The following is a 43,625-nucleotide window of genomic DNA, read 5'->3' as shown; positions in this document are numbered from 1 at the left end:
GACAGGCTATGTCAGCGAGTATGCGCCTGAACTTCTCCAAGGCGTACCAAGAAGCCTAAATCGTGATGCCCTAGCCCTCGATGAAAAGACCACTTTTGATGGTGCAGATCTGTGGACCTGTTTTGAAATTTCCTGGTTAAACCCCAAGGGTAAGCCCCATGTTGCCATTGCCAACGTTGAAGTACCTGCGGCCAGCCCTAATTTAATCGAATCAAAATCCTTTAAATTGTATCTAAACAGTTTTAATCAAACCAAAATTGCATCCATCGATGAATTGCAACAGACCATTGCCAAAGATCTGTCCTGTTGTGCGGGTGCTGAAGTCAAAGTTGAGCTGATCCCTGCAAACCAATTTCACCTTCTAAAGCAAAGCCAATTTACTGGGACCAATATTGATGATCTTGATATTTCTATGGATGATTATCATTTTAACCCGGACTATTTGGTCGATGCGGCAGATCAAAATCAAATCGTTACCGAAGCGCTTACTTCAGATTTATTAAAGTCTAACTGCCTCATTACTTCGCAGCCGGACTGGGGCAGTGTTTATATCCATTACCACGGCCCTAAAATCAACCAAGAGGCGCTGCTAAAGTACTTAATTTCATTTAGGGATCATAACGAGTTTCACGAACAATGTGTCGAGCGTATTTTTACCGATTTAATCCGCTACTGCCACTGCCAGAAACTGACCGTCTATGCACGTTACACCCGCCGCGGTGGCTTAGACATTAACCCTTATCGTTCAAATTTTGAAGCCACACCTAAGCATAATGACCGCCAAGCCCGTCAATAGCGCTAAACAATCGCTAACAAAAGCTATCTAGTGGATGCGTTCACAGGCCCATTTAGCTGGGGTCGTCTCATTTTTCCTAGCATAACTACGGTTAAAATCGAGCATCTGGCTAAGTTATCCTTTAAAACGTTGATAAAGTGAACATCAAAGGGCAATAGACCCTAGAAAAAACCTGTTTAATATTGTTACAATCTGACTAATTGTAAAAAGTAAAGAGTAATTGTTCCCATGGGAAGAAGTTTCGAAGTTCGTAAATTATCTATGGCCAAAACGGCCGGCGCTAAAACCAAGCTTTACTCAAAGTACGGTAAAGAGATCTACGTAATCGCTAAAAACGGTGGTACTGATCCTGATTCAAACCTAAGCCTACGTCGCTTAATAGAAAAGGCGAAAAAAGATCAGGTACCTTCACATGTAATTGAAAAAGCCATCGATAAAGCAAGCGGTGCCGGTGGTGAAGATTATGTACCAGCACGCTATGAGGGTTTTGGCCCTGGTGGCTGCATGGTAATTGTTGACTGTCTAACCGACAACAACAGCCGTACTTACATGACCGTTCGTCAAGCATTCGTGAAAACCGACTCTAAAATTGGTAGCCCAGGTACGGTAGCGCACATGTTTGAGCACCAAGCTATTTTCCGCTTTGACGGTGATGATGAAGATGCTGTACTAGAAATCCTAATGGAAGCAGACGTTGACGTGAGCGATGTTGAAGTAGAAGACGGTAAAGTAACCGTATTCGCGCCACATACCGAATTCTTCAATGTTAAAACGGCACTTTCTGAAGCAATCAGCGACATTAAATTCGACCTAGAAGAAATCTCGTTCGTACCTCAGTCAGAAGCAGAGCTAACTTCAGATGACATGCCAGCATTCCAAAAATTCATGGATATGCTCGATGACAACGACGACGTACAAAACGTGTATCACAACGCGGTATTACCAGAATAAAATTCTGTTACAAATAAGTTTGTTAAATTAAGGGCGGTATTTACCGCCCTTTTTATTTCCCTCTATTTAAGTCTTCAAAAATCCTTTAGTATTAGCAAGCTAGTAAAAAAATAAGACTCAGAAGGGAAGCCAATGGAGCTCAAACAAGCCTTAGGTGTGTTAAGTATCACCTGTTGTCTTGCGCCAAATCTTTACGCAGGACAAACTCAATTTCCACAGGCACCGCAAAGTTTTGATAATTCAGTCATCACTTTCGAAGGTGCAACCATCCACTTTGCTAATGGCCAAACCATTAACAATGGCAAAATGGCCATTCAGAGCGGTAAAATTCTGGCCATTGGCGATGATCTGGATTCGATAAAAGGCAGTACTGTCATTAACCTCAAAGGGATGCATGTCTATCCCGGTTTCATTGACCCTCTGACCAGTTATGGACTCAATTTTAAATATGATTTTAAAAAATCAGAGCAACCTGTTTATCAAATTGACCGCCAAGGGGGCATTGCTTCTAATCAGGCGATTCATGCCGAGCAAGCATGGGTTGAGCATTTTAATGCGGATCCTAAAGCTGCCAAAACCTTTATCAATAATGGCTTTACCAGTGTGGCAACGGTTGTTAATGATGGTATTTTCCAAGGCCAAGCAGCGGTCGTTTCATTAGCCGATCGGGCAACCCCTGACGTCATTTACAAAGCCACTGCCAACCACTATTTATCATTTGATAAAGGCGCCTCAACCATGGAATACCCCACCTCAACAATGGGTGCCATGGCTTTGATCCGACAGACTTTTAGTGATGCTGATTGGTACCAACAAAATGCCAATAAACAAGGGGCGAATTACTCTCAAGGTAAGGTTGAATTTAATGCCGCATTAGCCGCCTTAGCCAATAATGAACAAGCGATTATTTTTAGTACTCATACCCCTAACGATTTATTACGTGCAAGCCTACTGGTCAATCAAGCCAAACGTTCAGGTATTTATGTCGCGAGTGGTCGAGAGTATCAAAAAATTGACCAAATAAAAGATCAGATTGAAGGTTTGATCTTGCCACTAACCTTGCCAAACGCTCCCAAAATAAGCTCGATTACTGAGGCTTATGATGTGTCGCTATCAGCCCTAAGACATTGGGAACGTGCACCAACAAATGCGGCCACACTCGAGTCTGCTAAAGTGCCGTTTTCATTTACCAACAAAGGCATCAAGCCTGAAAAGTTTCTTCCAAGGGTACGTGAATTTGTCAATGCTGGTCTAAGTCAACAACAGGCCCTGAAAGCATTGACTCAAATCCCTGCCAAACAGCTAGGAATTGATAACATCAGTGGTGATTTGAAACCAGGATACTATGCCGATTTCATTATTGCTGATGGCAATCTATTTGAAGAAGGCGAAATTATTTCGGTATACACCCAAGGCCAAGCGAACCCTGTTAAGGACAACCACTTCAGTAAATATTTAGGTCAATACCAGCTTACCGTTGAAAATGTTGAACTATTGCTAGAACTCGCTGAACAAAAAGGTAAGTTGCAGGTTCAACTGCAACTCGGTGAGCAACAACTTGACGTCTCGCAAGCCAATATGACACTGAGTAATTTAGATTTAGTTGCTAATTTGGCCCCTGCTGGTTTCAACCAAGGCAAACTTGTCTCATTAAATTTCGCCAATGATACTATTTCTGGTCAATTACATTTAGCGGCGGGTAATTACCAACCTATTTCGGGCATTAAACTCGAACCGCAGTCATCCCCACAGGATAAAAAAACCACATCCAAGCCAGCAGCAATGGTAAGTAAGCTGACCTCGCCTTTCTCCAGTTTTGGTCTGCAACAACAACCCAAGCAACAAAATATCCACATCAAAAATGTCACTGTGTGGACATCAGCAAAAGCCGGCAAGCTAAACAATTATGATGTGATTATTGAAGACGGAGAGATCATTGAGATAGGTAAAAACCTCGATACTCCAAGTGACTTCACGGTTATCGATGGCAGTAATAAGCACTTAACTGCAGGCATCATCGATGAGCACAGCCATATTGCCATTAATGGTGGTGTCAACGAAGCGTCAGATGCGATCACTGCGGAAGTGACTATTGAAGATGTGGTCAATCCAGACGACATTCATATTTACCGCTCATTAGCTGGCGGGGTGACTACGGCGCAGCTATTACATGGCAGTGCCAATCCAATTGGAGGTCGCTCAGCCCTTATACAGTTAAAATGGGGACAAAGCGCTCAAGATATGCTGCTGACTCAAGCCCCAGCCATTAAATTTGCCCTTGGTGAAAACGTCAAGCAGTCCAACTGGGGAGATAAATACCGTTCCCGCTTCCCGCAAACTCGAATGGGTGTGACCGCCATGTTCGACTATGCCTTTAGCTCAGCCAAGGATTACCAACAGCGCCTTGCTGATTATGAAGATCTCAGTCGTTCTGAAAAACGCATGTTCGCTGCTCCTCGTCCCGATCATCGCTTAGATAATATGGTGCAAGTTCTGCAGAATAAACGCGATATTCATATTCACTCTTATGTGCAATCTGAAATTCTGGCATTTATCGATATTGCAGAAAAATATGACATCAAAATTGGCACTTTCACTCACATTCTAGAGGGCTACAAAGCGGCGCCTGAAATTGCCGCCCACGGTGCTGGAGCATCGACCTTCTCTGATTGGTGGGCCTATAAATATGAAGTGATTGATGCGGTTCCTCATAATGCCTGTTTAATGCATGAACAAGGCGTTCTAACTTCTATCAACTCAGACGACAATGAGATGCAACGTCGCCTCAACCAAGAAGCGGCCAAATCAATTATGTATTGTGGTATGTCTGAGATTGATGCCCTCAACATGATCACTATCAATCCTGCCAAGCAGCTGAAAATTGACGGCTTTACCGGTTCCATTGAAGTTGGTAAGCAAGCCGATATTGTACTGTGGGATACTCACCCATTGTCGGTTTATGCCCAGGTTGAATCCACTTGGATTGATGGCCGTAAATACTATGATAGGCAGCAAAATAGCCAGCAACAAATTCAAGATAACATGGAAAAACAAGCGTTACTGGAAAAGCTATTAAGCAGTGACTTTACCCAAAATGATGGTGAATTAACCCCTGAACCTGAGCCTGCCGAAACTTGGCACTGTGACACCGTAACTGCACATCATCATGGAGAGCACTAAAATGAAGCACACACTAAGTAAGATCCTTTTTACTGCCATCATTGCGAGCAGTGCCCATGCCCATGATTTTGTGCCAGGGCCTAAGCAAGCACAGCCGTTACTTTTTACTAATGGCATTTTCCATGCCGCCGCCGGTGAACAAAGCGGCGATATGCTGGTAGTCGACGGTAAAATTGCTGCTCTTGGCAGTGATATCTCAACGACTACGGATGCCAAAATCATCGACCTAAAAGGCAAGCATGTCTACCCAACTTTTATCGCCCTTGATACCACTTTAGGGCTTGAAGAAGTGGAAGCCGTGCGCGCCACTGTTGACAGTTATGAGGTTGGCTTTGCCAATCCGCAGCTGCAAGCCATCAATGCCGTGAATTTTGATTCTGAACTTATTCCTAGTATCCGTAGTAACGGCTTGGGTTATGCATTATCGGTTCCTAGAGGACAAGGCTTAGCGGGTCAATCACAGCTTATTAACCTTGATAGTTGGGGACCAGAGGATGGCCTAGTGGCTTCAGCACAACGCTTCCATTTGTATTGGCCAAGACCTCCTCGCCAAACCCAAGATAAAGAGAAACAAGCTCAATTGGAGCAGCGTTATCAAGACAATATTGATAAGGTTTTTGAAAGCTTTGATAGCGCCAAGCGCTATGCCAATGCTGTGATCAATAACGCTCAGATCAATTATGATGGCCGCTGGCATTCAATGTTACCGCTGTTTAAAGGTGAGGCAAAATTGTTTGTACATGCCAATAAATTGGAGCCAATAAAACACGCCCTAGGATTACAACAAAAGTATGGTTTTGGGATGGTTATTGTTGGTGGCTATGATAGCTGGAAAGTCGCCCAAGATTTGGTCGAAGCTGACATTGCTGTGATTTACAACAAAGTGTTGGCTTTGCCAATGCGAGTGGATGAACCGATTGATCTCCCCTTTAAGATCCCTTCGTTACTCCACCAAAATGGCGTTAAATTTGCCCTTGGCTTTGATTCTGCTTGGAACAGCCGCAACCTGGCATACAGTGCAGGACAAGCCATCAATTATGGTTTACCCAAAGAAGAAGGCCTTAAAGCAATCACCAGTCACGCTGCAGCCATCTTAGGCGCAGATACGATTGGTTCTCTCGCCAAAGGTTATGCCGCAAGTTTTATTATTAGTAAGGGAGATCCACTTGACCCATTAACCGCTAATATTGAAAGCATGTATATTGATGGCAGAAAAGTGAACCTCAACAACCGCCATACCCAGATGGTTGAAAAATATCGTCAACGTTAATTTATTAGGGCCAGCGAGCGATGCTAGCTATGTTGGAGTTTATTGGAGTAAATAAAACTAACCGCCAATAAACTCCTGCAGAAATATTGGCTAGGCCCTAGCTCAGCGCAAATTCAACACTATAATTGAATTTGCGCCTATCAACTGGAATGACAATGAAAAAAATCTCATTAAGCCTCTCATTACTGGTATTAACCGCCTGCAGCAGCGGCTCTTATCCTCTAAAAAGTAACCTAGACAGTGACAAAATTAATCAATTTATAAAAATTGGTAATGTTAAACTCTACTCAGAGCAACAATTAAGCCAATTACGCTATAAACAAATCGGCCTAGTGGAAGGCGAAAGCTGTCAAGCCAACCCGGATTTACCCCCAGCGGATGAAGCCACCGCACGTAACCTTGCCAGAGAAAAAGTCGCAGCCAAAGGCGGTAATGGCTTTGTGCCATTAAACTGTGTCAGCACCGAGTTTCCAGGCTGTTTTAGCCACATCACCTGCTTTGGTAAAGCCATTAACGTAATTAAAGATGACCAATAACCACGCCATTGAAGCGGTCGCGATTTGCCGCTCTCCATACAAACAAAAATTTGCTATTCCCCGTCAACCTGGACTCGCAGATGTGACCATGACAATAGAGCTGCAGCCTCCTTTTGACGATCCCACTACCCTAATGGGTCTGGAACAATATTCTCATGTTTGGCTGTTGTTTTTATTTCACCAAAACCTTGATGGCGGTTGGCAGCCCAGTGTACGGCCCCCAAGGCTTGGCGGCAATAAACGTATGGGAGTATTTGCAACTCGGGCGACATTTAGGCCCAATGGCATTGGTCAGTCCGCGGTGAAATTAGTGAGTGTTAACACCGACAGCAAACCTTTCTCGATAACGGTTGCCGGCGCTGACTTGCTTGATGGTACTCCAATTATCGACATTAAGCCCTACATACCCTATTCTGATGCCATTGTTGATGCTGATGGTGGTATGGCTCAGCAAGCGCCAGAATTAAAGCCAGTAAAGTTTACTCCGCAGGCCCTTTTACAACTTAGTGATGCCAACTTAGCACTTGCCAAAGATGCCAAAAAAGTCATTACCGAAGTGTTAGCCCAAGACCCTAGACCAGCCTATAAACGTGCAAAAACCGACGAAAAGCGTTATCAAGTGCTACTTTATAATATAGATATCCGCTGGTATGTGGATGATAATACTATAATTGTTGAAGATATTGAGAAAGTTGGGGACTGAATCCTAGATTGTCGCTTCCCGCTTGTTGAGCTCGATTGTGTCACCTCTAGGTAAAGGATCTATGAAGCTAAAAATCATCGCCCTATCATTGGGCCTAGTCAGTCAGCAAAGCCTCGCCAAAAGCTCAATTATTACTAACTATTCCGATAAGGTCTCTGAAGTTGGCGACTGGGTACAGATCATTGTACCGGCTAGTGGTTTTTTTAGCGCCCTTGCCATTGAGGATTATGATGGCGCATGGCAAGTCACTAAAGGCGTCGCAGCCACCTCGGCAATCACCCATACCCTCAAATTTGGTTTTGGGCGCTTCAGACCCGATGCCAGTTCGCCAAATTCATTTCCTTCGGGCCATACCTCTGCCGCCTTTTCCGGCGCCGCATTTATTGACCATAGATACCATAATTATTGGGCCATTCCAGCGTATGGTGCAGCGGCATTTGTTGGCTTTTCTCGGGTTCATGCCAACAAGCACTTTATGGATGATGTGCTTGCTGGTGCCAGCATAGCCACGTTAACCAGTCTGTATTTTACCGAGCCACATCAAGGTAAGTGGCAGGCCACTCCAGCTCAGGTTGGCGACAATCCAGGAGTCAATTTCAGTTATCATCCTGACGCTAACAGCAATCACATCACCAAAACCGATTTTAAATACAGTTATCAATTGAATATCGGCGCAGCCAATAACACCCAAAATATCAATGGCATCAGTAATTCGATCGATTTGAGTCACTTCAATGGTAATGAAAATCCCCATACCTTTGCTGCTGCAATATTGAATGTCCAAACCACTAAAGCACAGCAGTTACAGCTTGAGTTTGTTCCCTTTGAAGGACGAACCTACAGCCGACTCAGCCATGCTAACCACTTTCTGGGCAAAGAATTTCAAGGGGGTGAGACGCTTGTTTCCGCCTATCGTTTATGGTCATTACACTCGGATTACCAATTCACCCTAGCACGCACCATAGACTGGCAATTACATGGGGGGATTGGCCTTAGCAGCCAATTTGTGCAAATTGAGCTGGATAACGAGCCTGGCACTAAATACCAAAACCAAAGCGTCAGCCATTTTATGCCCAATATCAACGCGACCAGTAGGTATCAGTTCAGTGAACGTTGGAGTATTGACGCCAATACCCGCTTTAGCCAAATCGACTGCAATAAACTGTTTGAAATAAACGGCCAGGTAAATTATCAGTTATCAAATCAATGGCAAACGGGGCTATTTTTCGGTCGTTATCAACACACTATTGACAGAAAGACCTTTTTCAATAAAGTGGCCTACAACTATGGCGGCCTCAAAATGAAATATCAGTTTTAATGCAAGCAACGACTCCAGATTATCAAACCCAACATAAGCAAAGGCTCAATTTTATGCCTTGGCTGTATTACAAGCTTAAACCCAAGCACCTGGTTTGGGCGCAGCCTTGGCAGGCGCAGCTACAAGCCAGCTTCAGTGCCCTTGAAACGGTCCGTTTTGGCGATAATTGCTTTATCAGCGAGCAATGTAATTTATTTGCTGAACCAGGGCGCGATATCATTTTTGGCGATCAATGCGCCATCGCCAGTGACTGTTTTTTACATGGCCCTATCGAATGTGGCGATGAAGTCAGCATTAATCATGGTTGCTCATTTGATGGCGGTCGCGCCGGCATCAAAATTGGCAACCAAGCCCGTATTGCCAACAATGTCACCATCTACGCTTTCAACCATGGCATGAGTATGGACGCGCCCATCTATCAACAAGCGGTGACTTCTAAAGGGGTGGTGATTGGCGAGGATGTCTGGGTTGGTGCCAAGGTCTGTATTGTAGATGGCGTGACCATTGGCAATCATGCCATTGTAGGTATGGGGGCGGTAGTCACTAAAGATGTGCCCGAATATGCCATTGTTGCTGGTAATCCTGCCAAAGTCATAGGGGATCGCCGCCATAAATGATAAAAACTGCATACTTCAGTGCAGTTTTATTGATGCCTAGCTTAAGATCTCTTGCTACAATAACCGCCAAATCATAAATTAAGTCATTATTTTGGAAGTCTAATGCGCACTAGCCAATATTTACTCGGAACCAAAAAAGAAACCCCAGCTGATGCAGAGATCATCAGTCATCAGTTAATGCTTCGTGCCGGTATGATCCGTAAGCTGGCCGCAGGCCTATACACTTGGATGCCAAGTGGTTTACGCGTACTGCGTAAAGTAGAAGCCATCGTTAAAGATGAAATGGAAAAAGCAGGCGCTATTGAAGTGCTAATGCCTGTGGTTCAACCGGGTGACTTATGGCGTGAAACCGGCCGTTGGGATCAGTTTGGTCCAGAACTGCTGCGTATTAACGACCGTCATCAGCGCGAATTCGTATTAGGGCCAACCCACGAAGAAGTGATCACTGAACTTGTTCGTAAAGAAGTGACTTCTTACAAGCAATTACCACTTAATCTGTACCAAGTACAAACGAAATTCCGTGACGAAGTTCGTCCACGCTTTGGTGTGATGCGTACCCGTGAATTCACCATGAAAGATGCCTACTCTTTCCACGCCTCTGAAGAGTGTTTAAACGACACCTACCAAAAAATGTTCACCGCGTACTCAAACATCCTTGAGCGCATTGGCCTAGAGTTCCGTCCAGTATTAGCCGACACCGGCTCTATTGGTGGTAGCGTATCTCACGAATTCCACGTACTCGCCCAAAGCGGTGAAGACTTAATTGCTTACGCCGAAGGTGGTCAATACGCCGCTAACATCGAGCGTGCCGATTGCCCAGCCCCAACTGCCGAGCGTGCCGCCCCAGGCCAAGAGATGACTCAAGTTGCTACCCCTAACGCTAAGACTATCGAAGAGTTAGTTGAGCAATTCGAGCTAAACATCGAACAAACCGTGAAAACCTTATTCGTTAAAGCGGCAGAAGATGCGGACGCTGACATTGTGGCACTATTGGTTCGTGGCGATCACGAGCTAAACGAGTGTAAAGCTGAAAAACACCCACTAGTCGCTAGCCCACTAGAGTTTGCCGATGAAGCGCAAATTAAAGCCATTGTTGGTGCTGCACCAGGTTCGTTAGGCCCAGTAAACCTAAGCACGCCTGTGGTTGCCGATCACAGCGTACTAGTAATGAGCGACTTTGCTGCAGGTGCTAACATTGATGGTCAGCACTACTTCGGCATCAACTGGGAGCGCGATGTTGCTGCCCCTGAAGGTTTCGATTTACGTAACATTACCGCTGGTGAGCAAAGCCCAGAAAATGATGGTCCAATTGCTTTTGCCCGTGGTATTGAAGTAGGTCATATCTTCCAGCTAGGTACTAAGTACTCAGAAGCCATGAAAGCCAACATTCTCGACCAACAAGGTAAGTCTAAGCCACTTATCATGGGTTGTTACGGTGTCGGTGTAAGTCGTATTGTGGCCGCTGCGATTGAGCAAAACCACGACGAAAATGGCATTGTATGGCCAGATTCAATTGCACCGTTCAAGGTAGGTATCGTACCAATGAACATGCACAAATCACACCGCGTACAAGACACCGCTAGCGAAGTCTATCAGGCGCTAACCAAAGCCGGTGTTGATGTACTGTTTGATGATCGTAAAGAACGCCCTGGTGTGATGTTTAACGACATGGAGCTATTAGGTGTTCCTTATACGGTTGTTATCGGTGATCGCAGCCTTGATAACGGTGTTATCGAGCTTCGTAACCGTCGCACTGGGGAGAAATCAGAACTGCCAGTCGCTGACGTCATCGCGGCGTTAAGCCACTAAGCCCTAGCATTTAATCAAGCCAGCGAATAAGCTGGCTTTTTTTATATCTTATTCACCATAGTTTGACATTAACACTTGCACTTCTGTCCTTGATCGCCAAAACTAAATAGACTGATATAGAGGGCAAGCAGTTGATTAGTAAGTTAAAAAACAAGTTCACCAGTGAGTCAACTCACGATAAAAATAAAATTGCCTTAATGCTTGGCGGCGGCGGTGCTAGAGCGGCTTATCAAGTAGGCGTCTTAAAAGCGATAGCTGAACTTTACCCCAGAAATCATGGCCTACCCTTTAAGATTATCTGTGGCTCATCCGCTGGCGCCATCAATTCTTGCGCACTCGGCTGCTACGCATCGAGCTTTCACTTAGGGGTTAGAAAGCTTGAATGGGTTTGGCACAATATGAGCAGCAAAAACATATTTAAAAGCAGCACCAAAGGGGTGCTGGCTCACTTGTTGGCAATGATGGTGCGAAAATTTACTTGGAGCACTTCTGCATCTCCCGCGGTGAGCGTGTTTAATACCAAACCTCTGGCTAAACTGCTTGAACAAGTGATTGACTTTAAGATGCTCGATAAAAATATTGCAGATGATTATCTGCATGCCATCAGTGTCGATGCCTCAAGCTACAACCAAAACTCTTCGATTAGTTTCTATCAAGGTAATGTTGAACCTTGGCAGCGAGATGGGCGTGAGGGGATCAAAGAACAATTAACTGTGGATCACCTGATGGCCAGTGCCGGCATTCCAATATTATTCCCAAGTATCAAAATTAAAAATCGTTACTACGGTGACGGTGCTATCTGCCAATTTTCACCATTGAGTACCCCAATTCATCTTGGGGCGGACAAAATCTTGGTGATCAACCTAGAAAGTCACATTGAAAAACAAACGAAAACGTTAATCAAACATCCTTCGATGGCACAAATTTTTGGCCAAATCATGGAAATCGTATTCGCTGACACGTTAAACGCCGATATTGAACGTGTCGAAAGGATAAACAAAACCGTCGCCCACCTCAATGCGTCCACCCGCCAGAAATTAGGATTAAAACCAATTGAGATGCTGCTGTTTAAGCCCTCCCTTAATCTCTCAGAGCTGGCGCTAAAACATTATTACTCACTGCCATGGGCGGTGCGTTGGTTACTGAAAATGATTGGCGGCGGTAACGGTAAAGATCCGGGTATCATTTCCTATATGCTATTCGAAAACAGTTTCAGCCGCGAACTTATCAAACTGGGCGAACAAGACGCTCTCGCTCGCGCCGATGAAATTAAAGATTTTTTCGAATTGCAATAATGCCCTGCCCCTCAGCCATTGTGAATATAGGCTTCAGCCCGTTCAATATGACGGGCTTTACCAGCCAATAACACAATATCATGTTCTTGCAGCTCAAAGCTGGCATCTAATGGCAGCGAGTGACCATCTCGTTTAATGCTATCTAACTGAATGTTAAATTGATTAAAATCTAATTGGTTAATGGGTCTGCCCACTAAATAAGAATCCGCTAGCACATGCACACCATGCAAAAAGTCCTTGGTGATATCGGATTTATCACCAGAATAAAAGTTATGTAAATTCTGATAATGATCCCGACGTTCTTGCTCGAGCCTTTTTAAAATTTTGCCAATGGGCACACCCAGTTGATGCAAGACTTGCGACACCATCATTAAAGAACCTTCAAGGTATTCAGGCACAACCAAATCCACCCCGGCTTGCTGGATTTGTTTCAACTGTTGATCATCGGTGGTCCTTACCAGCACTTTTAAATCCGGATTTTGTGCCTTAACCATTTGCACTAAAGCCAACGCACCTTTTTTATCTTTAAAACAAACCACCAGCATATTGGCTCGCTTAATGCCCGCCATTCGTAATAAGGCTCGATTAGTCGGATCTCCGAATAATACGGGTTCGCCAGCCATTAACGCTTCTTTGGCACGGACGGGATCTGAGTCAATGGCCACAAACTCTATGCCCTCGGCATGTAAAAAACGCCCTATCGACTGCCCTACTCGCCCAAAACCACATAACACAACATGGTTTTTAATGTCTTCATTAGGTTGGTATTGTTGCTGCTTAATTTTACGACTAGAAAATTTTTGACCTAACTTGGGAGCCGCTTTCACCATCCATGGGGTCATGGCCATCGACAACACCCCAACCATGACCAAAATATTACTCCATTGGCCCGACAGTAAATTCACATCTGCAGCTAAAGCCAATAATACAAAACTGAATTCACCAATTTGCGCCAAAGACACCCCGGTCGTCACCGCAACGCCCAACTCTTTGTCATAACTGTAAACTAACCCCGAAAGCACAATGGCTTTGACCAAAGTAAAGACCAGTAACAAGCTTAAGATCACACCATAATGGGCAATCACTACCTCAAAATTCAATAACATGCCGATGCTAATGAAAAAGACCCCCATCAACAGATCTCGAAAAGGTCTGATATCGGCTTCTAGCTGACTTTTATACTGGCTTTCCCCCAGTAATAAGCCCGCCACAAACGCCCCAAGCGCCATCGACAGGCCAATAGAATGAGTGATAGCACCGGTTATTAAAGCAACGGCTAATGTGGCCAGTACAAATAATTCATTGGTTTTAGCTCGGGCAACTTCATCAAAGAATTTCGGCAGCAACCAACGCCCGACCGTCACCAATAGCACAATGGCAAACACCCCAGAGAATACTTGCAAAGCAATTTCAGTCAGGCTGAGACTCGGCCCCTGGCCTCCGACTAACGGTAACAAGATAAGCAACGGCACCACTGCCACATCTTGAAACAACAGCACACTTACTCCACGTTCGCCATGGGGCTGGTTAATACTGCCTAGCTCATTAAACAGTTTCAAAACGATAGCGGTTGACGACAATGCCAAGATCAACCCAATCATCAGGGCGGGTAAGCCTTCAAAACCGAAGTTTAGTAGCACCGCGGCGATAACAATTGAGGTTAATAGCATTTGACCAAAACCCAATCCAAATACCATCTTACGCATCGCCCACAGCCGAGGTATAGAAAACTCTAACCCCAAACTGAACATCAACAGCGCAATGCCGAGTTCGCCCATTAAGTGGATATCATCATTAGAAAACCAGTTAATGCCATTAGGACCCGCGATGATCCCTGTCATCAGATAAGCCAGCACCACTGGCAAACCGACCCGTCTAAACAGGGCAATAAATATAATTGCCGCAACCAGCATTGCTAATATTTGACTGATGATCCCTTGTTCCATTAAAAAACTCTGGCGAATTAATTTATCGCTATTTAATCATAAAGACTAAGTTTAGCTGATTGAATTTTTTGCATCCGAATCCAGGCAAAATAAAAAAGGGCTTGTAAAAACAAGCCCTTAATTATTTCAATCGACAATTGTAATTTATCCGTTGGTTAGAACGGAATATCGTCATCCCAAGCTGAATTATCGCTCGAGAAAGTTTGCCCCATAGGCGCTTGGTTGGCCGTTTGCATGCCCGCGTGCTGAGGCTGGGCTGCAACAGGTTGTGGTTGCGCAGGTGCCGCCTGTTGTGGGCGCTGATCAAATTGCGCCTGAGGCGGCGCTTGATTGAAGTGCTCATCAAAACCTTGATTTGCTTGAGCCGCTTGTGCTGGTGCAACCCGCCATGCTTGCAAAGAAGTAAAACAACGTTCGCCTTGGCCATTACCAGCCCATAGACGACCATTAATATTGAATTGGATTTGAACTTCTTGGCCAACCTGGTATTGGTCTAACAGTGCGCACTTATCCTTTACTAATTCAAAAGCGGCGTAGTTTGGCCAGCTTGGGTTCTCATCTGGGCCTGTTACTTTAATAACAAACTCGCGCTTGGTAAATCCATTATTACCATAGGCAGTGGTTGCACCCATAGAATGGATAACACCCTGCATTTCATAACTCTTAGACATGATATTTCTCTAACTTCTTTTATCCCTTTAAGTATAACCAAGGCACAGGCAACAAGGCCAGAGTTTAACGCTTAATTTAATTCTGAAAGCGGTAACCAATGAACATTTACGCCAGCTTGGTCAAACATGACTTGGCTGAGTTGAATTTTCTCACCCCAGCGAGATAAAAAGTCTGCAGATTGTTCTGGGCAATGAACCGCTTTAATCCCGGTTTGAATAATTTTGGCAGCACAATTAGGACATGGAAAATGGGTCACCCAAATTTCACAACCGGTCAGATCTCGCCTGGCAAAAAGTAACGCATTTTCTTCGGCGTGCAGGGTTTTTAAATACTTTAAATCCCGAGTATCAATTTCGGCATCATCCGCTATGCCATGGGGGTATCCATTAAACCCCAAAGAAACAATGCGATTTTTTTCGGTGATCACTGCACCTACTTGAGTAGAAGGATCTTTTGACCAAGATGCCACCAAAGATGCCATCTGATAAAAACGTTTTGACCACTTAGATAACATGTTAAACCTTTATAATTATTCTTTGCAACTGACTTCAATTTCAGCATGCTCTAAATCATCCAGAATTAGATAGCCTAGGTTTTCCGCCTCTAGCAGTTTATCTTTAAAAATTTCAAAAGCATAGATTTCATTTGTAGTTATCCCACATACACTGGCTTGAGGCAAGCCAGTGTGGCCCATCCCCTGGCACAAAACAGCAATTCCAGCATCATCTAAAGATTGCCTGACTTGTTGCTGTGTTAAGCCAGAGTCTAATTGGCAAGTCTGGCTTTGTTGGTACTGATAGACCCATATTGTCGAGTTGCTTGTCTCATCATTAACACAGCCAAGCAAAAACAAAAAAATTGCCACTATCCATATTATTTTTAGATACATAATTACTCCCTTGGTGAGAAAAACTACCTATCTCAAATCAGCATGGTCACAAAACCACCATAGTCAATTTTTTGACTCTATGCAATAATCTTCTATCAATTTGATTTGATTATGAAACTTTATACATTCCAGCCAGAGAACTCACCCCTAAGCCTGCACTTTTGTGGACCTCAATTTTGGTGGGAATACGCTCTTTTAACGCCTCAACATGAGAGATAATGCCGATGGTTTTCCCTTGTGCTTGGATGGCATCCAACGCCGCTAGAGCGGTATCTAATGTTTGTTGGTCTAAGGTGCCAAAGCCCTCATCCAAGAATATAGAATCGATAGAGGTTTTCTGGGAAACTAAATCTGACAACCCCAATGCTAACGCCAATGACACCAAAAAGCGCTCACCACCAGATAAGGTATTGAGTAGACGCTTTTGATCACCTTGCCAAGTATCGATAATTTCTAACTCCAATGACTGTTCATCGCTGCGCTGCAATTGATAGCGGCCATCAAGACGCTGCAACTGACCATTGGCAAGCTGAACCAGTTGCCCTAAGGTTAACCCTTGAGCAAATCTTCTGAATTTAGCGCCATCTGCCGAACCAATCATGTCATTGAGTTTGGCCAAGATATCAAGCTGCTGATTTTGCTGTTCCATTTGCTGTAACAAGGCGGCCTGTTTTTGTCCTTGAGCTAAATGTTGCTTTAATTTCAGATCAAGCTCACCTAAACCTTGGTGGTACTGCTGCAACTGGGCTGTGAACTGTGCCTGTTGCTGTTCGAGTTCCTCTAAAGAGTAGCCACCCTCATCCTGTTCAACCTTGGACGCCGCTATCTGCTCAGACAGCTGTTCTAATTTGGCTTGGGTATTGTGTAACTGCTGTTGCAATTGTTGCTGTTGCAACTGCAAAGACTCAACCTGTTCAGGGGGTAAGTTAGCTGCGATAAATGCCTGCTGATCATTAAAGGTACTTGCATTTAATGTACTATGCCATTGCTGCTGATAGCGCTCTATTTGCTCAGACAACTGTGCCAACGATTGAGTTAATTGGTTGAACTGCCCCACAACCGAATTACACTCAATTAAGTTTTGCTTAGTTTGCGCTTGAGCTTGTTGCAGTAATGCCTGCTCGGCTTGCAATTGATCTTGTCCACGTTGCAAAAACTCTTGGATACTCAACCCTTGTAGCTGCTGTTGCAATTGCTGACATTGTAACTGGTGCTGTTGCTGCGTTTGCTGTAATTGCTCGCTAATATGCTGCTGTTCTTGCTCAACTAAAGCTAACGCCTGTTGTTGCATATTAATTTCAGCATTAACTTGCTCAATGGCGCTATTGGTGTCATTAAGTCGTTGCTGGTACTGCTTATGCTGTTGCCACTGCACAGCGGTTTGTTCAATAAAGGCCATGATGTCAGAAGGATCATCCGAATCAAAACCAAGCTTTTGTAGTTGCCCTAGCAACTGGCTGACTAACTGCTGTAATTGCAGCTGTACTTTATCGATTTGTAGTTGCAACTGTTCAACTTGAGCGCCAAGTTGCTGCTGTTGTTGCGTGGTCAACTTAATCCCATATTCGAGTTGCTGCTCCGTTTGCTGCAGTTGCACTCGCTGTTGCTGGTACTGGCCGTTTTGTTGCTCTAACTGCTGCCATTGTTGAAACAATGCTTGTAATTGTTGCTCATGCTGGAGAAGGTTAATCACCTGTTCGACGGTTAAACGGTGCTCATAGCCCAGCTCGCTTGAGATCTCCTGAAGCTGTAAACCATTGTGCTGTAACTGCTGCTGCAAGCGTTCAATATTCAACTGCAATTGTTGCGTTTGTGCTTCCACCTGCCCGTGCTGAGCAAACAGTTGTTTATTTAACAGTTGCAGCTGCTCTAATTGCTGCTGATTATCGCCAACGCGCTGCTCAAGTAACTGATATTCGTGCTCAGAATGAGGTTCAACCCCTGGATGTTCAGTGGCACCACATAAAGGACAGGGATCCCCTTGCTGTAATTGCGCCTGGTAGTGAGCCAAAGACGCTATCTTCTGTTGCAACTTAAGCAGCTGCTGTAAATCCTGACGTTGCTGCACCAGCATGTCATATTTGGGCTCAAGCTGTTGTTGTTCGGCATCAAGCTGTGACAACTGAGCGAGGGCTTGGTGATGGGCCTCATGATACTGCTGCAACTGCATTTGCAGTTGCTCATTATGATTATGTAGGTGTTGAGCCTTTACTAACAAAGGAGTTTGTTCCCTAAAACTGAGCAACTGCTGTTGTAATTGCTCAATATTGAGATCACCCAATAAGTGTTGCTGCTGTAATAATAGCTGTTGTAACTGCTGGCCTAACCGTTGTTGATGCTGTTGCACTTGCTGAGCTTCAGCCCCATAGCGTTGCTGTTGGCTATTGAGCTCTCGCTCTTGCTGCTGCCGTTGCGTTAACTCCTGAGTAAAGTGCAACAGTTGTTGCTCTAACTCCCCGAGTAATTGGTAATTCTGCTGCCAAAGGGGAAGTTGCTGGGCCACGTCTTCGTTGACTACACTCTGCTGTAACCATTGGCTTAGCTGCTGATGCTGCTGCTCAGATTGCTGTAAATAACGTTTACGTTGATTTATCTCAGCGTTTAGCTGTTGCTGCTGGGTCGTTTGCTGCCGTTGCTTGGCAGTTAATTGTTGGATCTGTTTGGCATTGCTATTGGCTTGCTGTTCAAGGGGGATCAATTGCTGCTGCGCTAACTGTTGATCTTGTTCACTCTGGGCTTGTGTTCGTTTTAACGCCTCTACCAAAGACTGCTCTTGTTGTTCCAAGCTGGTTTGCTGCTGTTCAAGCAGTGCTTTTTGCTGTTGATACTGTTCAAGTTGTATCAATAAACTTTGCTGCTGCTGTTGAGCTTGCTGTAATTGCTGATATTGGCCCTGATATTTTTGTGCTTCTAAAGCCTTAACCAAAACCTGTTGCTGCGGTGCAAACTCATCAGCTTGTTGCTGCAGATGTTGTAATTGCAGCTGTAATCCCTGCTGCTGCTGCGTAAGCTGTGAAAATTGTTGCTGGCGTTGGTGCTGTTGATTGCACGCGCTTAACTGAGCTTTAGTCTGTTTTTCTAAAGCGAGTAACTCTTGCTTATGTTGCTCAATTTCAGCTAACTCAGGGGCTGACAACATCTGCAACTGCTCAAGCTTAAACTTTAATTGCTGCACTTGCTGAGCATGCTGCTTATGATTGTCATAGGCTTGTTTGGACAATAAACCGTAAATTTCAGTGCCCGTGAGCTCTTCGAGTAACTCTGCCCGGTCATTGGCCGCCGCCGCTAAAAAAGCATCAAAGCCACCTTGGGCTAACATCATAGATTTGGTAAAGCGGCCAAAATCCAATCCAGTGAGTTCACTGACTGCTTTAATTTTTTCAGAAAGTTTCGAGGTAATAATTTTGCCATCAGCCTCTGCCAATTCCACCTCAGGTTTTTGCAGCTTGCCATCGGCCTTACCCCTTGAACGCCGTTGCGCCCAAAATGCACGATATTGCTTACCTTTGACTTCAAACTCAACTTCCGCACAGCAATAACTGGTATCACGAGTCATCACTCCATTATTATTCTGGCTTAATACCTGTCTTGGGGTTTGATGGTATAACGCAATACAAATGGCATCTAAAATACTGGTCTTACCCGCGCCCGTCGGGCCAACAATGGCAAACAACCCTGAACGCTGAAATTCAGGATCGCGAAAATCGATATACCAAGCGCCTTTTAAAGAATTAATGTTTTCTAAACGGATAGATAAAATTCTCATTATTGTTGTTCTGCCAATTGTAGTTGTAATGCTTTAAAGGCTTGTTTAAGTGATTGCTGCTGCTCATCAGACAACGCTTCTAACTGCAACCTAGCCTCAAAAATTTGCGCTTCACTGAGCTCATCTAAACTTAACTGCTTGGTGTTGAGTACTTGCTTATTGACTTGTTGGATGCGCTTTACTCGCAATAACTTAAAGTAATGGTCATCAAGATGACTGTTAATGCGTTCAACCAGATCCGATAAGTATTGCTGCTGGGTAATATTCACCTCTAACCAGGTGGGTCGCTCGGGAGTGGGCTCTGCTTGTAACTGCACTATCTGGGCAATAATTTGCTCTAATGATCCGGTAAGGCTCAATAAAGGTTGACTGATAGGAACCTGCAATTGCTTGTGGGCAGTCATTTGCTTACCTGAAAATTCAACCATAGTGACACTTTTAGGTTTATCGGCTTCACTGAAGCTTAACGGTAATGGTGCGCCCGAATACCTTAAGTGTGGTTTCCCATCAATTTGTTGCGCCTTGTGCAGATGCCCCATAGCCAAATAATCAAAATCCGGTAACAAGCTGGCATGTAAGGCATCTAAAGTGCCTATGTATAATTCCCTGACCGATTCTGACACTTGGCCACCCACTAAGGTAAAATGCCCGCAACCAATAATGGCAGCTTGACTGTCTTGGGCAAGTGTCTGCGCATGCTGATAACAGCTTTTATAATACTGACTAATTTGCTCTGCTAATTGTTGCTGTTTTTGCTCAATCGATTGCCCAGCTTCAGAACGCACTAAATCCCTCGGCCTTAAATAAGGGACAGCACAGACCACCGCGAGCAATTGCTCATCATTGTAAATTGGTCTGACGGGTAATTCATCGGCTTCGATGCCCCCCACCACATAAGCGTTAAAAGCGGTCAGCAGACTCTTTGACTCATGCAACATAGCAACAGAGTCATGATTACCGCCGGTAACGATAACTTGGCAGCTGCCTAAAGCCGCTACCTTCACTAAAAAATCATGATACATGGTTCGTGCATAACTGGCAGGAGTGCCAGTATCAAAAACATCACCAGCAATAATGAGCAACTGAATTTGGTGCTGTTTAATTTGTTGCAACAACCAATTTAAAAAGTGTTGATGCTCAAACTGACGCGATTGACCAAGTAATTGATGGCCCAGATGCCAATCTGATGTGTGAATGATTCTCATTTAGTTACCTTGATGGTTAATTGGCATGGAAAAATAAGTGCCCTTGTAGACAAGATGTTAATTTAAGCATTAAAAATGACCGTTTTAGGTGAATTTGATGGCTCAAGTAGCATTATTCGAAATAAAAAAAATTAAATATTTTTAAAAGGTTGCATATTGCCTAATTGGGCAATACTATACACCTGCGCTTTAAATTTTGCTCTACTATGCTCTAGTGTTTCGAGATACACGTTTGTAAATCTACCTATATGCTTGCCAGAAAACATAAATTTATAGCGAATTAATCTAAAAATTCGATTTCTAGATTAGGTTAATCAAACTATATCATTAAGGATATTAATTATGTCTACAACTGGCATCGTAAAATGGTTTAACGCTGACAAAGGTTACGGCTTCATTCAACAAGAAAATGGCCCTGACGTTTTTGTTCACTTCCGTAGCATCGTAGGTGATGGTTACAAATCACTACAAGAAGGTCAAGCAGTGACTTTCGAAATCGGCCAAGGTCAAAAAGGCCTACAAGCTGAGAACGTAAAAGTAGGCTAATCGCCTCTTACGTTAAAAAAAAGCGCCTTAAGGCGCTTTTTTTGTCACTATCACACTGAAAGTTTAATGGTGATGATGGTCATCATCTTCATCGTGCTCATGCTCAGGTTGCATCACGCCCCAACCATCCGATGAGCCGTGATAATCGCTAACAAAGGCATTAAGTGCTTCTTCGGTGGCAACAATGGCATCATACTCAGGCACCAAAACTTTCGTTAGGATAAGCTCAAATTGATTATTCGCTTCATCTAACTGAATTTCTAACGCCCCACCTTGAGCCAACTCTTGCTTCGCTAATTCTTCCATAGCGACTTCAGCATCTTGCTCATCGGCAAATACCGCATAAAAGTCAATTTCACATTCTTGAGTTAAGTTGATACCCGACTCGGCCATCATTTGTAACATTTTACCGTTATCATCATCGGGAAAGTTCATCATTGGTCTCCTTTGGCAACAATCGTAATTGTCACCTGATTAAATTCTATGGTGTCACCCACCACAATTTTATTACGCTTGCGTGTTTCAATGTTACCGTTCACTAACACCAGACCTTCACTAATGTAGGTTTTGGCATCGGCACCACTGGCAGCTAACCCCTCGGCTTTTAATACTTTATAGAGCTCGATGTAAGGGTCGGCTAATTCGAAATTACTCATAAATAACTCTTTTGATGCAAAATTGGCGCAAACATATCACAGCCTTACCATCAAAGATAGCGTGCCTTTAAGTGTTGTTCAAAGTGCTTAGGGTTTAAAGCTTCACCTGTGGCTTGGATAACTAATTCTGAAGTGGTTAACAGGCTGCCTTTGGACCATATATTTTGCTTTAACCAATTAAATATCGGCCCCAACTCTGCAGCTTTGATAAGTTCAGTCACCTCTAATTGCTGCGCCATGGCGGCCTTAAATTGAGCCGCATACATCGCCCCTAATGTATAAGAGGGAAAATAGCCAAAACTGCCATCTGTCCAATGAATGTCCTGCATGACCCCAAGCTTATGATTACCATTAATATCGATGCCTAATAATTGCTGGGCCAATTGTTGCCATAAATCCGGTAAGTCATCCACCTCTACGTCGCCCGCAATAATGGCTTTTTCTATTTGATAACGCAGAATGATATGGGCTGGATACGTCACTTCATCGGCTTCAATACGAATATAACTCGGGCTGACCTTATGCAAATGTTGAGTGAGTTGCTGCAAGCTCAGTTGTTTATTTAAGGTTTGATTCAGTTCTGGCAACAACGTCTCTAAAAACAAAGGATCACGCCCTAGTTGCATTTCATAAAACAAACTCATGCCTTCATGAATGGCCATCGAACGCGCCAAGCCTGCTGGTAAACCTGCCACTGCTGCTGGTAAGTACTGCTCATAACAGGCATGTCCTGTTTCATGGATGGTACTAAACAGTGCACTGCTAAAGTCACTCTGGTGATAATGGGTGGTGATCCTTAAATCCGTTGGAACCCCACCACTAAATGGATGGGCACTCACATCGAGTCTGCCTAAGTTAAACTCAAACCCTAATTTAGACATCACCTTCAAACTTAATTGATGCTGTAAATCAATATCGGCCCGCAAATCAATATCATTATGCCAATTGGCTTGCTTGTGTTGTACTTGAGTAATAAGCTCTGGCAGCCAAGTTTGCAGCTCTGCAAAGAGCTTATCTAACTCAGCTGTTGTCATCCCCGGCTCATACAAATCCAACATGGCATCGTATGGACTTAAGCCTTGCTGCTGCGCTCTTATTTGCGCTTCCTCACGGCTGAGCTTAACCACTTCTTTTAGGTTTTTCTTGAATCCTTGCCAGTCATTATTGGCTCTTTGGCTGCGCCACTGATGCTCACACTGGCTGCCCGCTAAGCGTTTAGCCTTAACCAGCGATTCAGGTAAAGCACTCTCAATCGCGATTTGACGTTTCATTTCCCTAAGGGAAGAGGCTTGCAGCTCGGTTAAAGGCTCACTTTCAGCAGCCGCTAGCCATTGTTTGATCTCGGCTTTATTACTCGCTTTGTGGATCACTAAATCCAGTTCCGCCATGGCCTTAGAACGCTGCTCGGCAGAACCGCTCGGCATCATGGTTTCCCCATCCCAAGCGCAAATAGATTGTAAATGTTGTAAGTGGGAAATATGCTCAAAATGATTCACTAACTGTTGATAACTGCTCATAGTATTTGTCTTATTCAAACCATCGCCTTAAAATCATGGGTAATCTTACTCTACAACATTAACTTTTGCTGTGAATAAAAATTTAATCACTAATTTGATTGCCGCTGCGCTGGTCGTGGCAGGCTATTTGAGTCAACAAAATACCCTTTTTAGTATTGGTTTATTTGCCCTTTCAGGGGCGATTACCAATTCTCTGGCTATCCATATGCTGTTTGAAAAGGTGCCTGGACTTTACGGCTCTGGCGTCATTGCTAATCGCTTTGAAGCTTTCAAAGCGGCCATTGCCAGCATGATGATGAATCAGTTTTTCACCCCTGAAAACATTAATAAAGTGATGGGAGAGCAAAGCCACCAGCTTGATCTTGAACCTATCATTCAAGACTTAGATTTATCGATTGCTTTTCGTGCGCTCGTGCGCACCGTGGAAGAATCGTCCTTTGGTTCGATGCTGGCGATGTTTGGCGGTACGGAAGCGTTAGCACCTATGCAACAGCCATTCGAAAACAAAATGAAAGCATCAATCATCCAAATAACCCAAGGGGAAGAATTCCATCAAAAACTTGCCGATTCATTATCCGGTGGTGATAACTCAGCGCTACTTAACAAAATTGAATCGATCATTAATGCCCGTCTTGATGAATTAACCCCGCAACTAGTGAAAGAGATTGTGCAAGATATGATCCGCCAACACCTTGGCTGGCTTGTGGTTTGGGGAGGCGTTTTCGGTGGCTTAATTGGTTTTTTAGCCACCCTAGTTTAACTTTTCTGGTCATACAAAAAGAGCGCCATTGGGCGCTCTTGCTGTGTTAAAGCGGCCTCTTAATTGGCTGCCATTACCTTTGCCAATCGCGCAACCGCCACATCAAGTTGCTCGGCATCTAAAGCGGTAAAGTTTAAGCGAATAGCCTGATAATCAGCTTCTCGAGTGCTAGGCCAAAACTCAGTTCCTGGCACTACCGCGACATTTTCAACTAATGCTTTGGCAGCAATATCACGAGCATTATGACGCTTTAATTCTAGCCATAAGAACATCCCACCCTCAGGTACTTCAAAGTCAACAAACTCACTAAGATGAGCATTAACAGCAGCCACCAGAGCATCACGGCGCGACTGGTAATGCTTGGTTAACGCTTGCAGGTGGTCATCAAAATCAGGGTGACTGACCACATCTAACAGCATTTGCTGCATCGGTAAGGCCGAATGTAAATCGGAGGCTTGTTTAACCTTAGCAATCGGTTTAAGCAACTCAGCACGCGCACTGACATAGCCGACACGCATACTCGGGGTCGCGATTTTAGAAAACGAACCTAAAAAGAAACTGTCCGCTTGCAACTGCTGCATAAAAGACGACACGGTCGGTAAAGTTTGTCCTTCAAAGCGTAATTCACGATAGGGGGCATCTTCAACAAAAGCCACATCATATTGGGCTAATAACTCTGCCACTTGTTGGCGCTTAATGGCCGACCAAGTGCGACAAGAAGGATTTTGAAAATCCGGCACGGCATAAAATAACTTGACCTTGTGAGCCTTTAATTGACGTTCAAGGTCGGCAATATTAGGGCCATCATTTTCACTGAGTACCGCAACGGTTTCCACTTCAGCTAGATCAAAAATTTGCAAAGCACCCAAATAGCTTGGCGCCTCTACCAGCACTTTATCCTGTGGGTTTAAATACGCTCTCGCAAGCAAATCCAAGGCTTGCTGGGAACCGGTAGTTAATAACACATCAAGATCCCCTTGGGGCTGCTTAGCTAAGATCCACTCTCGCAAAGCGGGCAAGCCTTCAGTCGGGCCATATTGATAAATGCCAGGGTTATTAACTAAGTTTTGACTGGCGTTCGCTAATAGTTCAAACGGAAAGCGACTGGCATCGGGTAATCCACCTGCCAGTGATAGCATGCCAGGTTGGGAAATGGCTTTAAGAATATTTCTGATATAAGACTCTTGAGTATTTTCTACCCTTCTAGACTTTTCAATCATTAACTACTTTCCTGTAAATGAAGATTGCTCATAGGTTACAAAGCTTTGAGCGAAAACGCACTGAAATATTTAGCGAAAATCTAAGATCTTAATTATTTTTACTCAAGTAACGCCCTAGAGGAATATTTTTGAACAAAAAACACTACATCAAAATGGCAATATAAGTCTGTAAAATGATGACATTAACCAAATCAATAAAGAACGCCCCAACAATTGGCACCACCATAAACGCCTGAGGTGAAGGGCCATTTCTGGTCACCAATGCGCCCATATTCATTACTGCCGTTGGCGTTGCTCCCATACCAAAACCACAATGACCACCCGCCATCACCGCCGCATCATAATTTGAGCCCATCAAGCGGAAAGTAACAAAATAGGCAAATAACGCCAGAATAACGGTCTGTACTAATAAAATCGCTAGCATCGGTAAGGCCAAATCAAAGATTTCCCATAACCTTAAACTCATCAATGCCATTGCTAGAAACAGAGATAATGAAACGGTACCCAAGACATCGACACATTCATTGTTCACTTTGTAACCGCGGGTTAACTCAGTGATATTGGTGATCACTACCCCCAAAAATAGTGCATAAACAAACTCAGGCATCTCTAAGGCCGTCAACTCATAGGATTCGACTAAGTGGCCAATGGCTTTAGCACCCGCGACACATATTAACAACACAAAAAGCGTTTCCAATATGCTTTTTGCCGTCACTCTATCTTCTTCTAAAGAATCGTAAGTGACAAGATCTGGGTGATCGATGTGGTGGTTACCGTGGATGCCATATTTAGAAACCAAACCATGTTTATCAATTAATCTTTGCGCCACTGGGCCACCGATGATCCCCCCCATGATTAACCCAAATGTGGCCGCTGCCATTGCTAACTCAATGGTTTGAATGCCGTAATCTTCTTTAAAGGTTGCCGCCCAAGCGGCCCCGGTACCATGCCCTCCAGAGAGGGTGATTGAACCACCAATCAAACCAAAGTAAGGCTCCTGACCCATCAACTCTGCCATGGAAACCCCAACAAAATTTTGCACCACAATATACAGTGAAACGATGCCTAAGAAGATGAAGACTTTCGAGCCCCCCTTAAGCAATAATTTATAACTTGCCGCCAACCCCACGGTTGAGAAAAACATCAACATTAAGGTGTCTTTCATTGGCAAAGAAAAGCAAATCTCAACTTGCTGGAAGTGAGTGAAAGTAATGATAGCGGCAACCACTAAGCCGCCAATGATTGGCTCTGGGATATTATATTTTTTGAAAACTCTTACATTTCTATTTATCCAGTGACCAATGAACAATACTAAAATGGCAATCAGTAATGATTCAATAGTGCCAATCTGGATTGCTTGTTCACACTGTTTCATAGCAAAGGCTGCCCGTATTTTTTAATTATTAATCACTTAAGCCTAGACGATTTATAAGAAAAATAAGCTCAGAGACTAAAAAAATTCCACTTTATGGATGATCCTGCACAGGCTAAGATGGGCTTATCTGTCGTAAACAACTTTAAAATCATTTATGTCTAACACATCAGGGTCGACCAGCAAGTGGCTAGTGAACTTTATTAAGCCGTACAAAACCCAAGCCACCTGGGCAGTCATTTTTTTATTTATTGCGTCACTGGCCTGGCTCAGCTTGGGACAAATCATAAAACTGGTCATCGATGCTGATAAAAGCAGCTCGAGCGAATTACTGCAACTGGTGGCAATCATGGCGGTCATTATCATGTTCAGCTCAATAGCCACCTATGGTCGCTTTTATTTGATGAGCTTGCTGGGGGAGAAAATCAGCAATGACATTCGCTATAATGTGTTTGCCAGTTTAATTAACCTAGATCAACGCTTCTTTAAAACCGAAAGAACCGGCGAAGTCATCTCCCGTTTTACGGCGGACATTACCCTCGTTCAAAATGTGGTCAGCTCAAGTTTTTCGATGACTCTGCGCTCAGGGGTAACCCTAATAGGCGGGCTGCTATTGATGGCAATCAGCAGCATTAAAATGACCCTGATCATTATTGCTGCTATCCCACTGGTGTTTTTACCAATCTTAATATTGGGGCGAAAAGTAAGGGCTAAATCCTCTCATAACCAAGATAAAGTGGCCGATATGGGAGCCTTTATTGATGAGTCTTTGCATGAAATCAAAACCGTGCAGGCCTATAATCATCAAAGCGCCAGCTTGAATTACTTCAGCCAGTGCTTGAATCAAATTTTGCGTTCGGCCAAATCAAGGATCGCCATAAGGGCACTGCTGATTGCAGTGGTTATGTTTATTTCCAGTATGTGCTTATTGGGACTGGTGGTGATTGGCTTAACCGATGTCGCCAGCGGTAAACTTAGCCCCGGCGAATTAACCGCTTTCTTGTTTTACGCCTTAATGGTTGCCGGCGCCAGTGCCACCATTAGTGAGGTCGCTTCCGAAGTACAAAAAGCCCTTGGCGCCAGTGATCGCTTAAGACACCTTGCCAGTCAAACCTCATCATTAACGCAAAGCGCCAACCCTGCCCCCTTAAATAGCGTGCAGCAGATCCAATTTACTGATGTGAACTTTAGCTTTGATGGCAATGTTGCCGCGTTAAAAGGGATCAATCTCACCATCGAGCAAGGCCAGCGAATTGCCATCGTTGGCCCCAGTGGCGCAGGAAAAAGCACCTTAATTAATTTACTGCAGCGGTTTTATGACGCCACATCAGGGCAAATTTTATTTGATGGTAAAGCCATTTGCAGCTATCGCCTAGAAGACATCAGAAAACAGTTTGCGGTGGTGTCTCAAGACAGTGTGATCTTCGCCATGTCAGTCATTGATAATGTTCGCTTTGCTCGCCCTGATGCAACCGAAGCAGAAGTCATCCTAGCCTGTAAGCAGGCCTATTGTGACGAATTTATCGAACAACTGGCGGAGGGTTATCATAGCCAACTTGGGGAACGCGGCGTCAATCTCTCAGGGGGACAGAAGCAACGATTAGCCATTGCTCGTGCTTTGCTCAGTCAAAGACCGATATTGTTATTCGATGAAGCCACCAGCGCTTTAGATGGCGTCAGTGAAAAAGCCATCCAAACAACTTTAGCAAGCTTACTAAAAACCACCACCAGCATTACCATCGCCCATCGCCTGAGCACGGTTATCGAAGCGGATATCATCTTGGTCATGGATCAAGGAGCCATCATTGATTGTGGTAGCCACACTCAATTATTAGAAAAATCGAAACTTTACCAAAAATTAGCGGCCAGTCAGTTATTGCAGTAGCGGATAAGCCCAATTCGTCAAATAACCGTTTGTTATAATATCATTCTAAATTTATACAAAGCATATTTCTCATTTCCCACTCCCTTGGGCTAGCTTTTAAACAGGCCAACAACAACGGAGAGTCTCATGGAACAGTATGATGAAGTGCTTAAACATCTTATGGAAAGTGATGGCATGACCCAACAAGGGGCGGAAGAATTTATTGCGTTGTGGTTACCAGATTTAATTCCTCCTACAAAATAACGACTAGCAGCAATGCGCGGCTTTGAACGATAGGGCCCAAGCCCAGCAATGCTGTTGCCCACAGCAGCCCTTTGCCAATTAAACAACCATCAAAAAATAAAGGCCCCAATTAGGAGCCTTATAGGGTATTAAGCTGATTGCCTTAGCCGATACAATTGTTGACGACTTCAAGCAAGTTGCTGCCATGGCCAGAAATTAATGCCGCGGCTTGCTGCAGTTTATCTTCATCGCTGGTCACTAAATAACGCTGGCCCACTTCTGCACTGATGGCCGCCTGCATATCTGAAATACTGTCACCAATCATGATCGAATTGGCCATATCAATTTTAAGGTGGCGCTGGGCAGAAAGCAGCATTCCAGGTTTTGGTTTGCGACATTCGCAATCTTGCTGGTAGTCACCTAGGGCTTGTTGTGGATGGTGGGGACAATAATAAATGCCATCAAATTCGACGCCTTTATCGACAAAGTTCCAGTCCATCCACTCTGTCAGCGTATGAAAGTCATCTTCCGAATAATAACCACGGCCAATGCCTGACTGATTAGTCACTAACACTAATAGATAGCCCATTTGTTTGAGCTTTAAACAGGCCTCGAACACCCCATCAATAAAGTCGAAGTCATCTTGCTTGCCAACATAACCATGATCGACATTAATCACACCATCACGGTCGAGAAATACGGCTTTTTTCATTTTAAAGGGCTCCTGTAAATTCGAGACATATTATGATTACTTCCCAATCAGACCTCAAGTTTTGTCTGTCACCTCAGAGGGGTTAAAGGGGCATTTCATCCGTGTTATCGACAAAACGGCTTACCCGCGCTGCGCTGGTAAGCCGTCAAAACAGGCAGCTGCGCTTATTAAAGCGTAAAATGATAGGCCTTATCACCAATGTTAATTTGATACTTATTGTGCTCCCCAGCTTGGTTTAGGGTCGCCGCAATGGCTGGTTTTTCACCAGAGAAAGGGGCAATGACCGTTAACCAGGCTAATTCTGTCTCGGTCTTTTGCTGAACAATCTGCCATGCCGGTCTTGGCTGCTTTTTAGTTTGCTGATAGGAAATATAGCCCTCAGCTTGCTGTAATTGCGGGTTCTCTGCCTGCAGCGCAAAGGTTTGCACGGTCACATTGGTGCCATCGGCAAACTCGGTGGTTACCGCAAGTGCGGGTTTATCGATTGCTACCGCAGAGGGAACCAATTGAAAATTGAGTTGCACTTGCCCTTGGGCAGTGCCTATTGCCTGATCATAAATCACCACATATTGATCATCTAACAAAGTCATTGAACGACGATGGGTTAACTGCGGATAACTTTGATTTTCCACCACCACAGACAAACCATAGTCTGCCACTACTGACTTGATATGGCTGGGCTTGCGGGCAGCATTTTCGCCATTTAGGGTTAAGGTTTGATGGGAACTGGTTTTTCTAAACCATTCCCTTTGCTTGATCATCTGGGGATCTTTGCTGCCATAGATAAATGACCCAGAATCATTCATAAACTCGCGGCCAAGGGCCCGCAAAGTAAAAGTCATGTTATCTGGTTGATCATGCCACCAACCTTCACCTGCACCGTTTTTTAGCACCACCACAGTATCATCGTTATCAAAGCCCTGTCGCAGGGCATAAAACCCACTTTCTGGATAACTGAATAATTTTTGGGCAGGTGGCCGCCCCTGTTTGCCTTTACTGGCATAAAAGGCAAAAGCGGGCTCTTCAGGAAATAACTGAGCAGCCTTGGCAAAGGTTCTTCGATAATAGCCTGCTTGTTTCCAACCATCTCCAAACTGAGGGTAGGAAAGATCGGGCATGACCATGGCTAACGGATACTGATACATTTTCTTCAAGTGACTCAGGTAGTCTTTAGGTAATGCCTGTTGATAGCCTAATTTTGTTACCAGTTCTAAAAACTGAGTGTAAAGTCTCAAATACATGGTGTGATAGCTAAAGACCAACTCCTTATTCATGCCATCGCTATAACTTTCAGAGAACATCATTTCAGGTATTCGTGTTATGCCGTCTTGGCGCCATTGTGCAGCGTGCTTAAATTCATCAAACAGCGCCCCAACCTGAAAAACTTCCATCAATTCCCCCACCAGGTGATTGCCCCTTTTGGCATAAACTGACCGAACATGTTCGCTTTGGTGATGGATGCTCTCTAGCAGTTCGACCAACAGAGTTTCATTAAATTCAGGCCACTTAAGCAAAGGTCCAATCCCTAAGGTAATGCCTTGTAAACGATAATAGGTTTCCATTCCTCGACGGACCCGTTTTGGTGCATTATTGGCGATTGGCAGGTTAGCCGCTTTATAGGAAAGGATCTGATAAGCCCATTCAAAGGCGTAATCTTCATTGGCGGTGGATTTAAATAACTTTGCTAAAGGCTTTAGCGCAAACTGACGATTGTATTGGTAGCCCCACTCTAAAGCAGTAATTTCTTTCCCTTGAAAAAAACCTGGCCCGTGCCAGTCAATTTCAATGCCTCTAAAAGTGGTCGGGTAGCTTTTCTTATTACCTAACAGGTAATGGCTCAGAGCATCATCGGCGATGTTACGGTCAAATGCAGAGATCCTATCATCAAGCTGGGTGACAAATTGCTTATCTTGATAATGCCTAAGTAATGCGGTTAAGGCGGCTTGGAAGTTTTCAGCATCGACCAAGGCTTTTACCCCATGCAAGCGAGGCTGAGTTAAATCTATTTTGCTCAAAATTGCTTGGGCTCTTTCGCTAGAAACTGGCTGTTTAAGCACTTGCAACACATAATCTTTTGCAAATGCCTTACTCGGCGCAAGCGCCTGTTGTTTTGAAAGAGGATTTTGTAATTGCTCTAGCGCCTTAACGGGCAGACTCACTGCCACCGCTAAAAATGCAAAGTAAAGCCAGTTTGTTAACATGCCAACGTCCCTACTAATGAATAAAAAAGTTAACTTTTCAATTTATAACAATAAAGTAAAGGCAATTATGGTTATTAGTTCACATGCAAACATCTTCGCACTACAATAGAAGCAACTTAATATATTTCCTCACCGCAACGGTGGGTTATGCAATGGAGTGCTGTATGTCTAGCGTAAACTTTCATAGCAATAACGGCTTAGAGTTTTTAGCCATCAACAATGAATATTGTGAAGCTGAAATCTATCTTCATGGTGCCCATGTCACTAAATATGCCCCCAAAGGACACGATAACCTGCTATGGATGTCGCCATCGGCACAGTTTCAATCGGATAAGGCCATTCGTGGTGGGATCCCAATCTGTTGGCCATGGTTTGGGCCCGCTGCTGAACCAAGCTTGCCGCAACACGGTTTTGCACGCACCAATAGTTGGACCATAAAAGCCATTGAAGAGTCCGCTCAAGCGGTGGTGGTCAAACTATTTTTAGATGAGTCGATTGTTCAAGCCAACCATTGGCCAACGGGTCACAAGGTGGAATTACACTTTAGTTTTGGTAAGCAATTAAAGGTGGAGATCATCAACTTTAACGACAGCCAACAAACGATCGAAATCAGCCAAGCACTGCACACTTACTTTGATATTGAAGATATTAGCCAAACCCACATTGAAGGTTTAGCCAACACGTCTTATGTAGAATTCGCCCAAGAACATACCCAAGCCACTAGGTTAATGACCATCGATCAAGAGGTAGATAGGGTCTATTACCCAAGCTTACAAAGCCAAATCATAAACAGCCCTAAAGCGAAATTAAAAATGACCCGTTACCAATCAAACAGTTGTGTACTGTGGAACCCTTGGGCTGAGAAAGCCAAGGCCATGGCTGACTTTGATGATTTAGGTTATTTACAAATGCTGTGCCTAGAATCAGGTAACATTGGCAAAGACGCCATTAGCTTAGCGCCAGGCCAAAGCCACCAACATGGCTTCAGCCTCGAAGTAATCTAAAGCCTAAGGCACCGACACGCCCGTAGAGGCTTCCAGCAAGTAATACCATTGGCGTTTAGTCAATGGGATTTCTGCAGCGCCTAAGGCCTCATCTACTCGTTCAATTTTACCGGTTCCTAATACCGGTAAAATCGCCTGAGGCAAGGCGTAAATCCACGCTAAAGCGATTTGCGGGACTGTCGCGTCATGGGCTTTTGCCACCGCCATTAATGCCTGTGCTAAACGGGCATTGGCATTAAATAACCGCCCCCCTGCAAAAGGTGACCAAGCCATGGTCACCATATCATTTTGATAATGCACTAATTCACGATTCAATACCGATTTTGGCTCGACCACTGACAGTTCAATTTGGTTGGTTTGCAAAGGAATGTGCTTCTTAAGCTCGGCCACATCGACAGGATCAAAGTTAGACACCCCAAAGGTTTTTACTTTACCCTGCTGTTGAAGACTCAGCATCGCCTCGGCGATTTCATCGTGCTGCATCAAATAGTCTGGGCGATGCACCAATAATAAATCTAAATGATCACTATTAAGGCTGGTAAGTGAGCGCTCTACTTGGGAAATGATATAAGCTTTAGAGTTGTCATAGGCCGCCGCTTGGGTAAACAACTGCTCAGAACTTGGCAAGGTCACCCCACATTTTGACACTAATACCATTTGCTCTCGCAATGAGGGGGCTTGTTTAAGCATGGTTCCAAACTGGGCTTCGGCCTGACCTGCACCATAGATATCAGCATGATCCATCACCGTGATCCCGCGTGCTAACAGGGCTTCAGTGTAGCTTTGTAATTGCTTGGTTGACATGTGCCAATCACAAAGTCGCCAAAATCCTGCGGCAACTTTGCCAGATAGTATATTTTTCATTATGCTTATCATTAGCTTATTAAAGATATGTGCAGAATAACAAGAACACCGATTTAATCAAAACGTTTGTTAAGGAAGGTCAATTTGTTAGCCACTGAGCCCCCCCCAGCGCCGCTTCATAAAGCACAGAACTATTATGAAATGGATGTCAGTCACAGCCATTTAGAGCTGACACTAAAAGCCATGCACGCCCATGACAAATACGCCATGCTGGACCTTTATCACACCCTTTCTGAACGCACTCTGTATATGCGATTTTTTCAAGTGATCGCCGAGCCCAGCATTGATGAGTTACATGAATTTACTGACATTGATTATCAAAAAACCTTCGCGATTTCTGTGTTTCATGGGGCTTCAAACCAGTTGGTCGCCGCCGGCAGGTTAGTCAAGCTAGGGGACACCAGTGACACCGCTGAACTGTCGTGTATTGTGTCTGATGACTTCCAAAAACAAGGGATTGGGGCAGTCTTAGTAAAACATTTACTGTTAATGGGCAAGCAAGTCGGCATCAAAACGGTGGTCGCCATGATCCAAGGAACCAACCGTGCCATGGTCAAGTTACTTAAACGCAGTGGTTACCCATGCCAAATTGAATTTTCAGGGGGAGAGTTCGAAGTCGTGGTTAATCTTGATAACGAGTTTACCAGCGAAAATTAAGCAGCGCAGCCCGTTGCCGAGCCGCGCTTGTATTTATTAATGCTTTTGCGCTTTAGCCGCTACGGCATCAATGACGCTTGTGACTAAAGCAGAAGCACCGCCGGCAAATTTCTTGGCCAAATTTTGTTTAAGCTTGTATTCAACTTTGTACACTTGACCATTTTGCGCCAACTCAAACAACACATCATCACTGGTTTTGATGGCATCAATTAAGCCCAATTCTATGGCTTGTTGGCCGTACCAATGTTCACCTGTGGCCACTTTTTCGATATCAAGTGCTGGTCGGTATTTACCCACATATTCTTTAAATAACACATGGGTTTCTTCAAGTTCTTGCTGGAACTTTTCACGGCCTTCATCGGTGTTCTCACCAAACACGGTCAACGTGCGCTTAAAATCACCGGCGGTATGTTGTTCATAATCAATATCGTGCTTTTTCAATAATCGATTAAAGTTCGGTAGCTGGGCTACCACGCCGATAGAGCCAATAATGGCAAAAGGCGCACTGTAAATTTTATCCGCCACACAAGCCATCATATAGCCGCCACTGGCTGCCACTTTATCAACACAAACCGTCAGTGTTAAGCCTGCTTGCTTAATACGGTCAAGCTGACTGGCTGCCAACCCATAACCGTGGACCATGCCACCGCCGCTTTCAATGCTCACCAACACTTCATCGCCGGCTTCGGCAATCGCCAACACCGCGGTCACTTCACGACGTAACGACTCCACTTCTTTAGCATCAATACTGCCCTTAAACTTAAGGTAAAAGGTTTTGGCAAGCGCCTCTTGGTCTTGATCTTTTTCTTGTTTTTCAGACTTTTTTTGCTGTTTTTTAAGCTGTTTTAACTGCTTCTTATCTAATAGCTGTTCTTTTAAACTGTCAACTAAGCTCTTAAAGTTATCGCTAATATCGGTCAGGATTAACTCACCTTTTTCAGACTTAGGTTTATGGCTAATCGCCACCATAGCGGTTAACACCAAAATAACAGCAACCACTAAAGTTACGGCTTTGGCTAAAAACAAGCCATATTCAAATAAAAATTCCAAGTGATCCTCCACCCTCAAAAAAACAAATAGTAACTGATAAACCGCAAATAAAAAAGCTGGCCTAAGCCAGCTTTTGGTTCAAATTAAATCAGCGTTACTCTGCGCCAGCAACCACTTGCGTGACTTCCACTGGCAACACCGTACCTTGGCTTGCCGCAAAAGTGATCACTTGGTTTTGCATTTCTAAAAACGCAATGGTCGATAAGGCAGGATCAGACACCCCATCAACGGGGTTAGGATCAAGCAATGAACTGTGGTGACCTTTGCTAAAGCGCACCACCCCAGAAGCGGGCGTTGCCATCTTAGTTTCAGTAATGCTCTCTAGGCCCATGGCCGCAATTAACGCTTCAGTACCCGCGGTCGGCGAGAAAGAAACCGTATTAGGCAATACTTGGTCTGGCAAGTTAGCGTTCCCATCACCGACAATTTCAATCATGTGTACTGGATTACCGGTTTGCGCCAATAATTGACCGGCAGCAAGGGGATCCGAGCTATCAACGATGGTTTGACCGGCAAAAGCAAAGGCCGAAAGCACATCAGGTAAGGCTGCTTGTGCTTGTTCAACAATAGCCATATAGCCATCAGAACCGACCTCATAGTTTTCAGTATTTAAATCACTGACCACTGAAGCTAGTACCGCTTCTTGCACCGTCGGGGCAAACGTCGGCGACTCAAGTAACATGCTGATACTGCCAGCTGTTGGCGCCACCAAAGACGATGCCGTTAATTTATACGGATTATCCATAACCGCACCAGTAGCAGGGTCAACTAAACCAGAAGAAGCATAAGCCGATACTCCAGTACCCACCATTGCCCCTAATGATAAGCCAACTAAGCTGACATTATTGGCATCAAAGGTTGGTGACATCATCGCCATCGCCTGACCTTGAGAAAGTACCGAAATACCCAACCTTAAGGCAAGGTGATCCAAAATCGACTGACGGGCATTGCCCCTAACCGTTAAGAAGCTTTCAAGGTTCATAAATACGGTTGCTGAGGCATTGTCATGCTTGCCGTCACCCGCCAAAGATTCAGACGCGGACAGATCAAACACACCATCACCATCAAAATCAATGGCACGGTCACCATGCAGCGGCATATCGATTGAAACCGTGGCGATACCCGCAGCACTGTAGCTTGGGGCAATCGCTAGCGTCATTTCTTTAAAGCCCGCTAAACCATGCAAGCTCATGGCCACTGGCCAACCTGTTGCCGGCTTAACCACATCCGTATCAATCACACCCATTTGCTTAAGCGCTGCCATTTTGGCTTCGTTCGGCAGGGTGATAAATACTGGGATTTGGTTATGCGGATGCTTAACCAATGGGATGGGATTATAACGAGTCAAGTGGCGAGCACTGTCGAGTGGCGCTTGAATAGGGTTCCCTGCCCCATCAACACCGACAGTGATTGAAAAGTTTTTACCCGCAATTAAGGCTGGGTTTTGCAGTGCGGCTAAACCATCCACCCCCTGGGCTTCGGCTTGAGCTAAAAACTCTGGCGTGGGTAATACACCAGCAAGTACCGCACCGAGAACACTGATTGGACTATCACCGGCTGCTTTCCAACTTGAATGCACAGCTGGGCAACCTTCTACCAAAGCACAGTTCTCCAGAGTAGGTAAATCCAACAAGTAAGGGGCGCTCAGCATGCTGACATACACATCAGTGGCATCAGCCAGATAATACAGCTTATCTTCAACAGGGTTGCCAGACAGACTCATGCCAGCAGCCATCGCTGCGGTGACTTGAATTGACATCCCAGGCGCCACTTCCATCATATAAGGTTGTGGTGGCGCAAGTGCCACATCAAACGCCCCGGCTTCAGGGTTTAGTGTATCCGCCGCCATCAATAACTTAGTCGTTTCCATCACATTATGGGTCGACTGAGTGGTAAAAATGGCTGAGTAGATAATACCTTGAGCATCAACACCATGGGCCGCAGCCACGCCTTTTTCATAACTATTGACCAATGCTTGCAGCATGATTTGTTCTGGCAACGCGAGGGGCTGAGTGTCAATATCTAACTTAAGGCTGGTATAAGTTGCTGAAGGGGCAATCGACTGACCGCTACTGTCTTTTAAGGCATCGGTGATGACCACCACATAAGACGTCGCCGCTTTATAGGCTTTCAGGGGTAAAATTGCAAAACTATCCGTACCGGTAGCCTGGGCGACAAAATCAACCCCAAAGGTTAATTCATCACCTATCTTACACGCCGAAACACTGGCCGCTTCGGTACATTCTGGATCGCTCGACAATGGCCCACCCACAGCGGCTTCAAACACCCGCACTGCGGCTGGCGTTACCGAATTAGGGTCTAAACTCATCACATTGCCATCGGCATCTTTGGCAAGATCTAAATCAATCACCATTGGCTGCGTCGTTGACCAACCATCTAGGGCACCAATTGCGGTTTGAGGATCTTTGTAATCTGGGCGCCAAGTGAGTGGACTTTGCCCCTCGGGCAATGTTTCACCAGGCATTTGTAATGTGCCGTCAGTGGTTCCACTAAACAGCAAATCATTTGGGACCGCTAATAAAGCGTTTGCTGGATCAAATACGATTTTAGAAGTCGGGATTAAAACCTGGCCTTCATCCTTGGCAACTTGGCGTAACTCTTCGATACTCTCTTCAGAGCAAGCAGTTAACCCTAAGGCTGAGGTCAAAGCGATACCAATCATCAATTTTTTCATCGGTTCACCTAAATTTCCTATAGTTATTTTTGTCTTCCTCAGCAGAATTAGTCACAATAGGCACCTGACGGTCTGTTGACCTTTAATGTTTAGTTTATGTGCAATTTATAAGCAGAAAAAGCGCGAGCCACTCAAATTTCACCGGAGTTAACCTAGGTAAAATAACAGTAGCGCCGCGAGCTTGCTTTTAAAGCGCATCCTAAGGACAGCGTTTGTTAATCATGGCAAACCAAATGGTGTGCAACAACCACCCATGACTTGCTGCCGCTTACCCTGTTAACGAAGAGTAAGAAATAACAAACTGCTGCATAACTAAACCGCTAAAGCTCAACAGATCCTAAATACCAAAGTGGCCAAACCACTCTGCATTAACAAGAAGTTAACTTAATTTTTTAGAGATATCTACAAATTTAACTGGTTTTTATGGGATTTACACTTCCGAACCGTTATAACTTCAATAGCGACAAATGCTTAGGAGCATAAAATGACACAGGCAATCGCAAACGCCTATCAAGCTGCAACTGATGCCTTAGCAGGCAAAGTTATCCTAATTACTGGTGCTGGCGACGGCATTGGCAAAAGTTTAGCTCTAGCAAGTGCCAAAGCTGGTGCCCAAGTAATTCTTCTGGGTAAAACCACCAAAAAGCTTGAAGCCGTTTATGACCAAATTATGGCGAATGGCTCACCAGAGCCAGCCATTGTGCCCATGGATCTTAATGGTGCCACCGAAGAGCACTACCAAGGCTTAAGCGAAACCATTGAAGCCCAATACGGTAAACTGGATGCCGTGGTCAACAATGCGGGTCGACTTGGGGTATTAGGGCCATTTGCGCACACAGAAAAGAAAAGTTTTGATGAAGTCATGAAAGTGCATGTCAGCGCACCTTTGTTTTTAACAAAAGCATTACTGCCAGTGCTGCAAAAAGCAGACAATGCCTCGGTGATCTTTACCTCAAGCGGTGTGGGTAAAAAAGGCCGTGCCTTCTGGGGCCCTTATGCGATTGCCAAATTCGCCACCGAAGGCATGATGCAAACCATCGCCGATGAATTCGAAGGCAGCAGCATTCGCGTCAACGCCATCAACCCTGGCGCCACCAAAACGCGTATGCGTGCCCAAGCTTTCCCTGCCGAAGACACCAGCCTACTGAAAACCGCTGATGAAGTTCTGGCACCTTATTTATACTTATTAAGTGATGACTCAATTGGTTGCAACGGTAAATCAATTGATGCCCAACCTAAATAAGCACTCCTAAGCGTAATTAAGCACTAAGGCGCCGAACTTAGTGCTTAATTTTTTTTAATTTGCTACGCATAGCCGTCGCAACTAAGCTATGCTTTATTGTAAATTATTACTTGAAATTTAATGGCTTAATCTAAAAACATTAAACCGAATCACACGGCAGCTGTAACGCCCTTTTTCATTGGAAGAATCTATGCGCTTCAGTGTTCTAACCCTCGCAATTATCAGCAGTTTATCCCCGCAAGCGGTGGCTAACCCCAGCATCAAGCAAAGCTTTTCTCAAACTGGATTTAGCGGCAATTTACGCACTCCGAACGCCCATACCATCAACTATGGTGATATTAATTTTGCCATTAACTTTGAAAACAATGTCGATCATCAAGTCGGTTATGGTCGTGGCGCGCATAATAGCTTATTACTTGGGGTTGGCTTGTTGCCGGGGGTCGAGTTGCTTGCCCAAAACACCTTCAAACGATTTAATGGTGTTGGGACATATCATAGTGGCGCCGGCAGTGACTTAAGTTTTTCATTAAAACTCAGCAGCGTTGGCTGGTTTCCAGAGTCCCCTTGGCAAGTGGCCATCGGTCAGCAAGATTTTGGCGGTATTGCCAATCACCACGACAACACCTATGGTGTTGTCAGCTATGACTGGCAGGCCCTAAGGCTTAGCGCAGGTTACGGTCGCCAAAGTTCTTTTGACACGGTCGACCATGCCGGAGGCAATAACCAAATGGGCCCAGATTACCTTAACGGTGCCTTTGGCGGGGTGGAATGGCAGGCGTACGAGTGGTTAAACCTAAAGTCCGACTATGATGGCACCGGCTTTAATGCCGGACTCGTGCTAAGTGCACCAGCACAATGGCTGCCTAAGGGCTGGAATAGCCAGTTTATCCTGCAGGGTTATTCCAACTCAAACACCTTTAATCGTGACAATGCCTGGGTGGGGCTGCAGTTTGGTTTGCCACTAGGGGGCAGTAATGAATTGCCATTAACCACTCGCAAGCAGTACCCCAGCACCACCGTAAAACCACCCAGCCGCAACCAACAACTGGTGCAAACTAAAGACTACAGCCCAGCACCGAATGCAAACCAACCCCTGCCAACCCAAGTGGCGATCGTCAAAGATAAAGCAGCAGTAGCACCCACCACCTTGCAACAGCAACAACAGCAGATCGTCGCCGCGTTAGTCGAGCATGGCTTTGAAAATATTAAAATCAATCACAATAGTGAACGTTTAGAGCTCGCCTATGAAAACTTTATTTACTTGCATAATGAATTAGATGGCTTGCAACAGGTACTAAAAATAGTCAACAAGTATTACCACGGGGCTTACGACATTTATATGCTGAATAACCAAATACCGGTATTACTGGTAAGGGAGCAAATCAGCCACAATAATAGCCAAGCCCCCATAGCTACCCAATACATTAGCTATGACGTCAGCCACTACTATGATCAGGTGGCTTGGGGCGATGATTTTGAAAACTCAGGCACCTTTGTCCCCCGAGTCAACTTTTCCCCTGGCTTAATTACCTCGTTGGGCACCGAGTGGGGGGTATTTGATTATTCATTGTCTTTGCAAACGGCAATGAGCATTGATTTATGGAAAGGGGGCACGGTCGATGTCAGGCATAATTTACCCGTTGCCCAATCCGATGATGTCGGCCCTTTCCCATGGTACCCAGTCCCTGAACAAAAAAACCGCGTCAATCGCATCTTACTGCACCAGGCATGGGCACTGCCACAAAACATCTTCACCCAATTTAGTGGCGGCTTAGTGTACGGTGATTTTGTTGGCGTGTTTAACGAAACCCGCTGGCAGTCACCCCAAGGTCACCATAAATTCAGCTTTAGAGGTGGCCAGTTCCGCCACCAAGATACCGACTTCAAAGCCGAGCCTAAGTTATTTTATTACCGCTATTATCGACCAGAATTTGACTGGGCATTAGAACTTCACAGCGGTGAATATTGGTATGGCGATCGGGGTTACGGAGCTAAATCGATTCATTGGTTTGGCGATGTGGCAACCACCATTGAATACCATAAAACCGAAGACGCCAGCTATGCCGGCATGTATTTCTCATTTCCTATTAGCTTTGGCAAGAGTATGACCGCTAAACGGGGCTACCAAATTACTGGGGTGGATGAATGGCGCCATGGCTATTACACAGATATTAGCTCCCAAGGCAATTGGTTAGCACCGACTGCCAAAGCGGAGCCCTGGTTGCAACATAGCTTAACCAAGCGCTATTTTAACCGAGATCGAATGTCCGCAGCGTATATTGAAGCCCATTTAGACAGGCTTAATGATGACTAACGGCAGCAACCACCATATCGACCAGTAACGGCCACAGTTAGGGGAGTAAACTATTGGTTAATCCCCTAACTGCAATGGCTACTAATGCATTGGCAGTGTCTACTTTCCCATTTGTGAGTAACGGTTACTCGCGGCCTAATTTTTATCGTGAATAACAACGAATACAGCCGCGCCTGTTTGCCATAAAACAAACAAACCGACGACAGACACATCTGCAGTCGGCTATATTTGTCCAATATTAATGCTCGCGAACAATTACCCCCCCATGACTAAGCCAGTGGCTAACCTAAAGTTAAGGTCAGGCAATCCGCACCCTAGCAATTAATTGGTTGTTGCTGCTTGGGCAGGTAACACCCCCATGGCAACCAGCTCATCTTGAGTAAAGATTTCTCCTTTAAAACTGTACATCAGCGGGGCATTGCTGGCTGTGCCACTAGGCGCGGTCAGCTGCATAGGTTGATTAAACCTATCTAACCTCGTTTTTGGTTGGCCAGCTTGCCTTGGCGACTGTACGGCCTCGGCAGTGTTTTTTGCCACCACTGGGGGAGATTGCTCAGTAATTAACGGCGCGTTATTCACCTCAACATCGTTGTTGCTTACCATTGCTGCAATAGGCGGCGTAGCCGCTGGGGCGGCCATAATGGTGGCTGCTGGCTGGTCTATTTGTGCTTGGTTGAAATGCCCTAAGGCAAACACAATTCCACTTCCTAGAGCTAAACCTAAAATCAATTGTCCGTATTTCATTTGAGTTCCTTGTTCGTTGTCGTTCAGATTAAGCAACCGCTCAAAAACAATTTGAGCGGTTGCGCCCCTTATGGGTTGGCTTTGAACACCACATTATCGATTTGATAAACCGCACCATCTCCGCTGCCCCAATTCGGGAACACCAACACGAGATTAATCGCATCAAGTTGCAGCCCTTGTTCAGCAAGGCTGGATAAATCAAACGTGAACGTTTGCCACTGTGCACTCGGCTCTAAGCCTTCATTGCTAGCAGATAAAGGTAATTCAGCAAAGATTTCCTGTGTTGTTTCCACTTTTAATAAAAATTGACTATTTTGATCAAAGGGCTCAGCAATCACACGCAAATCAAACTGCAACACACCACTGCTTAATTCAGATAAATTTACCGCAGAATCCGCATAAAATCCTGAAACAGTCGGGTTAGCGTTTAACTCAAACTGGGCCACATTACCATGTTCATCGCCACTGTCGACAATATTGATTACTGCGCCACCACAGCAGTCCCACAACATAAAGTTTTGATCTTCTGCTTCATCAAATAACACCAGCTCACCAGTAACAGGCGCGAGCCATTGATTAGGATCAAACGGGAAGGCATCGTCGCTGTTATCGACGCCATCGTTGTCATGGTCTAAGTCGCTATCATCACTGATACCATCGCCGTCCCAATCAATGTCAAACGCTTGGTAGTAATTCACCCGCGCAGGAATGCTCATATAATATGGGCGCTGTTGTGGGGTTAATTGCCAATCCCAATCACTCGGTTGTAACTCCCACTCCAACACATACACTCTGTCACCCACCACTTGTAATGGCTGCCAGTAACGCTTGCGCCAAGCAATGCAAGAGTAGTCGCCATTGATGTCGGTCATGCTGGCATCGCAGTCTGAGTAGCTGATATTGTTGTAGCTGTCATAGTTGGCAACCAATTCGACCACACCATCAACTTGGTCTAGGTTCCAAACATCCCAGCCGCTTTGCCAGCCCGCTGGACCATAGGCATCAAAGTT

34 protein-coding genes and 1 pseudogene are annotated in these 43,625 nt (G+C 44.8%); 17 read left to right on the top strand and 18 right to left on the bottom strand.

The window, feature by feature from the left end:
• The 10 genes from queF to GFB48_RS15860 all read left to right on the top strand — a co-directional run.
• Positions 1 to 796: NADPH-dependent 7-cyano-7-deazaguanine reductase QueF (queF, locus tag GFB48_RS15905; protein WP_163938060.1), on the top strand; the 796-nt coding region annotated here is incomplete at its 5' end.
• Positions 797 to 1,024: 228 nt separating this feature from the next.
• Positions 1,025 to 1,747, top strand: a complete 723-nt coding sequence (locus GFB48_RS15900; RefSeq protein WP_163938058.1) for a YebC/PmpR family DNA-binding transcriptional regulator — start codon at positions 1,025 to 1,027, stop codon at positions 1,745 to 1,747.
• A gap of 132 nt (positions 1,748 to 1,879) precedes the next feature.
• Positions 1,880 to 4,927, top strand: a complete 3,048-nt coding sequence (locus GFB48_RS15895) for an amidohydrolase family protein (protein WP_163938056.1) — start codon at positions 1,880 to 1,882, stop codon at positions 4,925 to 4,927.
• Position 4,928: 1 nt separating this feature from the next.
• Entirely contained in the window at positions 4,929 to 6,197 is a 1,269-nt protein-coding gene (locus GFB48_RS15890; protein ID WP_163938053.1) for an amidohydrolase family protein, read from the top strand.
• A 155-nt stretch (positions 6,198 to 6,352) separates the two neighbouring features.
• Positions 6,353 to 6,733 (top strand): Rcs stress response system protein RcsF, encoded by a 381-nt coding sequence (gene rcsF / locus GFB48_RS15885; RefSeq protein WP_163938050.1) that lies wholly within the window; start codon positions 6,353 to 6,355, stop codon positions 6,731 to 6,733.
• A complete protein-coding gene (tsaA, locus tag GFB48_RS15880) occupies positions 6,723 to 7,436 on the top strand; it encodes a tRNA (N6-threonylcarbamoyladenosine(37)-N6)-methyltransferase TrmO (RefSeq protein WP_163938048.1) in 714 nt (237 codons plus the stop codon). Before rcsF ends, tsaA begins: the two co-directional genes overlap by 11 nt.
• Positions 7,437 to 7,497: 61 nt before the next feature.
• Positions 7,498 to 8,754, top strand: a complete 1,257-nt coding sequence (locus GFB48_RS15875; RefSeq protein ID WP_163938045.1) for a phosphatase PAP2 family protein — start codon at positions 7,498 to 7,500, stop codon at positions 8,752 to 8,754.
• Positions 8,754 to 9,371, top strand: coding sequence for a DapH/DapD/GlmU-related protein (locus tag GFB48_RS15870; protein ID WP_163938042.1), 618 nt, complete (start codon positions 8,754 to 8,756; stop codon positions 9,369 to 9,371). The genes GFB48_RS15875 and GFB48_RS15870 overlap by 1 nt, the downstream gene beginning before the upstream one ends.
• 102 nt (positions 9,372 to 9,473) lie before the next feature.
• Positions 9,474 to 11,180: a proline--tRNA ligase gene (locus tag GFB48_RS15865; RefSeq protein WP_163938040.1), complete on the top strand. Its 1,707-nt coding sequence runs from the start codon at positions 9,474 to 9,476 to the stop codon at positions 11,178 to 11,180.
• Between the two features lie 131 nt (positions 11,181 to 11,311).
• Positions 11,312 to 12,475: a patatin-like phospholipase family protein gene (locus tag GFB48_RS15860; RefSeq protein ID WP_368669084.1), complete on the top strand. Its 1,164-nt coding sequence runs from the start codon at positions 11,312 to 11,314 to the stop codon at positions 12,473 to 12,475.
• A gap of 11 nt (positions 12,476 to 12,486) precedes the next feature.
• Here GFB48_RS15860 and GFB48_RS15855 read toward each other — a convergent pair whose 3' ends face one another.
• From GFB48_RS15855 to GFB48_RS15830, 6 genes are all read right to left on the bottom strand, one after another.
• A complete protein-coding gene (locus GFB48_RS15855) occupies positions 12,487 to 14,421 on the bottom strand; it encodes a monovalent cation:proton antiporter family protein (protein ID WP_163938038.1) in 1,935 nt (644 codons plus the stop codon).
• 155 nt (positions 14,422 to 14,576) lie between these two features.
• On the bottom strand, positions 14,577 to 15,092 hold the full coding sequence (locus tag GFB48_RS15850; protein ID WP_163938035.1) for a DUF3127 domain-containing protein: 516 nt from the start codon (positions 15,090 to 15,092) through the stop codon (positions 14,577 to 14,579).
• A 71-nt stretch (positions 15,093 to 15,163) separates the two neighbouring features.
• On the bottom strand, positions 15,164 to 15,607 hold the full coding sequence (locus GFB48_RS15845; RefSeq protein WP_163938031.1) for a dCMP deaminase family protein: 444 nt from the start codon (positions 15,605 to 15,607) through the stop codon (positions 15,164 to 15,166).
• Positions 15,608 to 15,622: 15 nt separating this feature from the next.
• The gene (locus GFB48_RS15840; RefSeq protein ID WP_163938028.1) at positions 15,623 to 15,982 is read right to left on the bottom strand and encodes a hypothetical protein; all 360 of its coding nucleotides are present in this window, start codon (positions 15,980 to 15,982) and stop codon (positions 15,623 to 15,625) included.
• Between the two features lie 109 nt (positions 15,983 to 16,091).
• On the bottom strand, positions 16,092 to 19,748 hold the full coding sequence (locus GFB48_RS15835) for an AAA family ATPase (protein ID WP_163938025.1): 3,657 nt from the start codon (positions 19,746 to 19,748) through the stop codon (positions 16,092 to 16,094).
• Positions 19,748 to 20,953, bottom strand: a complete 1,206-nt coding sequence (locus GFB48_RS15830; protein WP_163938023.1) for an exonuclease SbcCD subunit D C-terminal domain-containing protein — start codon at positions 20,951 to 20,953, stop codon at positions 19,748 to 19,750. Before GFB48_RS15830 ends, GFB48_RS15835 begins: the two co-directional genes overlap by 1 nt.
• Positions 20,954 to 21,292: 339 nt before the next feature.
• On the opposite strand from GFB48_RS15830, the gene GFB48_RS15825 reads away from it, so the two are divergent.
• Entirely contained in the window at positions 21,293 to 21,499 is a 207-nt protein-coding gene (locus GFB48_RS15825) for a cold-shock protein (protein ID WP_305848754.1), read from the top strand.
• 63 nt (positions 21,500 to 21,562) lie between these two features.
• Here GFB48_RS15825 and GFB48_RS15820 read toward each other — a convergent pair whose 3' ends face one another.
• The 3 genes from GFB48_RS15820 to GFB48_RS15810 are packed head-to-tail and all read right to left on the bottom strand — an operon-like array spanning position 21,563 to position 23,690.
• Positions 21,563 to 21,934 carry a ribonuclease E inhibitor RraB gene (locus GFB48_RS15820; protein WP_163938064.1) on the bottom strand — a complete coding sequence of 124 codons (372 nt, stop codon included), beginning with the start codon at positions 21,932 to 21,934 and terminating at the stop codon, positions 21,563 to 21,565.
• Complete coding sequence (locus tag GFB48_RS15815) at positions 21,934 to 22,155, bottom strand: RNA-binding S4 domain-containing protein (RefSeq protein ID WP_163938017.1); 222 nt, start codon at positions 22,153 to 22,155, stop codon at positions 21,934 to 21,936. Before GFB48_RS15815 ends, GFB48_RS15820 begins: the two co-directional genes overlap by 1 nt.
• Positions 22,156 to 22,205: 50 nt before the next feature.
• Positions 22,206 to 23,690 carry a carboxypeptidase M32 gene (locus GFB48_RS15810; protein ID WP_368669083.1) on the bottom strand — a complete coding sequence of 495 codons (1,485 nt, stop codon included), beginning with the start codon at positions 23,688 to 23,690 and terminating at the stop codon, positions 22,206 to 22,208.
• A gap of 52 nt (positions 23,691 to 23,742) precedes the next feature.
• On the opposite strand from GFB48_RS15810, the gene GFB48_RS15805 reads away from it, so the two are divergent.
• The gene (locus GFB48_RS15805) at positions 23,743 to 24,432 is read left to right on the top strand and encodes a DUF445 domain-containing protein (protein WP_163938014.1); all 690 of its coding nucleotides are present in this window, start codon (positions 23,743 to 23,745) and stop codon (positions 24,430 to 24,432) included.
• 59 nt (positions 24,433 to 24,491) lie between these two features.
• On the opposite strand, the gene GFB48_RS15800 is transcribed toward GFB48_RS15805, so the two are convergent.
• Together GFB48_RS15800 and gltS are read right to left on the bottom strand one after the other, a co-directional pair.
• Positions 24,492 to 25,652 carry a PLP-dependent aminotransferase family protein gene (locus tag GFB48_RS15800; RefSeq protein ID WP_163938011.1) on the bottom strand — a complete coding sequence of 387 codons (1,161 nt, stop codon included), beginning with the start codon at positions 25,650 to 25,652 and terminating at the stop codon, positions 24,492 to 24,494.
• Between the two features lie 142 nt (positions 25,653 to 25,794).
• Entirely contained in the window at positions 25,795 to 27,027 is a 1,233-nt protein-coding gene (gltS, locus tag GFB48_RS15795) for a sodium/glutamate symporter (RefSeq protein WP_163938008.1), read from the bottom strand.
• 154 nt (positions 27,028 to 27,181) lie between these two features.
• Between gltS and GFB48_RS15790 the strand changes: the two genes are divergently transcribed.
• On the top strand, positions 27,182 to 28,909 hold the full coding sequence (locus GFB48_RS15790) for an ABC transporter transmembrane domain-containing protein (RefSeq protein ID WP_163938005.1): 1,728 nt from the start codon (positions 27,182 to 27,184) through the stop codon (positions 28,907 to 28,909).
• A 385-nt stretch (positions 28,910 to 29,294) separates the two neighbouring features.
• Here the strand turns inward: GFB48_RS15790 and gmhB are convergent, their stop codons facing one another.
• On the bottom strand, positions 29,295 to 29,843 hold the full coding sequence (gene gmhB, locus GFB48_RS15785; RefSeq protein WP_163938002.1) for a D-glycero-beta-D-manno-heptose 1,7-bisphosphate 7-phosphatase: 549 nt from the start codon (positions 29,841 to 29,843) through the stop codon (positions 29,295 to 29,297).
• Between the two features lie 167 nt (positions 29,844 to 30,010).
• Positions 30,011 to 32,044, bottom strand: a complete 2,034-nt coding sequence (locus GFB48_RS15780; protein WP_163937999.1) for an alginate lyase family protein — start codon at positions 32,042 to 32,044, stop codon at positions 30,011 to 30,013.
• Between the two features lie 164 nt (positions 32,045 to 32,208).
• Here GFB48_RS15780 and GFB48_RS15775 point away from each other — a divergent pair, with 164 nt between their 5' ends.
• Complete coding sequence (locus GFB48_RS15775) at positions 32,209 to 33,048, top strand: D-hexose-6-phosphate mutarotase (RefSeq protein ID WP_163937996.1); 840 nt, start codon at positions 32,209 to 32,211, stop codon at positions 33,046 to 33,048.
• A gap of 3 nt (positions 33,049 to 33,051) precedes the next feature.
• Here the strand turns inward: GFB48_RS15775 and GFB48_RS15770 are convergent, their stop codons facing one another.
• Positions 33,052 to 33,912 (bottom strand): aldo/keto reductase family oxidoreductase, encoded by an 861-nt coding sequence (locus tag GFB48_RS15770; protein ID WP_163937993.1) that lies wholly within the window; start codon positions 33,910 to 33,912, stop codon positions 33,052 to 33,054.
• An 84-nt stretch (positions 33,913 to 33,996) separates the two neighbouring features.
• On the opposite strand from GFB48_RS15770, the gene GFB48_RS15765 reads away from it, so the two are divergent.
• On the top strand, positions 33,997 to 34,569 hold the full coding sequence (locus GFB48_RS15765) for a GNAT family N-acetyltransferase (protein ID WP_163937990.1): 573 nt from the start codon (positions 33,997 to 33,999) through the stop codon (positions 34,567 to 34,569).
• A 36-nt stretch (positions 34,570 to 34,605) separates the two neighbouring features.
• On the opposite strand, the gene sohB is transcribed toward GFB48_RS15765, so the two are convergent.
• On the bottom strand, positions 34,606 to 35,619 hold the full coding sequence (sohB, locus tag GFB48_RS15760) for a protease SohB (RefSeq protein WP_163937987.1): 1,014 nt from the start codon (positions 35,617 to 35,619) through the stop codon (positions 34,606 to 34,608).
• 94 nt (positions 35,620 to 35,713) lie between these two features.
• Positions 35,714 to 38,314, bottom strand: coding sequence for a VolA/Pla-1 family phospholipase (locus GFB48_RS15755; protein WP_163937985.1), 2,601 nt, complete (start codon positions 38,312 to 38,314; stop codon positions 35,714 to 35,716).
• Positions 38,315 to 38,798: 484 nt separating this feature from the next.
• Here GFB48_RS15755 and GFB48_RS15750 point away from each other — a divergent pair, with 484 nt between their 5' ends.
• The gene (locus GFB48_RS15750; protein ID WP_163937982.1) at positions 38,799 to 39,557 is read left to right on the top strand and encodes a YciK family oxidoreductase; all 759 of its coding nucleotides are present in this window, start codon (positions 38,799 to 38,801) and stop codon (positions 39,555 to 39,557) included.
• Between the two features lie 190 nt (positions 39,558 to 39,747).
• On the top strand, positions 39,748 to 41,871 hold the full coding sequence (locus GFB48_RS15745) for a YjbH domain-containing protein (protein ID WP_163937979.1): 2,124 nt from the start codon (positions 39,748 to 39,750) through the stop codon (positions 41,869 to 41,871).
• Positions 41,872 to 42,192: 321 nt separating this feature from the next.
• On the opposite strand, the gene GFB48_RS15740 is transcribed toward GFB48_RS15745, so the two are convergent.
• Entirely contained in the window at positions 42,193 to 42,615 is a 423-nt protein-coding gene (locus GFB48_RS15740; RefSeq protein ID WP_163937976.1) for a hypothetical protein, read from the bottom strand.
• 68 nt (positions 42,616 to 42,683) lie between these two features.
• Positions 42,684 to 43,625, bottom strand: a pseudogene (locus GFB48_RS15735) (hypothetical protein); the annotation flags it as partial.

Origin of the sequence: Paraferrimonas sp. SM1919 (assembly GCF_010993985.1) — a bacterium.
Taxonomy (GTDB): Bacteria; Pseudomonadota; Gammaproteobacteria; order Enterobacterales; family Shewanellaceae; genus SM1919.
This window is presented reverse-complemented; position numbering and strand designations above follow the sequence as displayed.

Coding starts and splice junctions, on each gene's coding strand:
- GFB48_RS15900 (WP_163938058.1), top strand. CDS start 1,025: ATGGGAAGAAGTTTCGAAGTTCGTAAATTATCTATGGCCAAAACGGCC.
- GFB48_RS15895 (WP_163938056.1), top strand. CDS start 1,880: ATGGAGCTCAAACAAGCCTTAGGTGTGTTAAGTATCACCTGTTGTCTT.
- GFB48_RS15890 (WP_163938053.1), top strand. CDS start 4,929: ATGAAGCACACACTAAGTAAGATCCTTTTTACTGCCATCATTGCGAGC.
- rcsF (WP_163938050.1), top strand. CDS start 6,353: ATGAAAAAAATCTCATTAAGCCTCTCATTACTGGTATTAACCGCCTGC.
- tsaA (WP_163938048.1), top strand. CDS start 6,723: ATGACCAATAACCACGCCATTGAAGCGGTCGCGATTTGCCGCTCTCCA.
- GFB48_RS15875 (WP_163938045.1), top strand. CDS start 7,498: ATGAAGCTAAAAATCATCGCCCTATCATTGGGCCTAGTCAGTCAGCAA.
- GFB48_RS15870 (WP_163938042.1), top strand. CDS start 8,754: ATGCAAGCAACGACTCCAGATTATCAAACCCAACATAAGCAAAGGCTC.
- GFB48_RS15865 (WP_163938040.1), top strand. CDS start 9,474: ATGCGCACTAGCCAATATTTACTCGGAACCAAAAAAGAAACCCCAGCT.
- GFB48_RS15855 (WP_163938038.1), bottom strand. CDS start 14,421: ATGGAACAAGGGATCATCAGTCAAATATTAGCAATGCTGGTTGCGGCA.
- GFB48_RS15850 (WP_163938035.1), bottom strand. CDS start 15,092: ATGTCTAAGAGTTATGAAATGCAGGGTGTTATCCATTCTATGGGTGCA.
- GFB48_RS15845 (WP_163938031.1), bottom strand. CDS start 15,607: ATGTTATCTAAGTGGTCAAAACGTTTTTATCAGATGGCATCTTTGGTG.
- GFB48_RS15840 (WP_163938028.1), bottom strand. CDS start 15,982: ATGTATCTAAAAATAATATGGATAGTGGCAATTTTTTTGTTTTTGCTT.
- GFB48_RS15835 (WP_163938025.1), bottom strand. CDS start 19,748: ATGAGAATTTTATCTATCCGTTTAGAAAACATTAATTCTTTAAAAGGC.
- GFB48_RS15830 (WP_163938023.1), bottom strand. CDS start 20,953: ATGAGAATCATTCACACATCAGATTGGCATCTGGGCCATCAATTACTT.
- GFB48_RS15820 (WP_163938064.1), bottom strand. CDS start 21,934: ATGAACTTTCCCGATGATGATAACGGTAAAATGTTACAAATGATGGCC.
- GFB48_RS15815 (WP_163938017.1), bottom strand. CDS start 22,155: ATGAGTAATTTCGAATTAGCCGACCCTTACATCGAGCTCTATAAAGTA.
- GFB48_RS15800 (WP_163938011.1), bottom strand. CDS start 25,652: ATGATTGAAAAGTCTAGAAGGGTAGAAAATACTCAAGAGTCTTATATC.
- gltS (WP_163938008.1), bottom strand. CDS start 27,027: ATGAAACAGTGTGAACAAGCAATCCAGATTGGCACTATTGAATCATTA.
- GFB48_RS15790 (WP_163938005.1), top strand. CDS start 27,182: ATGTCTAACACATCAGGGTCGACCAGCAAGTGGCTAGTGAACTTTATT.
- gmhB (WP_163938002.1), bottom strand. CDS start 29,843: ATGAAAAAAGCCGTATTTCTCGACCGTGATGGTGTGATTAATGTCGAT.
- GFB48_RS15780 (WP_163937999.1), bottom strand. CDS start 32,044: ATGTTAACAAACTGGCTTTACTTTGCATTTTTAGCGGTGGCAGTGAGT.
- GFB48_RS15775 (WP_163937996.1), top strand. CDS start 32,209: ATGTCTAGCGTAAACTTTCATAGCAATAACGGCTTAGAGTTTTTAGCC.
- GFB48_RS15770 (WP_163937993.1), bottom strand. CDS start 33,912: ATGAAAAATATACTATCTGGCAAAGTTGCCGCAGGATTTTGGCGACTT.
- GFB48_RS15755 (WP_163937985.1), bottom strand. CDS start 38,314: ATGAAAAAATTGATGATTGGTATCGCTTTGACCTCAGCCTTAGGGTTA.
- GFB48_RS15750 (WP_163937982.1), top strand. CDS start 38,799: ATGACACAGGCAATCGCAAACGCCTATCAAGCTGCAACTGATGCCTTA.
- GFB48_RS15745 (WP_163937979.1), top strand. CDS start 39,748: ATGCGCTTCAGTGTTCTAACCCTCGCAATTATCAGCAGTTTATCCCCG.
- GFB48_RS15740 (WP_163937976.1), bottom strand. CDS start 42,615: ATGAAATACGGACAATTGATTTTAGGTTTAGCTCTAGGAAGTGGAATT.